The sequence below is a fragment of the Streptomyces sp. NPDC021100 genome (genome assembly GCF_044333095.1).
Taxonomy (GTDB): Bacteria; Actinomycetota; Actinomycetes; order Streptomycetales; family Streptomycetaceae; genus Streptomyces.
The window spans coordinates 112,131-166,902 of record NZ_JBIRQH010000018.1 but is presented as its reverse complement, the minus strand read 5'-3'; the positions used below and the strand labels follow the sequence as shown (position 1 = coordinate 166,902).

At 74.5% G+C, this 54,772-nt stretch carries 51 protein-coding genes (2 of these 51 only partly in view); 15 read left to right on the top strand and 36 right to left on the bottom strand.

Features of this window, described 5'->3' with window-relative positions:
• On the top strand, positions 1 to 749 hold the 3' portion of the coding sequence (locus ACH4PU_RS27880; protein WP_398277673.1) for a hypothetical protein. It extends 724 nt beyond the left edge of the window; the window shows 749 of its 1,473 coding nt (coding positions 725–1,473); its start codon lies off the left edge, out of view; the stop codon is at positions 747 to 749.
• A gap of 112 nt (positions 750 to 861) precedes the next feature.
• Here ACH4PU_RS27880 and ACH4PU_RS27875 read toward each other — a convergent pair whose 3' ends face one another.
• The 3 genes from ACH4PU_RS27875 to ACH4PU_RS27865 form a co-directional block, all read right to left on the bottom strand.
• The gene (locus ACH4PU_RS27875; protein ID WP_398277670.1) at positions 862 to 2,043 is read right to left on the bottom strand and encodes an Ig-like domain-containing protein; all 1,182 of its coding nucleotides are present in this window, start codon (positions 2,041 to 2,043) and stop codon (positions 862 to 864) included.
• A gap of 352 nt (positions 2,044 to 2,395) precedes the next feature.
• On the bottom strand, positions 2,396 to 2,830 hold the full coding sequence (locus ACH4PU_RS27870) for a response regulator (RefSeq protein ID WP_398277667.1): 435 nt from the start codon (positions 2,828 to 2,830) through the stop codon (positions 2,396 to 2,398).
• Positions 2,830 to 3,201: a hypothetical protein gene (locus ACH4PU_RS27865; protein WP_398277664.1), complete on the bottom strand. Its 372-nt coding sequence runs from the start codon at positions 3,199 to 3,201 to the stop codon at positions 2,830 to 2,832. Before ACH4PU_RS27865 ends, ACH4PU_RS27870 begins: the two co-directional genes overlap by 1 nt.
• Positions 3,202 to 3,369: 168 nt before the next feature.
• Here ACH4PU_RS27865 and ACH4PU_RS27860 point away from each other — a divergent pair, with 168 nt between their 5' ends.
• Together ACH4PU_RS27860 and ACH4PU_RS27855 are read left to right on the top strand one after the other, a co-directional pair.
• Positions 3,370 to 5,040, top strand: coding sequence for an ATP-binding protein (locus tag ACH4PU_RS27860; protein ID WP_398277660.1), 1,671 nt, complete (start codon positions 3,370 to 3,372; stop codon positions 5,038 to 5,040).
• The gene (locus tag ACH4PU_RS27855) at positions 5,037 to 6,275 is read left to right on the top strand and encodes a PP2C family protein-serine/threonine phosphatase (RefSeq protein WP_398277657.1); all 1,239 of its coding nucleotides are present in this window, start codon (positions 5,037 to 5,039) and stop codon (positions 6,273 to 6,275) included. The genes ACH4PU_RS27860 and ACH4PU_RS27855 overlap by 4 nt, the downstream gene beginning before the upstream one ends.
• A gap of 6 nt (positions 6,276 to 6,281) precedes the next feature.
• On the opposite strand, the gene ACH4PU_RS27850 is transcribed toward ACH4PU_RS27855, so the two are convergent.
• Positions 6,282 to 7,169, bottom strand: coding sequence for a universal stress protein (locus ACH4PU_RS27850; protein WP_398277654.1), 888 nt, complete (start codon positions 7,167 to 7,169; stop codon positions 6,282 to 6,284).
• Positions 7,170 to 7,904: 735 nt separating this feature from the next.
• Here ACH4PU_RS27850 and ACH4PU_RS27845 point away from each other — a divergent pair.
• Complete coding sequence (locus ACH4PU_RS27845) at positions 7,905 to 8,486, top strand: TIGR03086 family metal-binding protein (protein ID WP_398277651.1); 582 nt, start codon at positions 7,905 to 7,907, stop codon at positions 8,484 to 8,486.
• 78 nt (positions 8,487 to 8,564) lie between these two features.
• Positions 8,565 to 9,260, top strand: a complete 696-nt coding sequence (locus ACH4PU_RS27840) for a hypothetical protein (protein WP_398277648.1) — start codon at positions 8,565 to 8,567, stop codon at positions 9,258 to 9,260.
• Between the two features lie 24 nt (positions 9,261 to 9,284).
• On the opposite strand, the gene ACH4PU_RS27835 is transcribed toward ACH4PU_RS27840, so the two are convergent.
• Entirely contained in the window at positions 9,285 to 10,457 is a 1,173-nt protein-coding gene (locus ACH4PU_RS27835) for a serine hydrolase domain-containing protein (protein WP_398277644.1), read from the bottom strand.
• 198 nt (positions 10,458 to 10,655) lie between these two features.
• Here ACH4PU_RS27835 and ACH4PU_RS27830 point away from each other — a divergent pair, with 198 nt between their 5' ends.
• Positions 10,656 to 11,306 carry an alpha-ketoglutarate-dependent dioxygenase AlkB gene (locus tag ACH4PU_RS27830; RefSeq protein ID WP_398277642.1) on the top strand — a complete coding sequence of 217 codons (651 nt, stop codon included), beginning with the start codon at positions 10,656 to 10,658 and terminating at the stop codon, positions 11,304 to 11,306.
• 31 nt (positions 11,307 to 11,337) lie between these two features.
• On the opposite strand, the gene ACH4PU_RS27825 is transcribed toward ACH4PU_RS27830, so the two are convergent.
• The 4 genes from ACH4PU_RS27825 to ACH4PU_RS27810 form a co-directional block, all read right to left on the bottom strand.
• Entirely contained in the window at positions 11,338 to 11,991 is a 654-nt protein-coding gene (locus tag ACH4PU_RS27825) for a response regulator (RefSeq protein WP_398277639.1), read from the bottom strand.
• Between the two features lie 46 nt (positions 11,992 to 12,037).
• The gene (locus ACH4PU_RS27820; protein WP_398277636.1) at positions 12,038 to 13,708 is read right to left on the bottom strand and encodes a sensor histidine kinase; all 1,671 of its coding nucleotides are present in this window, start codon (positions 13,706 to 13,708) and stop codon (positions 12,038 to 12,040) included.
• A 253-nt stretch (positions 13,709 to 13,961) separates the two neighbouring features.
• Positions 13,962 to 14,135, bottom strand: coding sequence for a hypothetical protein (locus ACH4PU_RS27815; RefSeq protein WP_398277633.1), 174 nt, complete (start codon positions 14,133 to 14,135; stop codon positions 13,962 to 13,964).
• Positions 14,136 to 14,186: 51 nt separating this feature from the next.
• Positions 14,187 to 14,387 carry a hypothetical protein gene (locus tag ACH4PU_RS27810; RefSeq protein ID WP_398277630.1) on the bottom strand — a complete coding sequence of 67 codons (201 nt, stop codon included), beginning with the start codon at positions 14,385 to 14,387 and terminating at the stop codon, positions 14,187 to 14,189.
• 566 nt (positions 14,388 to 14,953) lie between these two features.
• Between ACH4PU_RS27810 and ACH4PU_RS27805 the strand changes: the two genes are divergently transcribed.
• Positions 14,954 to 16,240: a cation:proton antiporter gene (locus ACH4PU_RS27805; RefSeq protein ID WP_398277627.1), complete on the top strand. Its 1,287-nt coding sequence runs from the start codon at positions 14,954 to 14,956 to the stop codon at positions 16,238 to 16,240.
• Positions 16,241 to 16,277: 37 nt separating this feature from the next.
• Here ACH4PU_RS27805 and ACH4PU_RS27800 read toward each other — a convergent pair whose 3' ends face one another.
• On the bottom strand, positions 16,278 to 17,246 hold the full coding sequence (locus ACH4PU_RS27800) for a helix-turn-helix domain-containing protein (RefSeq protein ID WP_398277624.1): 969 nt from the start codon (positions 17,244 to 17,246) through the stop codon (positions 16,278 to 16,280).
• A gap of 262 nt (positions 17,247 to 17,508) precedes the next feature.
• Entirely contained in the window at positions 17,509 to 18,138 is a 630-nt protein-coding gene (locus tag ACH4PU_RS27795; protein ID WP_398277621.1) for a hemerythrin domain-containing protein, read from the bottom strand.
• Positions 18,139 to 18,355: 217 nt separating this feature from the next.
• Between ACH4PU_RS27795 and sigJ the strand changes: the two genes are divergently transcribed.
• Positions 18,356 to 19,357 (top strand): RNA polymerase sigma factor SigJ, encoded by a 1,002-nt coding sequence (sigJ, locus tag ACH4PU_RS27790; RefSeq protein ID WP_398277618.1) that lies wholly within the window; start codon positions 18,356 to 18,358, stop codon positions 19,355 to 19,357.
• 36 nt (positions 19,358 to 19,393) lie between these two features.
• Here sigJ and ACH4PU_RS27785 read toward each other — a convergent pair whose 3' ends face one another.
• The 16 genes from ACH4PU_RS27785 to ACH4PU_RS27710 form a co-directional block, all read right to left on the bottom strand.
• The gene (locus ACH4PU_RS27785) at positions 19,394 to 19,804 is read right to left on the bottom strand and encodes a nitroreductase family deazaflavin-dependent oxidoreductase (RefSeq protein WP_398277615.1); all 411 of its coding nucleotides are present in this window, start codon (positions 19,802 to 19,804) and stop codon (positions 19,394 to 19,396) included.
• Positions 19,805 to 19,854: 50 nt separating this feature from the next.
• Positions 19,855 to 20,403 (bottom strand): flavin reductase family protein, encoded by a 549-nt coding sequence (locus ACH4PU_RS27780; protein ID WP_398277612.1) that lies wholly within the window; start codon positions 20,401 to 20,403, stop codon positions 19,855 to 19,857.
• A gap of 41 nt (positions 20,404 to 20,444) precedes the next feature.
• Complete coding sequence (locus tag ACH4PU_RS27775; RefSeq protein WP_398277609.1) at positions 20,445 to 20,951, bottom strand: cupin domain-containing protein; 507 nt, start codon at positions 20,949 to 20,951, stop codon at positions 20,445 to 20,447.
• A gap of 12 nt (positions 20,952 to 20,963) precedes the next feature.
• Positions 20,964 to 22,469 carry an FAD-binding oxidoreductase gene (locus tag ACH4PU_RS27770; protein ID WP_398277606.1) on the bottom strand — a complete coding sequence of 502 codons (1,506 nt, stop codon included), beginning with the start codon at positions 22,467 to 22,469 and terminating at the stop codon, positions 20,964 to 20,966.
• A gap of 31 nt (positions 22,470 to 22,500) precedes the next feature.
• Complete coding sequence (locus ACH4PU_RS27765; protein ID WP_398277603.1) at positions 22,501 to 24,138, bottom strand: MFS transporter; 1,638 nt, start codon at positions 24,136 to 24,138, stop codon at positions 22,501 to 22,503.
• A 99-nt stretch (positions 24,139 to 24,237) separates the two neighbouring features.
• Positions 24,238 to 24,966: an SDR family oxidoreductase gene (locus tag ACH4PU_RS27760; protein WP_398277600.1), complete on the bottom strand. Its 729-nt coding sequence runs from the start codon at positions 24,964 to 24,966 to the stop codon at positions 24,238 to 24,240.
• A 102-nt stretch (positions 24,967 to 25,068) separates the two neighbouring features.
• Complete coding sequence (locus ACH4PU_RS27755) at positions 25,069 to 25,434, bottom strand: antibiotic biosynthesis monooxygenase family protein (RefSeq protein ID WP_398277597.1); 366 nt, start codon at positions 25,432 to 25,434, stop codon at positions 25,069 to 25,071.
• A gap of 27 nt (positions 25,435 to 25,461) precedes the next feature.
• Positions 25,462 to 26,064: a nitroreductase/quinone reductase family protein gene (locus tag ACH4PU_RS27750; RefSeq protein WP_398277592.1), complete on the bottom strand. Its 603-nt coding sequence runs from the start codon at positions 26,062 to 26,064 to the stop codon at positions 25,462 to 25,464.
• A 23-nt stretch (positions 26,065 to 26,087) separates the two neighbouring features.
• Entirely contained in the window at positions 26,088 to 29,522 is a 3,435-nt protein-coding gene (locus tag ACH4PU_RS27745) for an FAD-dependent oxidoreductase (protein WP_398277589.1), read from the bottom strand.
• A 1-nt stretch (position 29,523) separates the two neighbouring features.
• A complete protein-coding gene (locus ACH4PU_RS27740) occupies positions 29,524 to 30,471 on the bottom strand; it encodes an aromatase/cyclase (RefSeq protein ID WP_398277586.1) in 948 nt (315 codons plus the stop codon).
• 31 nt (positions 30,472 to 30,502) lie between these two features.
• A complete protein-coding gene (gene fabG, locus ACH4PU_RS27735; protein ID WP_398277583.1) occupies positions 30,503 to 31,285 on the bottom strand; it encodes a 3-oxoacyl-ACP reductase FabG in 783 nt (260 codons plus the stop codon).
• Between the two features lie 35 nt (positions 31,286 to 31,320).
• Positions 31,321 to 31,620: a phosphopantetheine-binding protein gene (locus tag ACH4PU_RS27730; protein WP_398277580.1), complete on the bottom strand. Its 300-nt coding sequence runs from the start codon at positions 31,618 to 31,620 to the stop codon at positions 31,321 to 31,323.
• Positions 31,621 to 31,663: 43 nt separating this feature from the next.
• The gene (locus tag ACH4PU_RS27725; protein WP_398277577.1) at positions 31,664 to 32,878 is read right to left on the bottom strand and encodes a ketosynthase chain-length factor; all 1,215 of its coding nucleotides are present in this window, start codon (positions 32,876 to 32,878) and stop codon (positions 31,664 to 31,666) included.
• Positions 32,875 to 34,164, bottom strand: a complete 1,290-nt coding sequence (locus tag ACH4PU_RS27720; protein ID WP_398277574.1) for a beta-ketoacyl-[acyl-carrier-protein] synthase family protein — start codon at positions 34,162 to 34,164, stop codon at positions 32,875 to 32,877. Before ACH4PU_RS27720 ends, ACH4PU_RS27725 begins: the two co-directional genes overlap by 4 nt.
• Positions 34,161 to 34,502 carry a TcmI family type II polyketide cyclase gene (locus ACH4PU_RS27715; protein ID WP_398277571.1) on the bottom strand — a complete coding sequence of 114 codons (342 nt, stop codon included), beginning with the start codon at positions 34,500 to 34,502 and terminating at the stop codon, positions 34,161 to 34,163. The genes ACH4PU_RS27720 and ACH4PU_RS27715 overlap by 4 nt, the downstream gene beginning before the upstream one ends.
• 46 nt (positions 34,503 to 34,548) lie before the next feature.
• Positions 34,549 to 36,051 carry an FAD-dependent monooxygenase gene (locus tag ACH4PU_RS27710; RefSeq protein WP_398277568.1) on the bottom strand — a complete coding sequence of 501 codons (1,503 nt, stop codon included), beginning with the start codon at positions 36,049 to 36,051 and terminating at the stop codon, positions 34,549 to 34,551.
• A gap of 802 nt (positions 36,052 to 36,853) precedes the next feature.
• Between ACH4PU_RS27710 and ACH4PU_RS27705 the strand changes: the two genes are divergently transcribed.
• Together ACH4PU_RS27705 and ACH4PU_RS27700 are read left to right on the top strand one after the other, a co-directional pair.
• Complete coding sequence (locus ACH4PU_RS27705) at positions 36,854 to 37,588, top strand: hypothetical protein (RefSeq protein ID WP_398277565.1); 735 nt, start codon at positions 36,854 to 36,856, stop codon at positions 37,586 to 37,588.
• Positions 37,585 to 37,794, top strand: a complete 210-nt coding sequence (locus ACH4PU_RS27700) for a hypothetical protein (RefSeq protein ID WP_398277562.1) — start codon at positions 37,585 to 37,587, stop codon at positions 37,792 to 37,794. Before ACH4PU_RS27705 ends, ACH4PU_RS27700 begins: the two co-directional genes overlap by 4 nt.
• Before the next feature lie 361 nt (positions 37,795 to 38,155).
• Here the strand turns inward: ACH4PU_RS27700 and ACH4PU_RS27695 are convergent, their stop codons facing one another.
• The 4 genes from ACH4PU_RS27695 to ACH4PU_RS27680 form a co-directional block, all read right to left on the bottom strand.
• Positions 38,156 to 38,956 carry a GNAT family N-acetyltransferase gene (locus tag ACH4PU_RS27695; protein ID WP_398277559.1) on the bottom strand — a complete coding sequence of 267 codons (801 nt, stop codon included), beginning with the start codon at positions 38,954 to 38,956 and terminating at the stop codon, positions 38,156 to 38,158.
• A 17-nt stretch (positions 38,957 to 38,973) separates the two neighbouring features.
• Positions 38,974 to 40,512, bottom strand: coding sequence for an amino acid permease (locus ACH4PU_RS27690; RefSeq protein ID WP_398277556.1), 1,539 nt, complete (start codon positions 40,510 to 40,512; stop codon positions 38,974 to 38,976).
• 327 nt (positions 40,513 to 40,839) lie between these two features.
• Positions 40,840 to 41,148, bottom strand: a complete 309-nt coding sequence (locus ACH4PU_RS27685) for a hypothetical protein (protein WP_398277553.1) — start codon at positions 41,146 to 41,148, stop codon at positions 40,840 to 40,842.
• A 144-nt stretch (positions 41,149 to 41,292) separates the two neighbouring features.
• Complete coding sequence (locus ACH4PU_RS27680; RefSeq protein ID WP_398277550.1) at positions 41,293 to 42,117, bottom strand: DUF998 domain-containing protein; 825 nt, start codon at positions 42,115 to 42,117, stop codon at positions 41,293 to 41,295.
• A gap of 168 nt (positions 42,118 to 42,285) precedes the next feature.
• Here ACH4PU_RS27680 and ACH4PU_RS27675 point away from each other — a divergent pair, with 168 nt between their 5' ends.
• The 3 genes from ACH4PU_RS27675 (at position 42,286) to ACH4PU_RS27665 (ending at position 46,306) form a co-directional block, all read left to right on the top strand.
• Entirely contained in the window at positions 42,286 to 43,566 is a 1,281-nt protein-coding gene (locus ACH4PU_RS27675) for a streptophobe family protein (RefSeq protein ID WP_398277548.1), read from the top strand.
• Between the two features lie 41 nt (positions 43,567 to 43,607).
• Entirely contained in the window at positions 43,608 to 44,033 is a 426-nt protein-coding gene (locus ACH4PU_RS27670) for a gamma-glutamylcyclotransferase family protein (protein WP_398277545.1), read from the top strand.
• A 515-nt stretch (positions 44,034 to 44,548) separates the two neighbouring features.
• Positions 44,549 to 46,306, top strand: coding sequence for a M4 family metallopeptidase (locus ACH4PU_RS27665; RefSeq protein ID WP_398277725.1), 1,758 nt, complete (start codon positions 44,549 to 44,551; stop codon positions 46,304 to 46,306).
• Between the two features lie 43 nt (positions 46,307 to 46,349).
• Here ACH4PU_RS27665 and ACH4PU_RS27660 read toward each other — a convergent pair whose 3' ends face one another.
• Positions 46,350 to 47,660 carry an esterase gene (locus ACH4PU_RS27660; RefSeq protein WP_398277542.1) on the bottom strand — a complete coding sequence of 437 codons (1,311 nt, stop codon included), beginning with the start codon at positions 47,658 to 47,660 and terminating at the stop codon, positions 46,350 to 46,352.
• Positions 47,661 to 47,893: 233 nt separating this feature from the next.
• On the opposite strand from ACH4PU_RS27660, the gene ACH4PU_RS27655 reads away from it, so the two are divergent.
• Positions 47,894 to 48,271, top strand: a complete 378-nt coding sequence (locus tag ACH4PU_RS27655; protein WP_398277539.1) for a hypothetical protein — start codon at positions 47,894 to 47,896, stop codon at positions 48,269 to 48,271.
• Between the two features lie 64 nt (positions 48,272 to 48,335).
• Here ACH4PU_RS27655 and ACH4PU_RS27650 read toward each other — a convergent pair whose 3' ends face one another.
• The 4 genes from ACH4PU_RS27650 to ACH4PU_RS27635 all read right to left on the bottom strand — a co-directional run bounded on the left by ACH4PU_RS27650 (position 48,336) and on the right by ACH4PU_RS27635 (position 54,183).
• A complete protein-coding gene (locus ACH4PU_RS27650) occupies positions 48,336 to 50,471 on the bottom strand; it encodes a SpoIIE family protein phosphatase (protein ID WP_398277536.1) in 2,136 nt (711 codons plus the stop codon).
• A 352-nt stretch (positions 50,472 to 50,823) separates the two neighbouring features.
• Entirely contained in the window at positions 50,824 to 51,267 is a 444-nt protein-coding gene (locus ACH4PU_RS27645) for an MscL family protein (RefSeq protein ID WP_398277533.1), read from the bottom strand.
• A gap of 135 nt (positions 51,268 to 51,402) precedes the next feature.
• Positions 51,403 to 52,482, bottom strand: coding sequence for a hypothetical protein (locus ACH4PU_RS27640; protein WP_398277530.1), 1,080 nt, complete (start codon positions 52,480 to 52,482; stop codon positions 51,403 to 51,405).
• Between the two features lie 177 nt (positions 52,483 to 52,659).
• Positions 52,660 to 54,183: an MFS transporter gene (locus ACH4PU_RS27635; RefSeq protein ID WP_398277527.1), complete on the bottom strand. Its 1,524-nt coding sequence runs from the start codon at positions 54,181 to 54,183 to the stop codon at positions 52,660 to 52,662.
• Positions 54,184 to 54,293: 110 nt separating this feature from the next.
• On the opposite strand from ACH4PU_RS27635, the gene ACH4PU_RS27630 reads away from it, so the two are divergent.
• Positions 54,294 to 54,772, top strand: partial view of a TetR/AcrR family transcriptional regulator C-terminal domain-containing protein gene (locus ACH4PU_RS27630; RefSeq protein ID WP_398277524.1) — the 5' portion only. The gene runs 217 nt beyond the window's last position; only the first 479 of its 696 coding nucleotides appear in the window; it begins with the start codon at positions 54,294 to 54,296; its stop codon lies off the right edge, out of view.

Here is a 54,772-nt window from a genome sequence, read left to right as displayed (position 1 = left end):
TGGTGCCTGGCGCCGCAGCCGGCACAGCCGGCCCCTCCGGGCCCGGCCGGCTTCCCCGCCTCGCCGTCATAGGTGTCTGCGCCGCCGCCGACCGTGCGGTGGGCCGCGGCGGCACCGAGCTGTCCTGGGACCGGCTCGCCTCCGCCGTCGGCACGGCCCGCGACCGGGGCACGACCGTCGTCGCCGAACTCTGGCTCGGCGCGCCCGGGATCCCGCCCGAGGCGGCGGAGGAGTCGCTGGCCCGGCTGGAGGACACCGTGGACCGGGTGATCGGGCTCCGCCGCTTCGACTGGCCGGCCGACTGGGGCGATCCGTTCTGGGCCTCCACGCCGGTGACGCTGGGGGACGCCGGTCCCGATCTGGCGCGGCGACGTCCCGTGCTCGATCCGGACCTCCCGTCCGCCGAGGAACTCACCGCCCTCGCCGCGGCGCTCGGCCGCCCGCTGGCCCGGGCTGGCCGGCTCGCCCCCGGCCGGGTCGCCGGCGCCTACCTGCCGCCCCCGGGTCCGCACCCGGACTCCGTCCGCGGCCTGGACCCCGACGTCGTCGTCGGCCGGCGCAGCACGCGCGCCGACCGCGCCCTGGCCGTCAACCTCCGGACGGGCACCTGCTCCTACGTCTCGCTGCGGGTCGCCGACGCCATCGACCGCTACCGCGACGGCTACACCCTGCGCGAGGCGCTCCGCCCGCTGTCCCCGCGCGCGGTGCGCGCGCTGCGGGACGGCGGGGTCCTGGGTCAACTCCCGTGACCGGAACGCCGGACGGGGCGGCCCGGAGGTCTCCCTCCCGGCCGCCCCGTCGGGCGCGGACCCGAGCGCGCCTCCGCGCCGGTCCCTCAGCGCGCCGTGCGCGTGAGGCGTGTCAGCCCTTGAGCGCGCTGCGCTTCTGCCACTGCTCCCACGTCTCCTGCCAGACCTCGAGCCCGTTGCCCACATCGGTCTTCTCGGTGTTGGTGGTGCCCTTGACCTCCACGGTGGAGCCGATGGGCAGGAAGTCGTAGGTCCGCTTGGCGTCCTCGGTGGTCATGCCGAAGCAGCCGTGGCTGTTGTTGACCACGCCGATCTGGTTGTTCCAGGGGGCGGAGTGCAGGAAGGTGCCGGAGGCGGTCATGTGAGTGACCCACTTGGCGTCCAGCATCCACTGGTTGCCGTAGCCGATGGTGGACGAGTCCATGGTCTCGTCCGCGTTCTTGCTGCGGACCGTGTGGATGCCGCCGCGGGTCGGGGCCTCCGGGGAGCCGGCGGAGCCCTTGACGCTGCCGACCGGCTTGCCGTTCTCGTACATGGTCAGCGTGTGGCCGGGGACGTCGATGACGGCCTTGTGGTCGGCGCCTATGGTGAAGCCGTAGTCGTAGTCGCGGGCGAACCAGCCGCCCTCGCCGCTGTCGACGCCGGCGAGCGAGCCCTTGACGGAGACCTTGGTGCCGCTGGGCCAGTACGTCTTGGGCCGCCAGTCGAGGCGGTCCTGGCCGGAGTAGTCGGTCACCCAGCCCCAGGCGCCCTCCACCTGCGGGGTGGAGGTGACCTTGAAGTTCTTCTCGATCTCGGCCCGCTTGTCCTTGTCCACCTTGTGGTCGAAGAGGATCGAGACCGGCATGCCCGTACCGACGGTCTGCCCGTTCTGCGGGGTGTTGGTCAGCTTGTTGACCTTCGGCGCCTGCTGGGTGCTGAAAGTCGCGGTCGAGTCGGACTTCTTGCCCTTGGCCGACTCCGCCACGGTCTTCACCGTGTAGGTGGTCTGCGGCTTGACCTTGCCGGCCGACTGCCAGGCGGCGCCGTCACCGGACAGCCGCCCCTCGACCTTCTCCCCCTTGTCGTCCTTCACCTCCACCGAGGTCAGCTTGCCGCCGTCGGCCTTGACCGAGATCGGCGAGCCGAGCTTGACCTCCTTGGTGCCGGCCGCCGGGCTCACGGTGACCTTGGCCGCGGGGCCCGCGTCGTCCGAGGAGCCACCGCCGGACCCCCCGGAGCAGGCGGACAGCGCCAATGAGCCCATGAGGGCGGATATCAGCAGGACGGGGCGACGGCCCTTCCCGACGTGCACGTGAAAACCTCCAAGACAGCGAGACCGCGGCGGGCCCGGCTCCGCTGCCGGTCCGAGAAAGCCAAAAAGTACGACAACCCCCCGCCTCACCTGTAGAGATGACCTGGGCGCCGCCACGGTTCGTGGGAAAAACGATATTTGTGCGGGAATCGCTCGGACGATCCCGGTCCGTATCCGTACGGACGATCCCGGTCCGCGTCCGTACGGACGGCCGGGGCCGCTTGCGAACCCGTCGGCCGAGGTCGCGTTCGTACGGGCGGCCGGGGCCGCCCCGCTCCGGGTCCCGCCCCCGGAAACGACGGAGCGGCGGCACCGGCTCCGGAAGCCGGAGGGTGCCACCGCCCGGAACGCCTTACTGCCGCGGCAGTTTGGTGGCCGTGTCCAGGTAGAAGGCGTCGATGCTGCGCACCGCGCGGGTGAAGTCGTCGAGGTTGACGGGCTTGGTGACGTACGCGTTCGCGTACCGCCGGTAGGCGTCGGTCACATCGTCCGGGGCGGAGGACGTGGTCAGCACGACGACCGGGATGGTCCGCAGTTCCTCGTCCCCCTTGAGGACGGCCAGCAACTCCCGGCCGTTCATCCGCGGCATGTTCAGGTCGAGCACGATCAGGTCCGGCCGGGGCCGCTCGGGGTCGCGCAGGTGGTCCAGCGCAGCGATGCCGTCCTGGACCTGGGTGATGTTGCGGGCAGCTCCGTGTTCGAGGAGCGCCTCGTTGATGAGCATCGCGTCCGCCGGATCGTCCTCCACCAGAAGGACGTCGTAGGGGCGCGCGGGGGCGGCCATCATCATCGGCTCCGCTCGGTGTGCTTCGGGGGACGGTGGGTGGTGGCGTGCACGATGCCGGGCCAGCGGTTGCGGGCCCCCTGACGGCTCATCTCGCAGGCCCGCCCGATCTGGGGGTAGCCGGCCCCGGTGCGCGCGGCCTCCTCGGCCGCGCGGTCCGTGAGGCGGTGCACCGCCCGTTGCAGGTGAACCAGCATGTGGAGGTAGGCCAGGGCCTCGGCCCGGGCGCCGTCGGGATCCGCGGGCCCGCCGGCGGCGGGCAGCAGGCGGAACGACCGGTGGGCCAGGCGGTGTGCGAGGCCGTCGAGCGCTTCCTCCACCATCGCGGAGATCTCGCTTTCGGCGAGACGCGGGGAGAAGTGGGTGCCGGGCATGGCGCCCACCCTAGGTCCTGTGCCGCCCTCCCGACAACTACTGTTGTCACGGTACCGATACGGTATGGCTGCCCAGGTGCCGGGGAAGCAGCCCGGGGAACGTGGGGAACGGAGAGACGGAAGGCGGGCAACGTGGCGGTCGAAACTGCTCCTCAACAGGGCGGTTCCGTGGGATCCCCACCCGGGGACCCCACCGGGGCGAGACGTACCGGCGGTACGCCGGCCCCGGCCGGCCGGCCGGGCTGGACGACGCGCCGGTGGCTGCGCGTCGGTGTGACCTCGACGCTGGTGGTGCTCACGGTGCTCGGCGCCGTGGGGACCTGGGCACTGGCCCGCACCGCGTCTATCAGCGACCACCTGGTCGGCGTCCGCTCCCCCGCGCTGGTCGAGGCCGTCCGCCTGGAGAGCGCGCTGGTGAACCAGGAGACGGGCGTGCGGGGTTACGGCCTCACGGGCCGGCGGGACTTCCTGGAGCCGTACACCCACGGACTGGCCGACGAGAAGGCGGCCGTCGCACGGCTGCGCCGGCTGGTCGGTGACGAGCCGGCGGCCCGGGCGGACCTGGACCGGGTGCTGGAGCGGGCCGAGGCGTGGCAGGCGCGGGTCGCCCGGCCGGTCGCGGCGGCCCAGGGTACCGAGGCCGCGCGCCTCCTCGAACGGGCGGGCGGCGGCAAGAGACCCTTCGACGCCGTCCGTACGTCCCTCCAGGAACAGCAGCGGCACCTGGCCCAGGAACGGGCCGACACCGGCGACGACCTCGCCGACACCCGCCGGCTGCGCAACGGGGTCTTCGCGGCCATCGCCGTGGTGATCGTCCTGGTGGCCGTCCTGATCTTCGAGGGACTGCGACGCGGCGTCACCGGCCCGCTGGAACGGCTCGGTTCGGACGCCCGGCTGGTGGCCCAGGGCCACTTCGCGCACCCGATCGCGGCCACCGGCCCGGCCGACCTGCGCCGGCTGAGCGGCGACGTGGAGGCGATGCGCCGGCGGATGGTGGGCCAGCTGGAGTTCACCGAGAAGGCCCGCACGCAGCTCGACGAACAGGCCGCCGAACTGCGCCGCTCCAACGCCGAGCTGGAGCAGTTCGCCTACGTGGCCTCGCACGACCTCCAGGAGCCGCTGCGCAAGGTGGCGAGCTTCTGCCAGCTGCTGCAACGCCGGTACGGGGACGGCCTGGACGAGCGGGCGCACCAGTACATCGCCTTCGCGGTGGACGGCGCCAACCGCATGCAGGTGCTCATCAACGACCTGCTGGCCTTCTCGCGCGTCGGCCGGGTGCACAACGACCACGACACCGTGGACCTGGAGGCCGTCCTGGAGACCACGCTGGACGCGCTGAGCGTGCCGGTCGAGGAGTCGGGGGCGGAGATCACCCACGATCCCCTGCCCACGGTGGTCGGCGACCGGACGCAACTGGGCATGCTGTGGCAGAACCTGGTCTCGAACGCGGTGAAGTTCCGCGCGCCGGACCGCCGTCCGGCCATCCATGTGTCGGCCGAGCGGGACGGCGACGTCTGGCGGTTCGCCGTCACCGACAACGGCATCGGGATCGGGCCGGAGTACACGGAGAAGGTGTTCGCCCTCTTCCAGCGGCTGCACACCCGGGAGGCGTACCCGGGGACCGGCATCGGCCTGGCGATGTGCCGCAAGATCGTCGAGTTCCACGGGGGCACGATCGCCGTCGATCCGGAGCACGAGGGCGGCGCCCGCGTCGTCTTCACGCTGCCGGCCGCGGGGGCGGACGAGTCCGAGGCGGCGAAGGCGGACGCGTCCGGGGCAGCGGAGACGGACGAGCCCAGGGCAGCGGTGTCCGCCGGGACCGGGCGGCCGGCCTCGTGACCGCGCAGACGTCCGACGCCCCGGAGCGGCTGGCCGGCGGCGCCCGCCCCGAGCCGGAGACCGCCGCGCCGCCGCACTACCGCGTCCTGCTCGTCGAGGACGACGCGGGGGATGCCCTCCTGGTGGAGGAGCTGCTGGCCGACACCGGGCTGGACCACACGCTGATCTGGCGCAAGACGCTGGCCGAGGCCCGCGAGGAACTGCGCGCGGACGGCACCGGCCACGCCGATTGCGTCCTGCTGGACCTGCACCTGCCGGACGCCTCCGGCACGGCCGCGGTCACCGCGGTCCAGCAGGCCGACCCGCACGCGGCGGTCATCGTGCTCACCGGGCTGGCCGAGTCGCAGGCCGGGGTGCGGGCGGTCACCGCGGGCGCCCAGGACTACCTGGTGAAGGGGCAGGTCGAGCCGGAGCTGCTGCAGCGCGCCGTGCACTACGCGGTGCACCGCAAGCAGGCCGAGCGGGCCAAGGCGGAGCTCCAGGCCACCCAGTTGCGGGCGCAGGAGAACACCCGGCTGGAGCGCGGTCTGCTGCCGACGCCGCTGCTGGAGTCCCCCGCCGTGACCGCCACCACCCGGTACCTGCCGGGTCGGGAGAGCGCCCTGCTGGCCGGGGACTTCCTCGACGTCGTCCAGACCGACGACCACGTCGTGCACGCCCTCATCGGCGACGTGAGCGGGCACGGCCCCGACGAGGCCGCGCTGGGCGTGGCCCTGCGCATCACCTGGCGGGCCCTGACCCTGGCCGGACACCGCGGTGAGCGGCTGCTGGACCTGCTGGAGCGGATGCTGGTGGCCGAGCGCACCCGGCACGAGATGTTCGCCACCTGCTCGTTGCTCACCCTGGACCTGCGGGAGTCCACCGCCGTCCTGCACCTGGCCGGGCACCACGAGCCGCTGCTGACGGCGGAGGGGACGACCCGGCCGGTGACGGCGGAGCACGGGGTGGCCCTGGGCATCGCGCCGGGCCTGTGCCACTGGCCGGCCACCCGGCTCGCGATGCCGCGGTCCGGGGCGCTGACGCTGTACACGGACGGGCTGATCGAGGGCCACGACGGCCCTGGGTCGCACCGGCTGGGCGCGGAGGGCCTCGTCGACCTGGTGAACCGGGTGCCGTCGCAGGAGCCTCCGGACCGTCAGCTGGACCGGCTCATCCGGACCGTCCGCGACCTGAACGCCGAACGGCACGCCGACGACCTGGCGATTCTCCGGCTGGACTGGCGCGCGACGGACTGAGGTCCGTTACGGACTGCGCGGCGGTCCGTCCGCCGGGACCACGGCGACCGGGCAGTCCGCCCGGTGCAGGGCGGTGTGGCTGACCCGGCCGAGCTGGAGGCCGCCCCCGTGGTGGCGGCGGACGGCCCCGACCACCAGCAGGTCGGCCTCGTCCGAGGCGGCGACGAGGACCCGGTGCGCGGGGCCCTCGACGGTGACCGCGCGCACGGTCACCCCCGGGTACTCGGCCTCGGCGGCGCGCAGCGCCTCGTGCAGCTCGCGGCCGGCCCGCTCCTCGTGGTCGAGGGTCTCGTCGCTGGGCAGCGGATAGTGGAGCACGGACTGCCGGGCGGGCAGCCGCCAGCAGCGGACGGCGTACACCTCGCAGCCCCGGGCGGCGGCCTCCCGGAAGGCGAAGCGGACGGCGGCGGGCGCCTCCTCGCTGTCGCCGACGCCGACCAGCACCCGGCCGCGGGAGCCGCGCAGTCCGTCCTCCGACCCTCGTACGGCGATCACCGGGCAGTGGGCGCGGGCCGCCACCGAGAGACTGACCGAGCCGAGCAGCACCCCGGTGAAGGTGCCCCGGCCGGACGGGCCGGTGATCACGGCGGCGGCGTGCCGGCTCGCCTCGACGAGGGCGTTCACGGCCTCCTCCGGGACGGTCTCGGCGTGGACGCGCACCGACGGGTCGCGTTCCCGTACGTGCCGCGCCGCGGCGGGGGCGACGGTCTCCTCGGCCCGGGTCTCGTCGGAGGGCTCGCCCTCGGGCGGGAGGCGCCCCTCGTAGCGCTCCCACAGCGAGGCGTAGAGGACGCGCAGCCGCGCGTCGTGCCGGGCCGCCTCGTCCACGGCCCAGTCCAGGGCCCGCAGACTGCCGACGGACCCGTCGACCCCGACGACCAGCGGAAGCTCCATCACCACCCACCTCCTCACCCCCACGCCGGCACTCTCGCCACCCTCGCACCACCGGACACGGGCCGCGAACGGCGACTGGTCCGTTCGGCCGACGCGGGGGCGGCCGGAGGCCGCCGGGGGCGCCGGAGAGGTACCGCGCCGCACGGCCTGCTGACCCCCGGGCGGCGGGGCCGGCCGACGAGGGGTGGACCGGTGCTTGGCGACGGGGCCGGGTGACCCGGTAGGCCGGCGACGACCGGTGGCTCGCGCGGGCGGCCGACGGGTCGGGCGGCCCGCTGCCGACGACGGACGAGCACGGCCGGACAGCCGGCGAAGGGCCGCACCGATGACGGAATCCGAGCAGCCCCGGGCAGCCCCATCAGCCCGTCCGGCACTTGAGGACTGGAGGTACCCCCTCTGGGGGAGCCCGCAGGGCACTCCAGGGGCACGGGAGCCCGCCCCGCGAAAGCACCGGCACGCCCGCCCGGTCGGCGCAGGAACAGCCCGCGGCCGACCACGGACGACGCACGCCGGGCCGGCCGGCGAAGCGCCGAGCACCGATGACGAAACCGGACAGCCCCCGGCAGCCCCATCAGCCCGTCCGGCACTTGAGGACTGGAGGTACCCCCTCTGGGGGAGCCCGCAGGGCACTCCAGGGGCACGGGAGCCCGCCCCGCAAAAGCACCGGCACGCCCGCCCGGCGCGGCCGAGGCCGCCGCGCTCGCGGTGTGCGGCGGCCGCGCCGAGCATGGAGGCATGACCAAGGACTCACGCAGCACGCTGCGGGCCCGGCACCGGGAGGCGCTGGCCCTGTTCGGCGAACGGGTGCACGCCGTCCGGCCGCGCCAGTGGGGCGCGCCGACGCCGTGTTCGGAGTGGACGGTGCGCGACCTGGTGAACCACCTCACGGCCGAACAGCTATGGGTGCCGCGCCTGTTGGACGGCGCGTCGGTCGAGGACGTCGGCGACGAGCTGGACGGCGACGTCCTCGGGGACGATCCGCCGGCCGTCTGGGACGCCGCGGCCGAGGCCGCCGTCGCGGCGTTCGGCGCCCGGGGCGCGCTCCAGCGCACGGTACGGCTGTCGTACGGGGAGACGGCCGTGGAGGACTACTGCGCGGAGATGACGGCGGACGCCGTGGTGCACGCCTGGGACCTGTCGCGGGCCATCGGCGCGGCGGAGCGCCCGCCGGAGCCGCTGGTGGCGGCGGCCGGGCGGGTGTTCGGCTCCCACGGGGACGACCTGTCGCCGACCGGCCTGTTCGGCGCCCCGGTCCCGGCGCCGCCCGGCGCGGACGACTGGACGCGGCTGCTGGCGCGGCTGGGGCGCACAGTGTGACGCCCGGTGCGACGTTCCCGGTGCCGGGCGGGCGGCGCGGTCTGGCCCGCTCGTCCCCCGGCCGGATATAAGAGGCTCATGCCCGAACGCGGATCACGATGGACCGGCCTCCGACGGATGGCCGCGGCGGCGATCTGCGGCGCGGCGGTGGCCGCGTGCGGCGGAGGCGGCGGCGCGGCGCCCGCCCCGGAGGCGACGCCCCGGGCGGCGGCCGGCGCCGACACCGTCATGATCATCCGGCATGCGGAGAAGCCGGCCGAAGACGACGGCGACGGGAAGCCGCCGTTCGGCGTCACGGAGGACGGGGTGCGGAACGCGCACGCCCTCCTGATACGCGGCTGGCAGCGGGCCGGCGCGCTGGTGCCGCTGTTCGCCCCGGAGGGCGGTGCGCCGGTCCGCCCGGGGCTGCGCCGGCCGGACGCCGTGTACGCGGCGGACGCGCACGGCGCCGGCAAGGGGCTGCGGCCGGCCGAGACGGTGGCGCCGCTCGCGGCCCGGCTGGGTGAGCCGGTCGACAGCTCGTACGGCCAGGGCCAGGAGGCCGCGCTGGCGAAGGAGCTCGCCGCGCGGCACGGCGCGACGCTGGTGTCGTGGGAGCACCGCCGGATCGCGCGGATCGTCGCCGGCCTGGGCCGGGTGCGTCCGGCCCCGCCGCGCGCGTGGCCCGGGGACCGCTACGACCTGGTGTGGGTGTTCACCCGGGACGGGACGGGGTGGCGGTTCACCCAGGTGCCCCAGCTGCTGCTGGCGGGCGACCGGCGGGATCCCGCGTAGCCCCGTCCCCTCCTCGGCGCGGGCTCAGTCCTTGGCGCAGAACTCGGCCGGGAACATGTCGTCGTACGGCTTGCCGTCCTCCAGCCAGTCGCCGTTCAGCTGGAAGGTGAGCGCGTGCTTGCCGTCCCGGGTGACGGCGGTGCTGGTGAGCGATCCCCAGACGATGCCGTCATGGCCGTACACCTTCACGCCGCAGGACAGCGAACGGACGATCATGCCGAGGCCGTACTCGAAGGGCTGCCCGGTCTTGACGGTGGTGAGCATCGCGTCGAGCTGCTTCTTGGGGAAGAGCTTGCCGCGCAGCAGGGCGCTGTAGAAGCGGTTGAGGTCGCCGGTGGTGCTGATGACCTCGCCGGTGGCGCCGGACCACGCCGGGTTGTACTCGGTGGCGTCGTAGACCTCGGGGCCGGGCTTCTCGGCGTAGAGCTTGGAGTAGCCGATGGCGTGCGGGGCGGGCATCTTCGGGTTCGTGCCGGGGAACGTGGTCTCGCGCAGGCCCAGGGGCTTGACGATGCGCCGCTCGGCCTCGCGGGCCCAGGGGTTGCCGGTGGCCTTCTCGACGATCATGCCGGCGATGACGAACCCGGTGTTGGAGTAGTGCCAGCCGCCGCCCGGCGCCCAGTAGGGCGGGTACTTGAGGCCCATGGCGACGATCTGCTCGGGCGAGCGGTACTCGTAGCGGTGCTCCAGGAAGCCGGGCCCGTTCATGTACGCGCGCCACTCCGGGGTCTCGACCATGTCGTGGACGCCGCTGGTGTGGTTGAGGAGCTGCCGGATGGTGATCTTGTTGCCGTCGTAGCCGTTGCCCTGGAGGAGGCCCGGGAGCCAGCGCTCGACGGAGTCGTCGAGGCGCAGCTTGCCCTCGGCCTCCAGCTGGAGGATGACGGTGGTGACGAAGGTCTTGGTGATGCTGCCGGCGCGGATGTGGTCCTGGGCGGTGCGCTTCCGCTGCGTGGAGGTGTCGGCGTAGCCGGCGGAGCCGAACCACTCCCCCTCCGGGCCCAGGGTCCCGGCCGCGACGCCCGGCATCCCGGCGGCCTGGAGGGCGTTCAGGGCCTGCTGCGTCTGCTGGTGCGACCCCTTCGTCTCGGCGACGGGCTGGGCGGTCGCGGGTCCCGTGAGGGCCGCGGCGCCGACCGCCAGGGCTGCGGTGAACCCGAGGGCCTTGCCGCGTATCCGGAGTGAGAGCTTCGGCATTGCACATCCTCGCCGTCCCGTCACCCCGGTGGGGTGACGTCGGAATGATCATGGGCGAGTGAAGTATAGGTAAAGAGATCCTTTGGAAGGCGGCGAATTCGAGCCAGCTTGCCCACCCTCACATACGCGGTACGTCCCCTTCGCGCACCCCTCACCCGTAAACAGCGATATGTCGATTTCGCGACGTACGGTGGAGGGATGGCCACACCGTCCGTACCCGCCGTCGCCCTCCAGGGCTCGCTCTTCGACACGGCGGACGAGATCCGCCTCGGGCGCCCGCTCGCCGCGGCCCGCCGGACGGAGCTGGGGTCCGGGGCCTGGATCGACGTGCTCCCCGGCTGGCTGAGCGGCTCCGACTCACTGTTCGAGGCGCTGCTGACCGGCGTGCCGTGGCGCGCCGAGCGGCGGCACATATACGACGCCGAGGTGGCCGTGCCCCGGCTGCTCGCCTACTTCGGCGAGGCCGACGAGCCGCCGCACCCGGCGCTGACGGCGGCCAGGGACGCGCTGGACGCGCACTACGCGGCCGAGCCGCGGGAGCCGTTCCGGACGCTCGGGCTGTGCCTCTACCGGGACGGCCGGGACAGCGTCGCCTGGCACGGCGACCGCCACGGCCGCGGGTCGGCGGAGGACACGATGGTGGCGATCCTTTCCCTGGGCGCGCCGCGCCCGCTGCTGCTCCGGCCGCGCGGCGGCGGCCCGGCCCGCGTCCGGCAGCCGCTCGGCCACGGCGACCTGCTGGTGATGGGCGGCAGCTGCCAGCGCACCTGGGACCACGCGATACCGAAGACCGCGCGGGCGGTCGGGCCCCGGATCAGCGTGCAGTTCCGGCCGAGCGGAGTGGCCTGAGCGGGCCGCGGCCGGCCCCTGAGCGGCCGTCCTACCGCCCCAGGCCCGCGTCCCGCGCCACCAGGGCCGCCTGCACCCGGTTGCCGCACCCCAGTTTGGCCAGAATCCTGCTCACGTAGGTCTTGACCGTGGCCTCGCTCATATGGAGCCGCCGGCCCGCGTCGGCGTTGGACAGGCCCTCGCCGAGCAGGGCGAGCACCGCGCGTTCGCGTTCGCCGAGGGCCGCCACGCGGGCCCTGGCCTCCTCGCCGCGCTCCTCGGCCGGGGCGGACGCGAACGAGTCGACGACGTGCCGGGTGGCGGCGGGCGACAGATAGGCGTTGCCCGCGGCGGCGGCGCGGACGGCACCGATCAGCTCGCCGGGCGCCGAGTCCTTCAGCAGGAAGCCGGCCCCGCCGTCGCGCAGCGCCCGCAGCACGTTCTCGCGCTGGCCGAACGTGGTGAGGACGAGGACCCGGACCTCCGGCGCGGTCCTGCCCAGCTCGGCCAGGGCGGTGAGGCCGTCCATGACGGGCATCTGGATGTCCACCAGCGCGACGTCCACCCGGTGCCGGCGGGCCAGTTCGACGGCCTCCCTGCCGTCGGGCGCCTCGGCCACGACCTCGATGTCGTCGGCCGAGGTCAGGATCATCCTGATGCCGGCCCGGATGAGCGGCTCGTCGTCGGCGATGAGGACGCGGATCACGCAGGTCTCCCGCAGGTCGGTCGGAGGGTCACCACACGAGCACTCACTAGTCGTTCCTGACGATGAACTCGCGCTTTTCGATCAGTTTCCCGCCCCGGAAGCAGAAGCGGTACACGCGGTCCTTGTCCATGTCCTTCGGGGAGTCGGTGGACAGCAGCGACAGGCACCGCGAGCCGGCCGGTGCGGCCGGGCCCTTGCGGTCCAGGCCGGAGGTCAGGAAGGACCGTCCGGAGGGCAGCCGGTCACGGACCTCGGACTCGGGGCTGCCCACCTTGACGTCCCGGTAGGTGCCCGGCTCGACCTGCGACTTGTCCAGCGCCTCGAAGAGCGCCACGGCGCCGAAGGCGAGCAGGACGCCCAGGCCGAGCAGGACCAGCACGCCGACGCCGCACCCGGCCAGGCAGCCCTTGCTCCGGCGCAGGCCGGTGAGGTTCTTGAGCTCCTCGCGCGGGTCGGCCCAGGCGGCGCCGGGCAGGCCGTCCCCGGCGAGGTCCCCGGCCGGCGGCCAGACGTCGTCGGACTCCTCGGTTCCGGCGGCGTCCGGAGCCGGGTGGTACGGAAGCAGTCCGGCGAGGCGGAAGCCGCCGTCCTCCAGAGGTCCGGCGTACACCATGCCCCCGGCGAGCCGGGCCCGTTCGCGGAGGCCGGTGAGGCCCTGTCCGCCGCTGACGGCGGCCGGCCGGGGGGCGGCGCCCTCGGGCGGGGGCCCGTTGACGACCTCGACGACCAGCGAGTCGGCCTCGTGGTGCAGTCCGACGGTGAGCTCGGCCCCCGGAGCGTGCTTGAACGCGTTGGTCAGCCCCTCCTGGACCACCCGGTAGGCCGCGTGGTCGGCGGCGGCGCCCAGCGGGCGGGGGTCACCGGACCGGACCAGCCGGACCGGGGTGCCCGCGGCCTCGGCCGCCTCCACCAGTCCGTCGATGCCGGCCACGCCGCCGGGGCGCTCGTCCTCGGGGGTGCCGTCCTTGAGGACGCCGACGACGGCCCGGAGTTCGTGCATGGCGGCGACGGACGCCTGGCGCAGCACGCCGACGGCCTCGCGCTGCTGGTCGCTCAGCCCGTGGGAGACCTCCAGGGCGCCGGTCTGGACGGCGATGAGGGCGAGCTGGTGGCCGAGGCTGTCGTGCATGTCCTGGGCGATGCGCTGGCGCTCCCGCATCCGCGCCTGGCCCGCGACCATCCGGCGCTCGCGCAGCAGTTGGGCGTTGCGTTCCCGGAGGGTGTCGAGCAGGGCGCGCCGCTGGGACGAGTAGCGGCCGGCCAGGCCGGGGACGAGGGTGGTGAACAGGAACAGCAGGATGAGGAAGAGGCCGACGAACGACAGCGGCGGCTGGTCCCAGAGGACGAGCGCCTCGAACGCGGCGAGGGCCGCCGCCCACACGGCGAGCGCGCGGAGGGCCCCCTCGATCCTGCGGCCGGCCGACCAGGCGACCACCGCGAGCAGCGGCAGCAGTCCGGCCTCGTTGGCCCCGGTGAGGGCGGCGACGCCGATCAGGCACGTGGCGGGCAGGACCCGCCGGGCGAGCGAGAGCGCGGCCGTGACGGCCGCGAAGAGGACGGTGAGGAGCCAGCCCTGCCCGGTGTCGTACTCCAGGGCGCCCGCGAGCAGCGCCATGAGGGCGGCCAGCAGGGACTCCCCCACCACCCGCCGCCACGTCCACTGCTCCGGTGCGACGAACCTCGCCCATACGTCACGGGCCTTGCTGATCACGCGCATGCCGCGAGCCTAGGCGGGGGCGCGCGGCCGGCGCGTTCGCCGAAAGTCGCCGGTCGCGTCGTCGAAAGGCGGACGTTCGAGGGGCGGAGGTTCGAGGGCGGCCGGATCAGGGACGGCTGGATCAGGGGGCGCGTCGCGCGCGCCGCACGCCGTCCGGGTGAGGGGGCGCTCCGGATGCGCGGCCGGCGACGCGGGCGCACGGCGGCGGCCGGGCGGGGACGGTTCCCCGGGCCCGGCCGCCGCGGTGGTGGGGTCAGGTGTCGCGGGCGGGGCGCCGCTCCGGGGAGGTCTCCTCCTCGCGGGTCAGGGCCTCGGGCTCGCGCCACTCCTCCGAGCGGGTGGGGCGGCCGGTGCGGGTCTGGGCCCGCATCTCCTTCTTGAGCTGGTCGTCCTTCTTGGGGCTGTGCTTGTCGCTCTGCCGCTGCATGGCCGTTGCGTTCCTTCCTCCGGTTCCGGTGGGGGTCTCCGGTGTCGGGGCTCAGGGGTGGTCGGGCCGCCGGCCGGGCGGGACGCCGCCGCCGCGGCCGCCGCCCTTGGTGCCCTTGTCGGTGCCGTGGGCCCGCTCCGGGCCGCCGGGTCCCGCCTTGTGGTCCGGGTCCGCCTTGGCGGCGGCGGAGTCCTGGCTGGTGGCGCCCTTGCCGCTGCGCCGCAGGGCACTCTGCCGGGGGTTCTTGGTCATCGGGCCTCCCCTGTCGAGTGATCGCTTGGTCGGTACGCCTGTCCGGGCGGGGGCGGCGGAAACCTCCCGTCCGCTTGCGTCCAGCGTAGGCACCGCACCGTGCCCCCGGCGCGGTGGCGGAGAGCCCGCTCGCCTCTTCCGTTACCGGCCGGAAACAAGATGGAGCGGTGTCCTCCTTTTCCCGTCGGAGACGGCGACCGGCGCTGGCCGAGAGGGCGGCGGGAGGAGCACGCCAACCCTTTCGCCTATCCCCCGCAAGGGTATTGCCCGGCGAATTCCGCTTCCCCGCACGGCCCTTTGCCGAGGTGCCCCCACTCGGCCCGTTCATACCGCCCGCATTCCGGCGGTATTTCACTTTTCCGTGGCCGAGCCGACGTCCGCTCCACCCGGCGAGCGTCCGTTCCGAGCACCGCCCCGTCCAAACCCCGGTGCCACCCGGACTTTCCCCTTACCCACCGCTCCGGAATTTCCCCAGTCTTGTGCGACAGGCATTCTCGGCGCCACGCTGCGTCGGTAGCCTGGCCCGCGAGCCACTCACCGCACGGTATGACTACGGGGGAACGTGCATGACGAGCCAGAACATCCAATGGCTATTCCTCGATCTCGCCCTGATCTTCGTCCTGGCCCGCGCTCTGGGCGCCGTCGCCGCGCGGGTGGGTCAGCCGCCCGTCGTCGGCGAGATCCTCGCCGGGGTGCTCCTCGGGCCGAGCCTGCTGGGCGCGGCCCCGGCCGGGCGGCTGTTTCCCACGGACGTACGGCCGTTCCTGTCTGCGCTCGCCAACATAGGCGTCGCGCTGTTCATGTTCACCGTCGGACTGGAGCTGGAGCACCGGGCCCTGCGCGGGCGCACCCGCGTCACGGCCGGTGCCGCGCTCGGTTCGACGCTGGTGCCCTTCGCCCTCGGGTTAGGGCTCGCCTTCTACCTGCTGCGCGGTCACCCCACCGACCAGCGGGCCGCGTTCGTGGTGTTCGTGGGCCTCTCGGTGTCGGTGACCGCCTTCCCGGTCCTGGCGCGGATCCTCACCGACCGCGGGCTGGCCCGGACGGAGACCGGAGGGCTGGCCCTGGCGACGGCGGCCGTCGTGGACGTCGTGGCCTGGTCGGCGCTGGCGGCCGTACAGGCGGCCGTCGGCGGTCCGGGCGGGCAGGGGCACTGGCGGGCGGCACTGCTGCTGCCGTTCATCGCGGCCCTGGTGCTGCTGCGGCCGGTGCTGCGCCGGGCGCTCGGTCCCGCCGGGCCGGACGGCGCGCTGACCTCCCGCGCGTTCGCCGTCGCCGTGACCGGCGCACTCCTGTCGTCCGCGGCGACCGAGGCCATGGGGATGCACTACATCTTCGGTGCGTTCCTGTTCGGTGCCGCGCTGCCCCGGGAGGGCAGCGACCGCGTCCGGGAGGAACTGGCGGGCCGCACCGAGCAGTTGACGGCCCTGCTGCTGCCGGTCTACTTCGTGGTGGCCGGCCTCAAGGTCGACCTGCGGGGCGTGGGGCCGCAGGGCGTCGTCGAGCTCCTGGCCATCCTGGCCGTCGCGATAGGCGGCAAGTTCTGCGGCACCTACCTCGGCGCCCGGTCGCAGGGCCTGGCCGGCGGCCCGTCGGCGACCCTGGCCGCCCTGATGAACACCCGGGGCCTGACCGAGCTCGTCATCCTCGGCGTGGGGATGGAACTGGGGCTGCTGGACGGGCCGTTGTACTCGCTGATGGTCGTCATGGCCCTGGTGACCACGGCCATGACCGGCCCGCTGCTGTCGCTCATCGACCGGCGCGGCCGCAAGCGCCCGGGGCCGCCCGCGCAGCGCACGTCCGGCGAGGCGGCGGACGTCCGCCCGCTGTCCGGCCGGGCCGCCGACGCCTAGGCCGCGACACACGCGGCCGGACCGCCGCGTCCGCCGCCTAGCGCGGCAGGCCGGCGGGCGGCGGGGCCGCGCGGGCCCCGGGAGCGTCCGGGGGCCGCGCGGCCGTGCCGGCGGGGGCCGGCGGTTCCCCGGGGTCGTCGACGACGACCGAGGCGTGCCGGTACGCGGCGCCGCCGGCGGCCGGGTGCACCAGGACCGGCGCGGCGCTCAGGGCGCCGGGGGTGAGGCCGGTGACGGCCTTGAACTCCCGGATGAGGTGCGACTGGTCGTAGTAGCCGCAGTGCGCGGCGAGGACGGCGTGCGGCAGCCCGGCCGGCGCCCGGACCAGCGTCTCGAGGGTGCGGCGGAAGCGCGTCATGGAGGCCACGTCCCGGGGCGCGACGCCCACGTGGCGCTGGAACGCCTGCTGAAGGCGGCGCCGGCTCCAGCCGGTCTCCCGGGCGAGGTCGGCGATGCGGGTGCCGTCGCCGTCGTGCACCAGCCGCTCCCACGCCCAGGCCAGCGGGGCGGGCACCCGGCCCTCGTACGACACGTCGAGGCCGAGGAACACCTCGTCGAGGACGGCGAACCGCGCCTCCCAGGAGGCGGCGAGGGCGAGCCGTTCGGGGACGTCGCGCAGGCGCCGGCCGAGCACGTCCCGGGCGTCCGGGAGCACGTCGGCGAACTCCCATAAGCGGGGCCCGAGGAGCCGGTTGGCGCCGTCGAGCGTCAGCATGACCTGGGCGCCCTCCCACGGGCCGGGCGGGACGAACCGCAGCGCGCTGGTCCGGGCGGCGTAGACGGCGGTCGGGCACCCCGGCGGGTGGTACCGCCGGCCGGTCTCCCCGATGCTCAGGTAGATGGCGGGCAGCGCCATCGGGGTCTCCAGCCAGGCCAGTCGCCGCGCCGGGTCGATGGCGAACGCCCGGTACTCGACCACCGTGTCGCGGAGGGCGGGGTGCGGCCGCCGCGAGGCGACCAGGATCCTGCCCCACGGCTGCGCGTACCGCCGTGTACTCAGCGCCATCCCCCCAGACCTCGTGGACGACGGGCGCCCCGGAAGTGCGCATCCGTCCAATACCGCCGCGCCGCTCCCGCCCCATGCTGGGGGGCGGGCCGGCGTCGTACCCGAACGGGTACGGGCGGGGGACGGACCACGGGGGTGCCCGTCTCCCTTCCGCCGCACGGTACGCCGTCGGCTTCCACCGGACCAGAGGGGGGCGCGGTGGCGGCGGGGAGAACCGGCCGTCCGCCACCGCCCGCCGGATCGCTCGTCGCCGCCGGGCCGCTCAGCCCTTCCAGAAGCCCTTCTTGCGGTAACCGGCCTCCCAGAAGGCCCGGTTGAGCATCCGCACGGGGGCGGGCATGCCGGCCAGGAACCGGTTCCGGTCCTCGTCCGGCGCGCCGTCGCAGACCCAGGGGACGTAGACGGCCGCGCCGCGCGGTCCCTGGGCGCGGGCCATGCCGCCGCGGAAGGCGTCCCAGTCCTTGGCCGTCAGCACCTCCTGGATAAGGGGCAGGGCGCTCTTCTCCTCGTGCTCCATATGGTCGCGGAGGACGGTGGACAGGGCGCCGACGAGCTCCGTGAGCCCGTCCGCGCGGCCGCGGGCCAGCGCGTCGTCCACCGCGTCGAGCCGCGGGTCGAGTTCGGCGTGTTCGGCCTCCATCTCGGCCATCAGGGCGAGGTCCTTGGGGCGTCCGGTCACCGCGCGTTTGACGCGGGGCCAGAGTTCGGCGTCCTCGACGGTGTGGTGGAGGTGGAGCTGCTTCTTGAAGTTCTCCCAGCCCGCGCGGACACCGGCGGAGCCGGCCCGACCCTCCTCCACCGCCGTGACGAGCCGGTCCAGGTCGCGCCGGAACGCGTCGTGCGTCGCGTACATGTTCGTGAAGTCCAGCGGCGTCTTCCGCTCAACTGCCATGGTGTGGTGTGCCTTTCGTAGCGCGTTCTTCATGGGTGCACCGGAGGGGGCCGTCATGGGGAGTCATCAGCAGGAGGCCCCGGGCACGGCTGGATGTGACACGGCCGCACGCGGTTGTGACACACGCCACACTTCCCGGAATCCCGCGGATCGGTGTCACATCCGGGGCGGCGGACGGCATCCCAGTCGGTGAACGCGTCACACGGGAGGTCCGCGCATGTCCGACAGGCCGACGTCCGGGGCCGCCGGCTTCGGCGCCCCGGCGGACGACGAGACCACGGAGGTCTTCGTCGGCTACCGGGAGCTGCTGTTCTCGATCGTCTACAACATGCTCGGCAGCGTCTCCGACACCGAGGACGTGCTCCAGGAGACCTGGCTGGCGTGGGAGCGGCGCAGCCGCCGGCAGGACGGCGCGACGATCGACAACCCCCGCGCCTATCTGGTGCGCATCGCGGTGAACCAGGCGCTGGCCCGCCAGGCGACGCTCACCCACCGCCGGGAGACGTACGTCGGCTCGTGGCTGCCGGAGCCGCTGCTCACCCACGCGCCGGAGACGGCGGAGACCGTGGACGCCGCCGACCGGGCGCTGCGGGCCGAGTCCGTGTCCATGGCGCTGCTGGTGATCCTGGAGACGCTGAGCCCGCTGGAGCGGGCCGTCTTCGTGCTGCACGAGGTGTTCGGGTACGCCCACACCGAGATCGCGGCCATTCTGGACCGCTCGCCTTCGGCCGTCCGGCAGCTGGCGCACCGGGCGCGGGAGCACGTGCACGCCCGGCGCCCCCGCTTCCAGGCGGATCCGCAGGTCCAGCGGCAGGTCACCGAGCGGTTCCTGGCGGCGGCGCTCGGCGGGGAGCTCTCGGACCTGATGGAGATCCTGGCGCCGGACGTCACCATGTGGACGGACGGCGGGGGCAAGGTCCGGGCGGCGGGGCTGCGGCCGGTCACCGGGCGGGACAAGGTCGTCCGGCTCCTCGCCGGATACGCCGGCCGCCGCCCGGACGACCTGGACGTCCGCTACCGGGCGGTCAACGGCGACCCGGCGGCCGTGGTGTTCTCCGAGGACTCCCCCTACGTCGTCCTCGTCCTCGACCTCAGCACCCGGGGCGACCAGGTGCGCGGCATCTACGCCGTCACCAACCCCGACAAGCTGGCCCGGATCCCGCGCGCCGAGGGCGACGACGGGCCGGAACGAGAGGCGGAGGCCGGCCGGCCCGACTGACCTCACGGGTCAGCGCCGTGCGGACGACCTTCCGGGTCAGCGCCGTGCGGGCGCGGGACGCAGCTCGACGAAGTCGAAGCAGCCGATCCGCTTCAGCACGGCGCGGATCGGGGCCGGGATCCCGGCCTGGACCCGGTCCACGTACAGCCGGGGCTCGGTGAGGCGTACCCGGTGGCCCCGGGTGACCAGGTCGCAGCCCCCGGCGGCGAGCACGTTCCTGACCCAGTCCGAACGCGGCCCGTACGGCAGGGAGATGACGTAGGCGTTCCCGGCGCGGAAGACCTTGACCGGGGTGCCGTAGGGGCGCCCGGACTTCCGGCCCCGGTGCAGGACGGTGCCGAAGCCCGGCAGCCGGGTGAGGACGGGCGCGACCACGCGGTTGGCGACGGCGCGGTTGAACCGGGCGAGCCGCCGCCGGGCGGTGGGGGCGGACGTCGTGGGGGCCATGGGGAGCTCCTTTTCCGTGAGGTTCGTGGTGCGCCGGGGGCGGCGGCCCGTCATCCGTCGAAGATCGGGTGCAGCCCCGCGGCCTCCTCCTCCAGCGCGCCCAGCGTGCCGCGGAAGAAGACGAGGGGGTCCTGGTTCTCGCGGTCCACCCCCAACTGGACGACCCGGCCGAGGAAGATGGCGTGGTCCCCGCCGTCGAAGGTGTCGGCCAGCTCGCAGGAGAGGAAGGCCAGTGCCTCGCTCAGCACGGGCACCCCGGTGACGGAGGGGTGGCTGGACACGCGCCGGATCGCGCCGGCGTCCCGGGCCGCGAAGGAGCGGGCCAGCGATTCCTGCTGCCCGGCGAGGAAGTTGACGACGTACGCCCCGCTCTCCTCGATCACGGGCCGCAGCCGCGACCGCTTGTGCAGGCAGAACAGCACGAGCGGCGGGTCGAGGGAGACGGAGGTGAAGGAGTTGACGGTGGTGCCGCCGGCGCCGCCGTCCCGGCCGCTGGTGATCACGGTGACGCCCGTGACGAAGAGGCCGCAGACGGTCCGCAGCATCCGCGCGTCGACCGGATCCGTACGGGGGACCGCCGGATTCTCCGTGGGTGGCATGGGAACTCCTCACAGGTGGTGCGGCAGAGAGCAGAGAGGGGTCAGAGGGCGTCGTCGGCGAGCGGGGCGCCCTCGGGCGCGTAGGCGACGATCCCGTGCACGGCGGCGAGCTGGCGCATGTTGGCCCACTGCGGCGGCGGGTAGGAGGCCACGAGGTCCCGCAGGTCCTCGAAGAACGCCTCGATGCCCCCGGGCGTCGCGGTGCACAGCATCCGGCCCGTGTCCGCGCCGGTGTTGCGGAAGGCGTGCGCCACCCCGCGGGGGCCGAACACCACGGTCCCGGCCGGTGCCCGGTGGACCCGGCCGCCGACCGTGATCTCGAACGTCCCCTCCGTGACGTGGAAGCACTCGTCCATGTGGTGGTGCAGGTGGTACACCGAGCCCTGCCCGGCCGGCACGGAGACCTCGTAGTACGAGTAGTGCCCCCCAGTGTCGCGGGCGCTCAGCAGGATCCGCGCGGACTCCTCGCCGCCCCAGGTGATCGGCTCCACGTCCTCCCGGCGGACGACTTTCTCCCGCGGCGCCCACGCGTCCGGCCGTTCCGTCATGACGGTCCCCTTTCAGGCGATGCCCTGGGCGAACGTGAAGACCCGGTGCGGGTCGTAGCCCTGTTTGATCCGGGTGAGCCGCGGCAGGTTCTCCGCGTAGTAGGACCGCCGCCAGTCGCGCAGCGCGGGGTCGACGAAGTTCTGGTACGTCTCTCCCGCGGAGTGCGGGTCGAGGACGGAGAAGCCGGCGTCGGCCCACCGCCGCATGGTGTCCTCCTGCTCCCGGGAGACGGGCCCCTGGCGTGCGAACGCCTGGACGTTGACGGTGAACCGGCTGTCGCGGTGGACGAACGCGGTGTCCCCGCGGCCCAGGTCCCCCACCGCCCCGCCGAGCGGCAGCACCTGGAGCTGGTGGCTCTGCCCGGCCGTCCGCCCGGTGTCGAACAGGGCCAGCAGCCGGGCCCAGCCGTCGCGCGGCATCGGGTCGCGGAACAGCCGGCTGCGCTCCACCGCGTAGGCGGTCCTGGGCAGCCGGCCCTGCGGCGAGGTGCCGGTCCGGTGGCACTGCTCGACGGGCCCCGCGGCGCAGCCGTAGACGCCCAGCATCAGGTCCCGGTACGGCAGCGTGGCGTGGTCGCGTGTCGCGGGCGCGCCGGTGAGCGACGCCAGCCGGTCGGCCTCGGCCGCCAGTTGTGCGGGTCCTCCGGTCGACACCAGGAGGATCCAGGGGACGGGCGGGGTGCCGGGTGCCGCGTCGGCGAGGCCGACGATCGCGGCGCCGCCGATGGCGCGGGGTGCGTCGGCGAGCCAGCGCGCGTACCCGTCGAGCATGTCGAGCGCGTCCCCGTACGCGTAGCCGAGCCGGGCCGTGGACACCTGGGACAGGGCGGACGGCCGGAGGGTGAAGGAGGTGACGACGCCGAAGTTGCCGCCTCCGCCGCCGCGCAGGGCCCAGTACAGGTCGGGGTGTTCGGCCGCCGAGGCCGTGACGGTCCGCCCGTCGGCGAGGACGAGCTCGGCCGACTCCAGGGCGTCGCAGGCCATGCCGAGGCGCGGGGTGAGGAAGCCGAGGCCGCCGCCCTGGAGGAAGCCGCCGGCCGCCACGGTCGGGCAGGCGCCGCCGACGGCCGCGAGCCCGTGCGGGGCCAGCGCGGTCAGGACGTCGACGTTCTGCGCGCCGGCCCCCAGGGTGACGGTGCGGCCGTCGAGGGCGATCCGGTTCAGCCGGGACACGTCGAGGACGAGTCCCGTGGTCGTGGAGTAGCCGCCGGCGCTGTGCCCGCCGCTGCGCACGGCGAGCGGCAGCCGGTGGTCCTGGACGAACGCGAGGCACAGCGCCGCGTCCTCGGGCCCGGCGCAGTAGGCGACGGCTCGCGGGGCGACGCCGTCGAACTGCGCGAGGTCCAGTTGCCGGGCCGTGGCGTAGCCCGCGTCGCCGGGGAGGACGAGGTCGCCGCGCAGTCGGCGGCGGAGGCGCTCCCAGGGGGTGGTGTCGCGGGTGCCCGCCCGGGCGGCGGGCAGCGCGAGGGCCGCGGGCAGGGCGGTCGCGGCGCCCAGCACCGCTCTTCGGCCGATCATCGGATCAGGGTCCTCTCGGTGGGGCCGCGGGTCAGCCGTGGACGACCGCGCTCTGCGGTCCGGGCGTCTCCTCCTCGTCCGCGGGCAGGCCGTGGGCGCTGCCCGCGGGCGCGGGTCCGCCCTTGAGCAGGAGGCAGGTCAGGGCGCCGAGGAAGAGGACGCCCGCCGAGACCCAGAGCGTGGGGTGCAGGGCGTCGACGAAGCCGTTGCCGAAGACCTTGGCGGAGACCTCGCCGATGCGGTGGGCGACGTCGTCGGGGACGCCGGACGGCACCTGCGCGGTCTGTTCGGTGCCGACGTTCAGGCCCTGTTCGCCGGCCTTGGCGAAGTTCCGGACGAAGCCGTCGCGGTACTGCTCGGGCAGTTCGGCGGCGTGCCGGGCCGCCTGGTCGCGGAGGGTGGTGACGAGCTGGGCCTGGAGGACGGCGCCGACGACGGTCGCCGCCAGCGCCGAACCGACCTGCCGCAGCGCGTTGTTGACGCCGGACGCGGCACCGGTGAGACGGGCCGGGACGTTGCGGACGACCTCGGAGCCCATGGGGGCGAAGGTGCAGCCCGCGCCGAGGCCGGCGAGGAACTGGGCGCCGGCGATGGGCCCCCAGCTCCCGTCCGGGTCGGCGGCGAGCAGGATCCAGGTGACCCCGCCGCCGAACATGGCCAGCCCGGCCGTGAGGACGTACTTCCCGCCGAACTTCTCCGACAGGATGCCGGCCGGCCCGGCGGTGACCATGGAGCCGAGCGCCAGCGGGATGATGACCAGGCCGGTCTTCTGGGCGCTGTAGCCGAGGACGGACTGGAGGTAGATGGTGGTGGGCAGCAGGATCGCGATGACGCCGAACGAGACGGCGACGCCGATGAAGTTGACGACGGAGAAGTTGCGGTCGCGGAAGAGCGAGAACGGCAGCAGCGGTTCCGCGTCCTGACGGCCCCGCTCGTAGCCGAGGAAGGCCAGCAGGAGGACGGCGGAGGCGGCGAGCAGGCTCCAGATCCAGCCGTTCCAGTCGTACCGTTCGCCCTCGGTGAGGCCGTAGGTGAGGCCGAACAGGGCGGCGGAGGCGAGGACGACGCCCGGCAGGTCGAAGCGGTGCCGCACCACGCGTCCGGCCTTCGGCATCACCGAGGCGCCCATGAGCAGCACGAACACGCCGATGGGCAGGTTGATGTAGAAGACCCACCGCCAGTCGAGGTGGGTGACCATCACCCCGCCGAGCCCCGGCCCCGCGGCGCCGGAGACACCGGCGACCGTGCCCCAGATGCCGAGCGCCTTGCCGCGCTTCTCCCGGGGGAAGACCTCGGCGATGATCGACAGGGTCTGCGGGATGAGCAGCGCCGCGCCCGCGCCCTGGACCGCGCGGAACGCGATGAGCTGCGCCGCGTCCTGGGCCAGGCCGCAGGCGAGGCTGGCGGCGGTGAACAGGGCCACGCCCGCGAGGAACAGGTTCCCCTTCCCGCGCAGGTCGCCCAGCCGCCCCGCGGTGATGATCAGCGTGGCGAGGACCAGCGTGTAGGCGTTGAGGATCCACAGCATCACGTCGAGGGACGTGTCCAGGTCATCGGTGATGTCCGGGATCGCGACGTTGACGATGGTGAGGTCGAGCAGGGTCATGAAGAACCCGAGGCACAGGACCGTCAGGATCGCCCACGGATTGCCTTTCCACTTCCGGAACACAAGCCTTCCCCTTCAACATGAGATGTGGTCGTTCGATCCCAGGAGTGGTGCGGCGGGCGCGGGTGTGACATCACGGACGGGCCGGAGCGGTGGTGCCGGTCAGAACCGGCCGCCGCCCGCCCCGATCACCTGCCCGGTCACCCAGCGGGCCGCGTCGGAGGCCAGGAATCCGACGACGTCCGCGACGTCGGCGGGCTCCCCCAGCCGTCCCAGCGGGGTCCGTGCCACGTTCTCCTCCGCCACCTCGGGGGGCAGCGGCGCGCCGGTGTCCCGGGTCAGGCCGGGAAGGACGCAGTTGGCCGTGATCCCCCGGTGGCCGAGTTCCTCGGCGAGCACCAGCGTCATGGCCTCGCAGGCCGCCTTGCTGGCGGCGTAGACGCCCGCGCCCGGGCGGTGGGTGCGGGTGATGCCGGTGGAGACGACGACGATCCGGCCGCCGTCCCGCAGCCGGTTGGCGGCCTCGCGCAGCCCCAGGAACGTCGCCCGGGTGTTGACGGTGAAGTGCAGGTCGAAGTCCTCGTCGGTGGCCCGGGCCAGCGGGCCGAAGCGGCTGACGCCGACGTTGCCGACGAAGACGTCGAGGCCGCCGAAGTGCCGCTCGGCGGCCTCGAACAGCGCGCGGACCCCCGCCGCGTCGGCGGCGTCCGCCCGGACGGCGACGGCCCGGCCCCCGTTCCGCTCGATGCCGTCGACTACCCGCGCGGCGGCCTCCTCGTCGGCCCGGTAGTTGACGATCACGCCGGCACCGTCGGCGGCCAGCCGTTCGGCCACCGCCCGGCCGATGCCGCGCGAGCTTCCGGTGACCAGCGCCGCCCTCTGGACTGCCATGTCCCATCTCCTCCGTTGACTCCGCTGTACCCGCCGACTCCGTTGCCGAGTACGGGAGTTGACGACGGTAGCCAGTGGGAGGCCCGGGGCACAGCCGTCGCGTCAGGCCACGCAGATCCCTTCGACGGCGACCTTGGCGTAGATGTGCGGAGAGGCGGTGATTCCGTCCGGGTACGCGGCCTTCGCCCGCTGGAACTCCGGCCGCGAGAAGGCCGCGTGGAGCGCCTCGGTCGACTCCCAGACGGCGATGTTCAGCCACAGCCGGCTGCCGCCGGTGCCCCGGTGGAGCTGGGTGGAGATGAACCCGGGCTGGGCCTTCATGAAGCCGGCGTCCTCGCGCCACGTCCGCTCGAACCGCTCCGCGTGCTCCTCCGGCACGACGAAGGTGTTGACCAGCGTGACCGGCCCGGTCCGCTCCTTGAGCTGGACGGGGAAGGGGGTGGTGGGGTCCTGGTCCTGAAGTCGCACGGTGTTCTTCCTTCCGGTCGAAGGGGGTCAGAGGGGCTGGGGCGCGAGGTCGTCCGGGGTCAGTTCCACGACGGGCAGCCGGTGCCGCACCCGCTTCTGGAACTCCGCGATGAAGGGGAAGACGGCGACGAAGCGGTCCCACATCCGGTCCCGCTCCTCCCCCTCCAGGATCCGCGCGGTCACCGCCACCCGCTCCGGCCCGATGTCGGCCGTCGCCCGGGGGTCGGACCGCAGGTTGAGGTACCAGGCCGGCTGGCTGGCCCGGGGGCCGCCCGGTACGTCGAAGTGGCCGGGCGCGGCGCAGACGTAGTAGCGGCCGCGGTCGTAGACGTAGCCGACCGGGTTGGTGCGGGAGAGGCCCGTCCGGCGTCCGGTGGTGGTGATCAGCATGGCGTCGAGGCGGCCGAAGCGGCCGAGGATCCGGCCCTGGGACCGCCGGTAGAGGTGGATGTTGAGGTTCAGGAACGCCCGGTTGATCCGTTTCGCCGTCCTCGACGGCGGCTTGGAGTAGAGGTAGACGTTCAGGCGGGTGAACGACCGGACGAGGACGTTGGCGCCCTCCATCCGCGCCGTGCCGCGCGACCAGGGCGCGAGCTTCTCGGGCGTGGTCCGGGACGTGTTCTGGGGCATGGTGCTGCTTCCTCTCCCCGGCACTACAGCGGCTTCCTGCCCTTGAGCAGGGAGCGCGCGGCGCCGGTGGCCAGCGAGCGGCTGATGGTGCGGAGTTCGGGGTCGGCGCAGGTGCGGGCGGCCCAGTGGACGAAGCGGGCCACCGTCGCCGTGCTCGGGTAGACGAAGCGGGTGGACTCGTCGTCCTTGAAGCCGAACACCGGGTTGAGGCCCTCGCTCCGGTCGAGCGCGGCGAAGACGGCGTCGGCGGCCTCGTCGCCGGTCATGGTCCCGGACTCGTACTTCTCGCAGACCTCGGCGGTGAGTTCGAGGACGTTCTTGAACTCCGGCTCCGGCCACCACAGTCCGGGGTGGTCGACCGTCTCCAGGCGGGTCAGGTGCCGCTCGTCGCCGTCGGCCTCGTAGCGGGCGCGGGCGTCGTACAGCCGCATGGCGCCCGGGGTGAGCCAGCCGGCCCACACCCGGAAGACCGCGTTCCAGAGGCGGAAGTGCTCGAAGGCGATGAAGGAGCTGTTGACCAGTTCGTCGTTGCGCCGCAGCAGCCCGCGTTCCAGCTCCTCGACGTAGCCGAAGCGCTCCTCCGACCAGTCGTCGTCGCGGAGGGCGGCGACGATGCGGGTGCAGAGCGAGTAGACGACCTCGAAGGTGTTGGACAGGCCTCGGGAGAACAGCGGGTCGATGAAGCCGGCCGCATGCGACATCAGGCACCAGCGGTGGCCGATCGACCGCTTCGACGAGTACTGCAGCCGCTCGGTCGAGACCCACTCCCGTACCCGCCGGGCGCCCGCGAACTGCCGCCGGACGGCCGGGTAGCGGTCCAGGAAGGAGTCGAACTCCTGCTCGGGCGCCAGGTCCCGGGGCTTGGGGTAGCGGCGGGGGTCGATGGTGAGGCCCACGCTGCACAGCGGATTCGTGGAGCCCTTGACGTTGTCGAACGGAATGATCCAGAACCAGCCGCGCTCGATCATGTGGTGCAGCGTGCCGGCGTGCCAGGACGCCGGCGGGCGCAGGCTGCGCGGGTGGTGCGAGACGTCGTCGAACGGCTTGACGCCGATGTAGTGGGTGAAGAGGGACCGCGAGTGGTGCCTGAACCGGCAGGGGTCCTCGCGGAGGCCGAACTTCTCCGCGAGGGGCGAGCGGAAGCCGCTGGCGTCGATCAGGTAACGGGCCCGGAACACCTCGCCGTTCTGGCCGGTGACGGTGACCCCGTCGTCGTCGAAGTCCAGGTCGCGGGCGCGCCAGTTCTGCCGGGTGACGCAGCCGTAGCGGGCGGCGATGTTGAAGAAGTGCTGGTCGGTGTCCTGCCGGTAGAGGTGGCTGGCCTGGGTGAGGATCCGGGGGATGACGAACATCGTCGCCTCCTCCGGGTCCGGCTCCGCGCCCGGCTCGTGCCGGATGAACCCGAAGCTCTGCTTGCGGCCGTGCCGCGGGCCGATGTTCCGGTGCACCGCCCGGGTGTCCAGCAGGTGGCCCAGCTCGGGCACGTCGAAGCGGGAGGCGAGGATGTGCAGCCACTCGACCAGCTGCGGCGTCATCGACTCGCCGATGGCGAACCGGGGGTGCTGGGCGGCGTCGACCAGCACCACCCGGGCGCCCTGGCGGGCGAGGATCGCCGCGCTGACCGTGCCGGCGAGGCCGGATCCGAGGATCAGGACGTCGCACGGCTGCGGCGGGCCGGAGGGTGCCGGCCGGCCGGGTTCCTTGAGCTTGCTGGGCATGGGCCCGCCTCTCTCGTCGACTTGGCTGTTCCGTTCCGTGACGGTCGGGTCCTGTGTGACGGTCGGGTTCTGGGCGGTGGCCGGGTTCTGGGCCGTGGCCGAGTTCTGGGCCGTGGCCGGGCTTCGGGAGTCCGACAGCGGCCCGCGGACCGCTGTCGGACTCCCGTCCACGGCCGGGCCACGAGCCGCCGCCCAGCCACGGGCCGCCGTCAGACTCCGGACCACCGCCGGTCCGCAGTCCCCCGCCGTGCTCCCGGCCCCGCCGAACCACCGCTCCAGCGCCGGCCGCGGATCGGCCGTCCGGTCCCCCGCCCAGGCCACATGGCCGTCCGGGCGCAGCAGTACGGTCTCCGCGCCGGCGGAGGGCCCCCCGGTGACCAGCCCCACCCGGTCGCCCCGGCCGCCCGTCAGGGCCGCCAGCTCCGCCCTCCGGCGCGGGTCGCCGGAGAGGTCGAGGAGGACGCCCCGGGCGCGTCGCAACAGGGCCGCCGCCTCCGGGGTGCCGGTGGCGCGGGTCAGGTCGGCGGGGGTGAGCCGGGTCCCGGTGAGCGGGTGGCCGTCGTCGGGGCCGTGACGGTCGTCCGGGCCACGCCGGACGTCGGATCCGTACCGGACGTCGAGGCCGCCGGCCCGGGCGGCCAGCCGGTCGCGGACGGCGCGGTGGCCGAGGAGTTCGCCGAGGATCTCGCGGACGGCGTCCACCTCGGGGCCGCCGAGGAGCAGCAGCGCCTGGGCGGCGATGTGGTCGAGCGCCGTACGGCCCACGGGGTGGCGCTCGTCGTGGTAGGTGTCCAGGAGTCCGGCGGGGGCGTGCCCGCGGGCCGCGGCGGCCAGTTTCCAGCCGAGGTTGGCGGCGTCCTGGAGGCCGAGGTTGAGGGCTTGGCCGCCGACCGGGAGCTGCCGGTGGGCGGCGTCTCCGGCCAGCAGGACCCGGCCGCGCCGGTAGCGGTCGGCCTGGAGGGAGACGTCGCCGAAGGCGTTCACCCAGAGCGGGGTGCCGCCCGTGACGTCCTCGCCGGTCACGCGCCGCCAGGCGGCGGCCACTTCGGCGAACTCCGGCGCGCCGGGCCGGGCGGCGGGCGCGCGGCCGTGTTCGTGGACCATGATCCGGGTGACGCCGTCGCGGGTGGCGGCGACGGCGAGCCCGCCGGGCAGCCGCTCGAAGCGGCGGTCGGGGACGGTGACGCCGGTGAGGTCGCAGCGCAGCAGTTCGCGCCCGGCCTCCGAGCCGGTGAAGCGGAAGCCGGCCAGGGCGGCGACGGTGCTCCGCTCGCCGTCGCAGCCGACGGCGTACGCGGCGGTGTACCGGACCGTCCGCCCGCCGGACACCGCCTCGGCCTCGACCCCGTCTCCCGCCTCGCGCAGCCCGCGCACCTCGTGGCCGCGCCGCAGGTCGGCGCCGAGGGCGGCGGCCCGTTCGGCGAGCAGGGCCTCCAGGCGCGTCTGCGGGACCTTCCACTGGCCGGCGTACGGCGAGGGCTGGCCGCTCAGGTCGAGCGGCAGTCCCGCGTAGTGGCCGGCGGACTGGCGCGGCGGGGTACCCAGGGGCTCCAACAGGCCGCGCTGGTCCAGGAGTTCCATGGTGCGGGCGTGCAGGGTGGAGGCCCGGGACTCCCCGGCCGGCGCGGGCAGCCGTTCCAGGACGGTGACGCGGGCGCCGCCCAGGCGCAGTTCGACGGCGAGCGCCAGGCCGACCGGCCCGGCGCCCACGACGACGACGTCTGTCTGTCGGACGTCCACGTCACCGCCGGCCTTCCGCGTACTCCTTGGCGCGGCCCAGGGTGGCCCTGCTGTTGGCGCTCAGGGCCTCCCTGACGTACGCCGCGGCCTCGGGGACACCGGCGTCCCCGCCCAGGACGCGGGTGATGTTCTCCGTGGCGAGGACGACGGTGTGCCGCGAGGTGGCGAGGGTGCCGTCCGCGTCCCGCACCAGCCGCCACCGGCCGGTGTGCAGGCTCATCAGGGCGGGCAGCGTGGTCTGCTTGTAGACGATGAGGTGGTGCGGGAAGCAGACCCGCACCGACTCGGTGGTGTGCGTGGTGCCGTCCGGCGCGCGGGTGTCCATGCGGAGCCGCTGGAGTCCGGGGGTGTCCTCCGCCACGGTGGCGTGGGCGACGTGCGGGAGGCGTTCGGCCCACCGGTCGGCGCGGTCGAGGAACTCGTAGACGTCCTTGGCCTCGCCGTCGATCCGCACGGTGTCCTCGAAGTCCAGGACGCGTCCGTCGGGCGCCCCGGCGGCGGACTCGGCGTGGGCCTTGAGGGCCGCGAGTTCGGCGCGGCTGTTGCGGTCGACGGCCGCCTCGATCCAGGCGAGGCCGTCCGGGTCGCCGTCCGCGGCCCGGTAGTGGTGGCGCAGGGTGACGCGGGTGGTGGTGGGCGACAGCGGGTCGGCCAGCCAGGTGCCGCCCATGGCCGCCACGGGCGGCGCCGGCACCTCCTGACGGAACTCGATCCGCCGCCGTACGGGGTCGAGCAGGCGCAGGGAGGTCCAGGTCTTGGCCGTGCCGTTGGCGGTGGCCCAGATGCGGATCCGCTCCGACGCGCCGACGCGTTCGGTCCGTTCGGCGTGCACGGTGGGCGGGAACAGCAGCGGCCAGTTCTCCACGTCCGCCAGCAGCGCGTAGACGTCGGCGGCGGGTGCCGCCACGGTGATGCCGTGCTCCGCCTCGCGGGTCTCCGGCTCCGTCATCGGTGTCTCCTTCCGGGAGGGGCCGGGCGGCTCAGAAGTTGCCGAGGCCGCCGCAGACGTTGAGGGCCTGTGCGGTGATGGCGGCGGCTGTGTCGGAGGCCAGGTAGTCGACGAGGCCGGCGACCTCCTCCGGGGTGGAGTAGCGGCCGAGCGGGATCTTGGCCGTGAACCGCTCCAGGACGGCGTCCTCGGTGGTCCCGTACGCGGCCGCGTAGCCCTGCCGGACGCGCTGGGCCATCGGGGTCTCGACGTAGCCGGGGCAGACGGCGTTGACGGTGATGCCGGTGGGCGCGAGTTCGTTGCCGAGGGCCTTGGTGAAGCCGACGACCCCGTGCTTGGACGCCGAGTAGGGCGCGCCGAGCACCACGCCCTGCTTGCCCGCGGTGGAGGCGATGTTGACGATCCGGCCCCAGCCGCGGTCCCGCATCCCGGAGCGGTTCAGCACCTCGCGGGTGACGCGGAAGACGCTGGTGAGGTTGGTGTCGATGACGTCCTGCCAGAGGTCGTCGGCGATGTCGGCGGTGACGCCGCCGCCGCTGCGTCCGGCGTTGTTGACGAGGACGTCCACCGTTCCGTACCGGTCGACGGCGGCCCCGACCCAGGCCCGGACGTCGTCGGCCGAGCGGACGTCGCACGCCGTGCCGTCGACGTCCAGGCCCTCGGCCCGCAGCTTCTCCGCCGTGGTGCGCACGGCGTCCGCCGAGCGGGCGCAGACGAACACGCGGTGGTCCCGCGCCGCCAGCCGGCGGGCCACCGCCAGGCCGATGCCGGAGGTTGCCCCGGTGACGAGGGCGACGCGCCTGTCCTGTGCCATGGTGCTCCTCGAAAGGTCGCCGGAAGGGCCGGTGTTCACGAGCGGGCCGGACCGGCGGGGGCGGGGCGCGCCTCGTCGATCCGCCGGTTGACGGTGGCGAGCAGTTCGCCGAGGGTCGTGGTGTCGTTGAGGCACTCCTCGTCGAGGGCGACCTCGTAGGTGCGCTCGATGCGGCCGCCGGCCTCCAGCCGGGCGAGCGAGTCGTAGCCGAGCTGCTCGAAGGTGAGGGCGCGGATGTCGCCGGCGAGGCCGGTGCCCTCCTGTTCGCCGGCCGCCTCGCGCAGGATCCGTTTCAGGTCGTTCAGGGTGAACCGGGCGTGCTCGTGCGTGGTCATGCGTTCCTCCGATACGTCCGTGGTGCTGTGTCACGGCCGTCCGCTACGCCCCCGCGCGCCGGACGACCAGGGCGGAGTTGAAGCCACCGTGTCCCCGGGCGAGGACGAGCGCCGTCTCCAGCCGCGCGGGCCGCGGCACGCCGACGACGAGGTCGAGGCCGTACCCGGGCAGCGGGGTGACGTTGACGGTGGGCGGGACGACGCCGTCCGCGAAGGCGAGCAGCGCGGTGACGACGTCGAGGGGGGCGGCGCCGGACAGCAGCCGCCCGGTCATGGTCTTGGGCGCGGTGACCGGTACACCGCCGGGTCCGAACACGGCCGCGAGGGCGTCCGCCTCGATCCGGTCCAGCTCCGGTACGGCCGCCGCGTCGGCGAGCACGAGGTCGACGTCGGCGGCGGTGCAGCCCGCGTCGTCCAGGGCCAGCTCGATGGCGCGGCGCAGGCCGGGTTCGCGGCCGGTGCCGGGTCTCGGGTCGAAGGTGGCGGCGTACCCGGCGATCTCGCCGTAGACGCGGGCGCCGCGGTCGCGGGCGGAGCCGGCGTCCTCCAGGACGAGGAGGGCCCCGCCCTCGCCGGGCACGTGCCCGGCCGCGGCGGCGTCGAAGGGCAGGTAGGCGCGGTCCGGGTCGGTGGCGGTGGACAGCCGGCCGCCGGCCATCCGGGCGACCAGCCCCCAGGAGCAGATCGACGCGTCGACGCCGCCGGAGACCACCAGCGGGGTGCCGCCGCGGATCAGCCGCCGGGCCTGCGCGAGCGCGTCGAGCCCGCCGGCCTGGTCGGAGACGACGACGCCGCACGGGCCGCGCATGCCGTTGCGGATGGAGATCTGGCCGGTGTTGACGGCGTAGAACCAGGCGAACGACTGGTAGGCGCTGACGTACTGGCCGCCCTTGCTCCACAGGTTGCGCAGCTCGCGTTCGCCGAACTCGAAGCCGCCGGAGGAGCCGGCCGTCACCACGCCCATGGTGAAGGGGTCCCGGGCGGCGGGGTCGACGCGGGCGTCGGCGAGCGCCTGGTCGGCGGCGACGAGCGCCAGCCGGGTCATGTGGTCGGTCTGCGGCAGGAGACGGCTCGGCAGGTGCTCCTCGGGCCGGAAGTCCGGGACCTCGCCGGCGAGTGTGACCGGGTAGCCGGAGGTGTCGAACTTGCGGATCGCGCGGATGCCCCCGGCGCCGGCCCGCGTCGCCCGCCAATAGGCCTCCGTGCCCAGGCCGTTGGGGGCGGCGACGGCGACCCCGGTGACGACGGCGGCGGTCATGCGGCGCTCCGCAGGACCATGGCGCTCTGGAAGCCGCCGAAGCCGCTGCCGACGGTGAGCACGGTGTCGGTCCGGTGCTCGCGCGCCTCCAAAGGTACGTAGTCGAGGTCGCACTCCGGGTCGGGCTCGTGGAGGTTGGCGGTGGGCGGGACGACGTCGTGCGCGATGGCGAGGACGGACGCGGCGATCTCCAGGGAGCCGATGGCCCCCAGCGAGTGGCCGATCATCGACTTCACCGAGCTGACCGGCGTCCGGTAGGCGTGCGCGCCCAGGCTGCGTTTGAACGCGGCCGTCTCGTGGCGGTCGTTCTGGCGGGTGCCGGAGCCGTGCGCGTTGACGTAGTCGACGGCCTCCGGGGGGATCCGGGCCTCGTCGAGCGCCCGGGTGACGGCCTCGGCCATCTCCCGGCCGTCGGCGCGCAGTCCGGTCATGTGGTAGGCGTTGCTGCGGGTGGCGAAGCCGGCGATCTCGGCGTGGAGGAGAGCCCCGCGGCGCCGCGCGCGCTCGTACTCCTCCACGACGAAGACCGCCGCGCCCTCGCCGAGCACGAAGCCGTCGCGGGTGCGGTCGAACGGCCGGGAGGCGTGCTCCGGGTCGTCGTTGCGGGCCGTGGTGGCGCGGATGGCGTCGAAGCAGGCGACGGTGATCGGCGAGATGGGCGCGGCGGCGGCGCCGGCGACCATGACGTCGGCGGCGCCCTCCCGGATCAGCCCGGTGGCGTAGCCCACCGAGTCGAGCCCGGAGGTGCAGCCGGTGGAGACGACCGTCGTCGGGCCCTCGGCCCCCACCGACCACGCCACCTCGGCGGCGAAGGAGCTGGGGACGAAGTAGTCGTAGAGGTGCGGGACGGCGTAGGTGTGGTCGACGGCCTCCAGCCGGCCGCCGTCGCTGACGACGCGGTACTCGCGGTCGAGCGCCATGGTCGCGCCCACGCCGCTGCCGATGGTCACGCCGGTGCGGTGCGGGTCCGCCTCACCGGGGGCCAGGCCGGCGTCGGCCAGGGCCTCGGCCGCGGCGACGACGGCGAACTGCGCGGCCCGGTCCATCCGGCGGACGTCCTGGGGGCCGAGCCCGTGGTCCTCGGGACGGAAGTCGACCTCGGCCGCCACCCGGGAGCGGAAGCCGGCGGGGTCGAAGAGGGTGATGCCACGGGTGGCGGTCCGGCCGGCGCTCAGCAGGCTCCAGTACTCCTTGGTGCCGACCGCGCCGGGCGCCACGACCCCGATCCCGGTGATGACGGCGCGGCGCCCCCCGCGGGTGCCGCGCCGTGCCGCCGTGCCGCTCACCTGTCGCTCCCCTGCGTGCCGTCCCAGTAGTAGAAGCGGGTGGCCATGGCGTCGGCGGGCGAGCGCCAGGTGGCCGGGTCGTAGGCCGCGATGTACGGCTTGAGGTCCTCGCTGACCTTGACGAAGAGCGGGTGCTCGCGCGCCCGCTCGATGGCCGCGCCGCCGTGGTCGGCGTCGAAGTCCTGGAGGTGGAAGTAGAGCCCCCGGTAGTGGAAGAGCTGGCGGCGCCGGGTGCCCATGGCGTCCGGCAGCTCGGTCTCGTCGAACTCCCGGAAGATCCGGGACACTTCGCCGAGCGAGGCCGGGTCCATCCGGGCCACGATGAGGGTGCTGTGCATGGTGCCTCCGTTGTCGGAAGGGTCTCCGGTGCGGGGTGGTGCGGGCTCAGCGGGCGGCCGGGCCGAACCAGCGCCGCAGGGCCGCGGGCAGGGTGACGGACGGGGTGTCAGGCGGGTCGCCGGGCGCGGCCCAGGCGACGTATCCGTCGGGCCGGACGAGCAGGGCGGCGGTCCCGTCGAGCGGGCCGCCGGGCGCCTGGCGCGGGGCGGCGGTGACGACGCGCACCCGGTCCGCCCAGGGCCGGGCGGCACGCCGGACGTCCGGGTCGGCGGCGAGGTCGAGGAGCACCCCGCGGCCGGTGTGGAGCTGTTCGAACGTGGTGGTGGGGCCGTGCTCGCCGGCGAGGTCCGCCGGGGGCAGGCGCCGGCCGAGGAGCGGGTGGTCATCGGGTCCGTCGGGCCCGGTCTCGTAGCGGATGTCGAGCCCGCTGACCCGGCCGGCCAAGTGCCGCCCGGCGTCGGGGAGTTCCATCAGCTCCGCGAACACCGCGCGCAGCGGCAGCACCTCTTCCCCGCCGAGGTACAGCAGGCCCTGGGCCCGGGTGTTGGCCAGCAGCCGGGCGCCGGCGGGGTGCCGCTCGGTGTGGTACGTGTCGAGCAGGCCGGGCGGCGCCCAGCCGTGCACGGTGGCGGCGAGCTTCCAGCCGAGGTTGGCGGCGTCCTGGACGCCGACACTCAGCCCCTGGCCGCCGGCGGGCAGATGGGTGTGGGCGGCGTCGCCGGCCAGCAGCACCGAGTCCTTGCGGTACGCGACGGCCTGGTGGGTGGCGTCGCCGAAGGAGCTGACCCAGTGCGCGGTGCGGCCGCCGATGTCCTCGCCGGTCAACCGCCGCCAGGCGGCGGCCACTTCACCGAAGGTGACGGGCCGGTCGCGCCGCCGGGGCGGGGTGCCGCGTTCGCAGACGATGACGCGGTCCACGCCGTCGGCGAGCGGGGCGGACATCACCATGCCGCCGGGCAGCCGTTCGCCGATGGGCCGCGGCCGGATGCCCTTGCCCTGGGTGCCGGCCACGTCGGCGAGGAACATCTCCCGGGTGGCGGCGGTGCCCGGGAAGGCGATCCCGGCCGCGCCCCGTACGAAGCTGTGCCCGCCGTCGCATCCGGCGAGGAAGCGGCAGCGCAACCTGCGGCGCCCGGCCGGCGTCTCGGCCTCGACCTCGGCCCCGTCGGGTCCGTTGACGAGCCCGACGGCCCTCCAGCCGCGCCGGATCTCCGCGCCGAGCTCCGTGGCCCGGTCGGCGAGGACGGCCTCGGTGCGCGCCTGGGGGATCCCGCGGGCGCCGAAGTGGCCGCCGTCGAGGACGCCGTAGTCGAGCGGTATGCCGCCGAAGTGCCCCCGGGTGTCGGTCCGCACGGTGCCGAAGCGTGGCAACAGGCCGCGTTGGTCGAACAGTTCGGTGGCACGGGCGGTGAAGCCGAGCCCCCGGGACTGTCCGGAGGGCCGGTCGAGTGCGTCGAGGACGAGGACGTCGACGCCGCCGAGGCGCAGTTCGGCGGCCAGGAACAGCCCGGTGGGGCCGGCTCCGACGACGATCACCGGAACATCCATGCTGTCTCCTCGCCCCGGGCGCGGCACGGCGGACGGACCCGGCCGCGGCAGGGGAGTTGGCGAACGGAAGGGCGGGGCGGAGGCGGCGCGGTCGCGTCGACGCGCCGCGGTCGGCCCTGCGGGAGAGAAACCCGCCGGAGAGAAGAGAGAGAGGGGGACGCACGGGAGAAGACGTCTCCCCCGTCCCGGAAGCGGACACAGATCTGCCGCTGCCCCTTAGCGTGACAGTGCGGCCGACCCGGTGTCAAACCCCGCAGCTCAGCCGGGAATTACCGGGTGGCGATACCCCGCGATTCCCGTCTCCGGGCGACGGAACGACCCCTGCTATTCCTCTTCCGGTGGCCGCCCGGCGGGCGCCGGTCGGAATCCGCTTTTCCGCCCGAATACATGTAGACAACACCCTCGGGGGCTTGTAGGGTCCGACCCTGCATCGCATGGAACGCGCCCCCTCCGCCCCCAGGGACGGAATGGGGGGAATCGTTCCGCCCGGTCACTCGGGCGCGATGACACGGGGGCCAGAAACGGGGGTTCCAGATTTCATGATCGGAAATCTGGCACGGCACGTCGTACGCTCATTGCCTTTCCCGGCCGGGATTTTCCGGAACGCGGGACCCATCGGCCGGCGGACCGGCGGAACCGGAATCCGCCGTAGCCGTTCCGGGGACGAACCGGGACGCGGTCCCGAGCCCGTTCACCGATGCCGCCACCCCTCCGCTCCAGGGATCCCACCCCACTCCTGGACACGGCGCTCCCGGTGCGCGCTTCCACGCCGGCACCCCACCACGAGCCTCGGGAGAAGGAAATGAGTTCACCGGAATCGAGTTCACCGGGATCGAGTTCCGCGGGATCACGCCCGTCAGGGCCGCGCTCCGCCAAGCCGCGCCCTTCGGAATGCAGCACGGGACACCACACCGGCGTCCCGCGCCGCCGCCCCGGCACACCGAACCCCGGGCTCCGGCCGTGTGCCGCCTGCGGCAGCGCGATCCGGTCCTGCCTCGGCGAACTGCCGGACATCTACGCCGACTGCGAGGCCGCGCTGCTCCCCCGCCGGCAGGGGCCGCTCAGGCCGGTCGGCGGCGCCCGGCGCCACTCCGGGCCGCCGCTCGACGAGGGCGCGATGGCGACCCGCTCGCGGATCCTGGGCACCCTGTCCTCCTGGGCGGCGCTGGTGGCGGACGAGCGCGGGGTGGCCGCGCCGCGGCGGCGCCCGGCCGAGCTCGCCGCGTTCCTCCTCGTCCATCTGGACTGGCTGCTGTGCCACGCCGCGGCCGGGGACTTCGTCGGGGAACTGCTCGACGCCACCGAGACCGCCCGGCGTTCGTCCTACGTCAAGCCGTCCCTGGCCGCGAACCTGGGCAGCTGCGCCCACCCGGGCTGCGCGGAACCGCTCTCCCCGGCCCCGGTGTCCGGGACGAAGGGGGTGGGCCAGGTGCGGTGCGCCGCGGGGCACACCTGGCTGCCGCACCAGTGGCTCGCGCTGATGCGGAACCTCCGGCGGGAGCAGCGCCTCGGCCGTTCCGCCGAGGGCGTCGCATGAGCGCCGCCGACGACGGGGAGCCCCGGCTCGTCACCACCGAACTCGCGGCCCTCGCCGCCGGGGTCTCCCCCGCGACCATCCGCAAATGGTCGAGCCGCGGAAAGATCACGCGCTACGGAAGCGCCCGCCGCGCGCTCTACGACCTCACGGAAATCATGAATGCCGTGGCAGTCGGCCCCTCTTCTCTCCCCGGCGGGGAAACCTGATCCGTCCGCCCCTCCCCATTCCTCCGCGATCCCTTCACGCTTTCCCGGCCGTTTCACCCGGCGCCGGGTGAAAAACGGAGCGAAAGGCGCGAAGAACGCCCCGCCCGCCGCCCTGCACCGGGTGACGGGGGATTTTCCCGGCGCGCGGGCGACGGGCGGGGCTGCACGGCCGCCGCCGCACCGGATCGCCCATGCGTCCGGTGCGGCCGGCGGGAACCGTGCGGTCTCGGGCGGCGCCGTTTCCGGCGCCCTTCCGGATCCCTCCGTGGTGCTCATCCCTGAGAGGGGTACGGGCCCCCGGGGCGTGACATCCCCCGCACTGTGAGCCGGGTCTCACCCGGCCGGAGCCCACCCGGCCGCATCAGCCTTTCAGCCCGTAGAAGTGGATCCGTGTGTTCGCCTCGAACCCGATGCGCGGGTACACGGGGGCCCCGGCGGCGGTGGCGTGCAGCGTGGCGCGGGTCAGTCCGGTGGCCCGCGCGCCTTCGTACAACGCCTTGCGCGTGACCGCCTCGCCGTAGCCCCTGCGCTGCCACCGGGGGTCCGTGGCGACGAACACGACGTGCAGGCGGCCCCGCGCCGCGACGGTGGCGGCGCAGGCCACCGCCTCGTCGCCCCGCACGGCCAGGTAGGCGTGCACCCCGTTCCTCCAGAGGGCGGATCCCGCCAGGCCGTCGCGCCCCTCCTCCAAGGGGAGCCCGTAGGCGCGGGATTGGAGGTCGGCGTAGGCCAGCAGCTGCTCGTCGGTGCGGACGCGGGCGAACGTCAGGTCGGGGTGGACCGGCTCGGCGAGGGGCGGCAGGCCGGCGGCCATGCCCGTACCGGGGAAGGCATACCGGAGGCCGGCCCGTTCGGCCGCCGACTCCAGCCCGGAGCGGGCCTCGTCGTCGAGGAGGTCCTCGAAGAGCCACAGGAAGCCCGGGTGTCGCTTCGCCCGCATGATGTCCGCGGCCTGGCGCAGCCGCCGCCCGACGCGCTCGGCTCCCGCTTCCGCCTCGGTCAGGGTGACGCAGTTCCAGAACCCGAACCGGCTGTCGGCCCAGCGCACGGCGATGCCCGGAAGGTCGCGCACGTCCGCGTCGGCATCCCGGTCGAGCACCAGGGCCCGCCAGACGGCGGTGAGTTGGCGTACCGACTCGATGGACTCGGCGGGAACGGTCACGATGCCTCCATGATGCGTCAGACGATGTTCTCGGCGTTCCCGGCCTCCGCGATCCGCCCGGGGGCGTTCGCGGCGCCGGAGCGGGGCACCCCGTAGGAGCGGCGTCCGAAGCGCCACCACACGGCGGCCATGACCAGGGCCATCAGCAGGGCGACGGGTGTGTAGTTGAAGGTCTCGGCGGTGACCGGGCTGGTCTGCGGCAGCAGGAACAGCACCGTCACCCCGGCCGCCCAGAGCACCGCCACCCAGCCGATCGGCCGGCTCCAGCGGCCCAGATGCCAGGGGCCGGGGGTGAACCGGTCCCGGTGGCGCAGGCGCAGCAGTACCGGGATGGCGTAGGCGGGGGTGAAGCCCACGACGGAGATCGCGGTGACCGCGGAGAACGCGGTGGCGGAGTACAGGGACGGCAGGGCGAGGACGAAGGCGACGGCGACCGCGAGCCGGACGGCGTTGGCCGGAATGGCCGTCCGGCGGCTGACCTTGCGCCAACGTGCCGAGCCGGGCAGGGCGCCGTCCCGGGCGAAGGCGTAGATCATGCGGCTGGCGGCGGCGGTGACGGTGTAGCCGCACAGGAACTGTGCGCCGATGATCACCAGCAGCAGTGCCTTGGCCGTCGCCAGGCCCAGGGCGTCGAGGAGGATCTGTGCCACCGGCACCCCGGTCTCACTGCCCAGAGTCCCGGTGTAGTCCTGGATGGCGAACAGCAGGGCGGCCAGCAGGATGCCGCCGGCGATCCAGGACACGGCCACCGAGCGGACGATCCCGCGCGCGGCGGCCACGGAGGCGCCGGTGGTCTCCTCGCTCAGGTGGGCGGAGGTGTCGTAGCCGGCCAGGGCGAAACACGGCAGCAGCATGCCCAGCAGGATCACGTACAGGGGGCTGGACCAGCCGGTGTTGTTGGTGAACTCGGTGAACACGAAGCCGGCCGGCCGGTGGTGGGAGGGGACGAGGGTCAGGGCGCCGACGATGACGACGGCGCCGGCCAGGTGCCACCAGGCGCTCAGGGACGTCAGGACGTTCATCAGCCGGGTGCCGAAGAGGTTCAGGAGGGCGTGCAGAGCGAGGACGACCGCGTACAGGGCCAGCAGGGATCTCGGCGTCGGCACGTAGCCGAACTGCAGGTTCGCCCAGGCGCCCGCGAAGGTCGCGATGCCGTAGTCCTGGGCCGCGATCCCGCCGAGCAGCCCCAGCAGGTTGAGCCAGCCGGTGTACCAGCTCCACCGCTCGCCGCCGAGCTGACGGGCCATGTAGTACAGGCCGCCGCTGGTGGGGTAACGGGAGGTGATCTCGGCCAGCGCCGCCGCCAGGCACAGCACCGGCGGGCCCACGGCGAGCCACCCCCACACCACCACCGCGGGACCGCCGCTGTTCAGGCCGTAGCCGAGCAGCAGCAGCGTCCCGGACATGATGGAGATGACCGACAGGGAAGCGGCGAAGTTCCCGAAGGCACCCATCCGCCGGTGCAGTTGCTGGGTGTAGCCGAGCTCCTTGAGTACGCGCTCGTCGTCGTCCGACGGCTCGGACCGCCGCCGTCGCGCACGTGCCGGTGTACGCATCGGGATCCTCCGCACGGAGAAGGGCCGAAGGGAACGGGAACGGCGGGTCCGGCCGCGGGACGGCATGGCACTCGGGAACCGGGCAGACCGCCTGGGAAGGGCATCGACGCTCCGATACGGGCCGGGGGCGGGGCACGAGCGGGGAGCACGGGGGCACGGACGGCATGGCGCACCGCGGCGGCGCCGCCCGTAGCCGACGGAGCTACTCGCCGTGCTCCCAACATAGTTGGCGGATACCGTCACGGACGAGACCGCCGTTCGGCTGCCGCGCGGGCGGCGACGTCACCGGGCGGGGCGGGCGCCGTGGCATGTCGGACGCCGCGCGTCTCAGCCGAGGTTCAGCGTTCGCGCGGCCAGGGCCGGCGGGATGGGCGCGGCGTAGTCCGGTTCCGGACAGGGGTCCGGTGCCGGCGCCCCCGGCAGGGCTTCCTGGCCGGGGTCGGGCTCCCGGCGGTGCGTCGTACAGGGGCCGCCGCCGGTGGCCACCCCGCACCGTCCCTTCCATGTCGGATGGCCGCACTGGAGGTCCGGATCATGGACGTGACACAGACCCGAGGGCCTGGCGGTGCCGGTGGGGCAGCGGTAGCCCTTCTTCGTGATCGCGACGCATTGCGGGTCCGGGGATGTTGCCACCATGGCGGCATCATGCCCGTACGGCACGGCGGCCGGCCAAGGGGGGCCCGGCCACGACGGCGCGGTCGACCGCCCCCGACGGTGCGGCACTCCGGCCCGCCGGCCCGCCGCTCCCGGCACGCCGTCCGGGCCGGCGTGGTCCGAGGTCTACCGCCGCCGTTGCGGCGTCTTCGGCAGCGCGCCCCCGACGCTCAGCCCCGGCGCCCCGCCCCGCTCCCCCACCGGCCCGCGCAGTTCCGTCGCGAGGAGGACGAACCAGGCGCCGACGAGGACCAGGTGCGCGCGTTGGGGGACGCCGTGCCAGCCCGGGTGGCCGAAGAGGGGGCCCACCGTGGAGACGGCCGTGGCGAGGGCGGCGGCCGGGAGCCAGGGGGTCCAGCGGGACAGGACGGGCCACCGGGCCTGGGCCGCGGCGACGGTGAACAGGAACATGGAGCCGAAGAGGGCCGCGTGCACCAGGGCGCTGGTGGCGGTGTGCCAGGGGTTGACGGCCTCGCAGCCGGCCTCCACCGAGGGGGCGCAGCGCATCGGCACGATCACGTCGGCCACCGAGCAGATCCCGAAGGCGACCAGGCACCACCATCCGGCCTCGGCCACCGGCCCCGTCCGGCGGTCCCTGGCCAGCAGCGCGCCGGCCACCACCAGGGCGGCGGCGAGGAGTTCCGCGGCGCCGAAGAGGAGATGGAAGCGCTGGTCGGCGGCGTAGAGCTCGCTGACGTAGGAGTGCCGCGGGTCGAGCCCGGTGGGCAGCGGGAACTCCAGCAGCCAGTCGTTGTAGACGACGGCCGCCGTGAGCAGCAGGGCGGGTGCCAGGACCGTACGGGCGAAGAGGCGGCGCCGCGGTGGTGCGGGTGGCGGGGCGGGCCGGGGCCCGGCGGGCGCGAGCGCGGTCCGCCGGGGGCCGGGGGAGGGCCGTTCGTACAGGGCCTGCCTCCCGTGGTCGGGGCAACTGCTGTCAGTGCCGTCGGTCATCTTCGCGCCACCCCAGATCTTCATTGTGTGTACCGGGACCTCGCTCACCGCAAACGGGACGTCCGCTTCCCCCGAGTGCCCCGGCAAAGGGGTGGCAATCGGTTCCGGGGCGTACGGTTCGAGCCATACGGGGAGGTCAGCCGCCGTCCGTCCGAAGCAGGAGCGCGCGTGGGTCAGGAGTCGGGGTCCCGTTCCGGAGAGGCCGTCCGGGCGTGGGCGGAGGCGTTCGGCGCGGTGGCCGCCGCCGTGGCCGCCATGGTCGCCACCGCCGCCCTGGGCCTGTGGGCGGCCGGGGCCGGCGGCTTGCCGTCCGGGGCGTTCCCGGCCGTGCTGGCGGCGACCGTGGTGGCCGCCGTGGGCGGGACGGTGGAACTGACCGGCGGCGCGGGGTTCTTCGGCCGTACGGGTGCCACGCTCACGGTGGTTCCGCTGTCGGTGTCGCTGGCCGGGGCGCTCGCCCTGGCGGCGGGCGTACTGCGGCCGCTGGGTCCGCAGCGCCACGGGCCGCCGCCGGACGGCCGGGAACTGGCGGCCCGCGCGGCCCGGGTGGCGGTGCTCTGGATCCCGGCGCTGCTGGTCCCGGCGCTGACCGCGCGCCACACCTTCCGGATCGGGCTGGGCGGCGGGCTGCTGGACGAGATCGGGGACGCGCTGGACGTACGGCCGGAGGTGGAATTCCGCGCGGACGTGGCGGCCACCCTGGGCCGGGGACTGCTGTGGCTGCTGGTGCTGTATGTGATCACCGTCCTCGCCGCGCGCCGCACCCCGCTCCCTCCCCCGCTGCGCCGCTTCCAGGACGCGGCGCGCCCGCCGGTGCGGGCGGTGCTGGGGCTGCTGCTGGGCTACGTCGCGCTGGGGCTGGTGGTGGGTCTGGTGACGCTGTGCACCCGGGGGCACCCCGCGGAGACCGCGGCCACCCTGCTGCTGGGGCTGCCCAATCTCTCCTGGCTCGCCCTGGGCACGGGCCTCGGCGGCGCCTGGGAGGGGAACGTGCCCGACGCGATCGGACTGCCGGTGCCGTACGCGCTCGCCGCGGTGCTGCGGGAACCGGGCGGCGGTACGGCGACGGTGAACCTGGTCTCGCTGGGGCGGTACGACGACCGGGCGTGGATCCTGGCCCTGGTGGCGGCCCTCGCGCTGGCGGCGGCCGCGTTCCTGACGGCCCGCCGCTTCCCCGCGCCGTGGTGGCGGCAGGCCGTCCGGCTGGCCCCGGCCCTGGCCGTGGCCCTGGTGGCCGTCGGCCTGCTGACCCGGATCTCGGCGCGCTACGGGCTGTCGCTGTTCGGCATGGGCGACCTCGACGCGTTCGGCGGGGAGGTCCGGCTCCACCCCCGGCTGCCGCTGCTGTTGGGGTGGGGAGCGCTGTGGGGCCTGGTCGCGGGGGCGGCGGCAGGGGCGCTCGCCGAGGCGCTCACCCGCGCCCGGCGGCCGCGGAGCGGCGCCGGATAGCCGGTTAGGCTGACCGGGCGCGCGGCCGGAGGGAGGCGGGGATGGCGGGGGACGAGGCACCGCTGCCGGTCTTCGTCTACGGCACGCTGCGCCGCGGCGGCGTCAACTACGACGGGTTCCTGCGCGGCCGGACGGCCGCCGAGGTCCCGGCCCGGCTGGCGGGGGCGGTGCTGTACGAGGGCCCGGGCTATCCGTTCGCGGTCACCGCGCCGGCCGGTGAGATCCGCGGCGAGCTGATGACGCTCGCCCCGGCCGCCCACGCGGCCGTGCTCGCCGCCCTCGACGCGCTGGAGGGCCACCGCCCGGGGGATCCCCGCAACCTCTACGAGCGGGTGGTGCGCGCGGTGCGCACCGAGCGGGGCGAGACCGTGGGTGCGTGGGTGTACCTGGCGGCCGATCGGATCGCCCGCCGGCTGCGCGCGGAGGGCGTCCGCGTCCCCGGCGGCGACTGGCCGCACCGCGCGTGACGACCGGGGCGTGAGAACCAGGGCGTGACGGCCAGGGCGTGACGGCCGGGACATGACGGCCGGGACGTGACGGCCAGGGCGCGACGGTCGGCGCGTATCAACAGGCGCGACAGGCGCAGGAGATCCACCGCGTCACCGCAGACACGCACCGCGTCACCGACCGTCCCACATGCTGAACGGTCGCCGAACTCGCGCAACCCGCCGCCCCCTTGACCGGTCTTGCGATGCGAACGGACGTCCTGTTGACCGCCGTTCACCCTCTGTCGATCTCATGTCAAATATTGATCAACTGATGTGAACACCGTGTAAACAGTCTTTCCATGCGCATGCCAAGCACTGCACAGTCTGCCCGGGACCACAGGGTCCCGCGGTGCACGAGTGACAGCACCGCCCCCCGCCAGCGGCCCGGCCACCCCGGGCCGTCATGACGCAAAGGGCGCTGAACAGTGCGTACATCCCCCACAACCCCCGGCCGAATACTGACTGTCGCCGTCGCGGTGGCCGCGGCGGCGGCCATGGCCGGCGGCGCTGTCGCCGCCCCGGCGACGGGCACGGCACACAGCACGACGACCACGGTGGCCACGGCGAGACCCGGCTCCGCGGCCTCGCAGGTGGCCGGCGCCGATGTGGTGCGGGCGGCCCGCTCCGCCGCCGTCGCCCACGCCAAGGACACCGGCGTCGGCCCGCAGGAGACGCTGACCGTCAAGGACTCCCTCGTCGACCCGGAGGGCAAGCGCCACGTCCGGTTCGAGCGCGCCTACAAGGGCGTTCCGGTGGTCGGCGGCGACCTCGTCGTCCACCTCGACGCCAAGGGCGGCTACGCGGGCGCCACCCGGGCCGCGCGGCACCAGGTGGCCCTGGCGTCCGTCAAGCCGGAGCTGACGGAGCGTCAGGCCGCCGCCAAGGCCGCCGAGGCGGTCAAGGGCACGGCGGGCCGCACCGAGCTGGTGGTGGACGCCACCAACGGCAAGTCCGTCCTCGCCTACCGGGTGACCGTCACCGGCGGCCACGCGGCCGAGAAGGGCGCCCTGCGCGCGGTGACCGTGGACGCCGTCTCGGGGAAGATCCTCGCCACCACCCCGCTCACCGACGCGTTCATCTCCCCCAAGCTCAAGGACACCCTGCGCGCCAAGGGCCGCACCGCCGCACCGCGCCTCGGCGCGGCGGCCACGCCGCGGAGCGCCGGCTCCGGGGCCGCGTCCGCCTACCCCGCGCAGGCGAACGGCAACGGCGCCTCGATCTTCGTCGGCACCGTCCCGCTGATCACCACGCAGACCGCGCGCAGCACCTTCACGCTCAAGGACCTCAGCCGCGGCAGCGCGGAGACCCGGACGGCGGGCGGCCAGGAGCTCGAGACCTTCACCCAGGGCAAGGCGTTCACCAACAGCACCAACCGCTGGGGCAACGGCACCGCCTCCGACCCCACCAGCGCGGCCGTGGACGCCGAGTTCGGCGTCACCAGCACGTTCGACTACTACAAGGGCACGTTCGGCCGGAACGGCATCAAGAACGACGGCGTCGGCCCGCGCGCCCTGGTGCACTTCGGCAACAAGGTGGGCAACGCCTTCTGGTCCCCCGACTGCTGGTGCATGCTCTACGGCGACGGCGACGGAGAAACGTTCAAGCAGCCCCTGGTGGCCCTGGACGTCACCGGCCACGAGCTGACCCACGGCGTCATCTCGGCCACGGCGGACTTCCAGCCCACCCGGGTGGACGCCAACGGCAACCAGTTCGGCGAGGCCGGCTCGCTCAACGAGTCGTTCGCGGACATCTTCGGCACCGGCATGGAGTTCCGCACCAACAACGCGGCCAACCCCCCGAACTACCTGCTCGGCGAGAAGCTCGGCCTGGACCAGCAGTTCCTGCGCCGCCTCGACAAGCCCTCGCTGGACAAGCTGGAGGGCACCGTCGACTACTGGGACGCCGGCTCCTACGACCGTGAGGTGCACGCCGGTTCGGGCGTCTCCTCGCACGCCTTCTACCTGCTCGCCGAGGGCAGCGGCAAGAAGACGGTCGGGAAGTTCTCCTACGACTCCCCCACCTACGACGGCCAGTCGGTGACGGGCATCGGCCGGGACAAGGCGGAGCAGATCTTCTACCGGGCGCTCACCCGGTACATGGTCTCGACGTCCGACTTCCACGACGCCCGCAAGGCCACCCTCCAGGCCGCCGCGGACATCCACGGCGCCGGCAGCACCGAGTACCAGGCCGTCGACCGCGCCTGGGCCGCGGTCAACGTGACCGAGGCCAACACCCCGTCCGCCCAGCGCTGACGAGGACCGCGGGCCCCGGCCGGACCGGCCGGGACCCGCGTGCTCACCGGACCCGCTCCACCTCGGGGAACGGGTCCGTCGGCACGTCCCCGGGCCGGGTGTCCCGGTCGCGCAGCCGCCGGTCGAGGAAGGCCGTGACGAGCGCGCGGGTGATCGCGATCGACCGCTCCGCCGGCAGCGCTCCGAGGAGGTCCGTCACCGTCTCCCGGGGGACCGTGCCGCGTTCGGCCAGGCGCGGCAGCAGCGCGGCGGCGTCGGTGAAAGCGCCGTGGGCGGTGTCGTGGACGATCAGCCGCCGGACGTGTCCCCGGCTGTGCCGGACGAGCGCGTCCCACCCCGGCCGGTTGTCGGCCACGTCCGCGGCCGAACCGAGCAGCAGGAACGGGCGGTCGAGCCCCTTCTCGGCCACCGCGCCCAGCTCGACGCCCGACCCGTCGGCCTTGGTCGGGAAGTGCATCTGCCCGTCGAGGTTGATCCCGGTGACGAGCCGTGTGTCGTCGCTCATGGCCTGGGCCGCCGTGAAACCGCCCCCGGAGTGTCCGGCCATGCCGGTCCTCGACAGGTCCAGCGCCTCCGCCAGCCCGCGCGGGAGCGCGCGTTCCGCCGCCGTACGGCCGCCGCGCCGGAGCGCGTGGAGCCGGTCCAGCACGAACGTCACGTCGCCCGCCCTGGCCTTCATCGTCTGCCGGGTGAGGGCCGCGATATCCGGTTTGTCCTTCATCAGCGCGGGAAGGACGGACGCCGCGAGCGTCCCGTCGGGGAACAGGACCTCGGACGCCTCGTAGGTGTGGTCGACGGTGACGACGACGTAGCCGCGCGAGGCCAGTTCCTCGACGAGACCGGTACCCCAGGTGCGCGGGTCGCCGACCCCGGACGACCAGAGCACGACCGGCCGGGGACCGCCGGGCAGCACCCGGGCGCCGGGACGGGCGTGGCTTCGCGTCTCCCGCCAGTCCGTGCTCCCGGGCGGGACACGGTAGTTGAGGGCGGCCATGCCGTCCTCCCCGCCGAAGTGGACGGCCGCCGCGGGCTCCATGTGCGGCGCCGGCTCCGCGCCGCCTGTGCCGGGGACGGCCGGGTACCAGAAGCTCACCATCAGCGCGCGCGGCCGGTCGCGCCGCCACGGGTCCGGCCGGGCGGTGTCGGTCAGGTGCAGCGCGGCCTTACCGATCGCGTGCGGGCCGGTGGGCGCGGGCAGCCGGAGCGGCGCCGGGTCCGCCTGCGGCCGGCCGGGGGCCGCCGCCGCGGCCCGCGCCGCCGGTCCGGCGACGGCGGCCAGCAGGGCGGCGGCCACCACGGCCCGCCGTCCGGGCGGGGCCGCCGCGGGGCGCTGCCGGGTCTCGTACGTCGGCACGTGCTCTCCTTCCTCGCCCGCCGCGGGCCGGCGGGTCGCCGCGGCCTCGGCGGTGCCGGGGGCGCGGGTCCAATTCTGGCCGGACGCCGCGTGTCGGACGGAGTTCAGTCACATGACTGTAGACGCCTCGACGCGACCTCTTTGAAGATGCAATGACCACGAGTGCCAAGCCGCGACCGGAAGTTCCGCGGCGGCGTCGTGAACGTGCCCCGACCCCGAAACGGAGTGATCCCATGACCACGTTACGGAAGAAGCTGCTGACCGGTGGCGCCGCCGCACTCTCCGGTGCCGCGCTGCTGCTGGGCACGGGCCTCGCCCGGCCGGCCGCCGCGGTCGACTTCCCGCACGCCGAAGTGGCGTACTTCGCCACCGGGAGCGACCTGACCGGCAGACAGGCCCCGGTCGACATCACGGACACCACGTGCCACAACCTCGCGGAACCGGCGCTGTCCGCCGTCAACTTCACCGTCGCGGACATCAAGGTCTACTACAACCGCGACTGCCGCACCGGGCTCCCCGGCCGGCCGAACGACTGGTACTTCGGGCTCGGCTCCCTGAGCTGGGCGAACTTCTCGTTCCCGGCCCTCAGTTACCAGGTCGTCCGGCACTGACCGGATCTCGGGAGGGCGTACGGGAGGTGCCGCCCGGCACCGCCTCCCGTGCGCCCTCCGCCCGTCAGGCCGCCGCCGACAGCGGCTGCTCCGCCCAGATGGTCTTGCCGCCGGCCGTGAACCGGGTGCCCCACCGCCGGCAGAGCTGGGCGACCAGCAGCAGCCCCCGGCCGCCCTCGTCGAAGGCCCGGGCCCGGCGCATCCGCGGCGACGTGCTGCTGCCGTCGGACACTTCGCAGATCAGCGCGCCGTCCCGGATCAGCCGGAGCCGGATGGGCGGCGCGGCGTGCCGGATGGCGTTGGTGACCAGCTCGCTGACGACGAGCTCCGTGGTGAAGGCGAGCTCCTCCAGCCCCCACGCGGCGAGCTGGCCGGCGACCCGCTTGCGGGCGTCGGCCACCGACGCGGGGTGGTCCGTCAGCTCCCAGGTGCTCACCCGGTCGGCTTCCAGCGCCCTGGTGCGGGCCAGCAGCAGGGCGACGTCGTCGGCGGGGCGCTCCGGGAGGAGGGCGGCGAGGACGTCGTCGCAGACCCGCTCCAGCTCGGCGGCGGGCCGGGCCAGGGTCCGCCGCAGCAGCCGGCCGCCCTCCCCGTCGGGGCCGGAACCGGAACCGCGTCCCTCCACCAGCCCGTCGGTGTAGAGCGCGAGCAGGCTGCCCTCCGGTACCTCCACCTCCAGCGACTCGAACGGCAGCCCGCCGACGCCCAGCGCCGGTCCGGGAGGCAGCTCCAGGAAGCGGGCGGTGCCGTCGGGGGTCACCAGGACGGGCGGCGGGTGGTCGGCGCTCGCGGCGACGAGCCGGCGGGAGACCGGGTCGTACACCGCGTAGAGGCAGGACGCGTCCGTCTCCCCCGCCTCGTCACCGGCGTCGCCGTCCCGCGCCTGGGCCGCCCGGTCCTGGGCCAGCTGGACGACGAGGTCGTCGAGGTGGGTGAGGAGCTCGTCGGGGGGCAGGTCGATGTCGGCCAGGGTGCGGACGGCCGCGCGCAGCCGGCCCATGGTGGCGGACGCCTGGAGCCCGTGCCCGACGACGTCGCCGACGACGAGCGCGACCCGGGCCCCGGAGAGCGGGATCACGTCGTACCAGTCGCCGCCGAGGCCGGCCTGCGCGGTGGCGGGCAGATAGCGGGAGGTGGCCTCCACGGCCGCGTGCCCGGGCAGCCGCGCGGGCAGCAGGCTGCGCTGGAGGGTCAGGGCGACGGCGCGTTCGCGCGCGTACCGCCGGGCGTTCTCGACGCAGACGGCGGCGCGGGCGGTGATCTCCTCGGCGAGCAGCAGGTCGTGGTCGTCGAACGGCTCGGTGTCCGGGTGCCGGACGAACAGGGCCAGCCCGGAGACGGTGTCGTGCGCGGCGAGCGGTACGGCGAGGAGGGAGCCGACGCCGCGGGCGCGCACGGCGGGCGGCAGTGCGGGCGTGTCCTCGGCCCAGGAGCGGACGGCCGGTTCGTCGCCGCGGTGGCGGGCGGGCTTGCCGGCGGCGAGGGCGAGGGCGGGCGGCGAGTGCGGCGGGCAGCGGTAGGAGCCGTCCGGTGAGGAGGGGCCGGCGGGACCGGCCGGATCCTCGGGGACGCTCCAGCGCCGGGCGGTGCGGCGCAGTTCGACGGCCTCGCCGGCGCCGGGCCGCCCGGCCTCCCCGCCGGCGCCGGTTCCGTCCGGGAGCAGGTCGACCGCGACGAAGTCGGCGAACCGGCCGACGGTGGACTCGGCGAGCTCCGCGGCGGTGCGGTCCATGTCCAAAGTGGTGCCGATCCGGGCGCCGGCGTCGTTGACGAGGGCGAGCCGCTGCCGGGCGCGGTACTCGGCGGTGACGTCCAGGGCGGCGAGGGAGAGCCCTCGGGTGCGGCCGTCGGCGTCCTTGATCGGGGTGAAGAAGCTGGCCCAGGCGCGTTCGCGGCCGTCGCCGGGGGACACGAAGTAGTTGTCGGCGCGGACGGCCCGGCCGGTGCGGAGGACCTCGTCGCCGATGCGGGCGAACTCCGCGAAGGGTGGTCCGGGGAGCAGCTCGTCGAGGCGGCGGCCGGTGAGGCCGTCGCGGTCCAGGCCGCTCAGCCGGATCATCTCGTCGTTGGCGGTCACCAGCCGGTTGTCCCGGTCGTAGACGGCGATCCCGATGGGGAACTGGGCCAGCGCCCACCGCCCCAGGTCGGCCGCGTCGTCCGGCGGCGGGCCGGGAGCGTCCGGTGCGGCGTTCGTGTCCATACGGATTCATCCCGTTGCTCGGTGCGGTTCGGCGGTTCTCGCGATCCGCACGAATCGAGGCCGGACTGATTGTTCCCGCGGGCCGTGGCGGTTAAGCGTCCGCGGGCGGCGACCGCCGGTTTCCGGGAATTCCGCTCGGCCGATCGGCGGGGGCGCGCCCCCGGTGCCGCGGCCCCGAACAGGGCCGGTGGGCGACGGCGGGCCGGCCTCTTCCGACGTGAAACCACGCCCGGGCGGAAAGCGGGGACTTCCGTACGGAATTCCCGCGTCCGTCGCCCGGAAATGGCGGGTCCGCCATTTCCGGGCGGCCGGGGGAATGCCGAACAGCGTGGGCCGCCCCCTTCCCGGGGTGTCAGGGGTGGGCCCGTCCGCCCGCCGCGGGAAGGTCGGCGCAGCAGTGGCGGCACCGCGTGGCGGCCGCCGGCAGGTCCTCGGAGAGGCAGGACGGGCAGATCCGCAGGGGGCCCGGCTCGTCGAAGACGACGACGCCGCGGCGGGCCTGGACGTGCCGGTACGGGAGGACGATGAAGAAGTAGACGACGGCCATGAAGATGAGGAAGTAAACGGCCGCGGAGATGAAGGCGCCGAGGTCGAGGTAGGTGGCCTTGTTCCCGGCCCGGCCGAGCTGCCAGCCGAGGCCGAGCGAGCGGCCGCCCTGCAGGCTGGCGATGATCGGGTTGATCACGAAGTCGGTGAACGCCTTGATGAGGGTGCTCAGCGCCAGCGCGATGATCAGGCCGACCGCGACGACGACGATGTCGCCGCGCATGACGAAGTTCTTGAATCCCTTGAGCATGACCGGTTCCCGAGGTTCGGACATTTCGGATGTGACGCCCCGAACGCTACCTTTTGCCCACTCTTTTTCCCGCCGAAAACCGGCGGAGCCGCCCGGGATGCCCCCGGGCGGCTCCTCGACTGCCGTCTCCGCGCGCTACTTGCCGGCGCGAATAGTGAAGGGCAGCCGCTTGTTCGCGAACGACTGGTCGCCGTTGCTCACCGAGAACCCGCTGTCCGCCGTGACCACGTCCTTGGGCGCGGACCCGGCGACGGCCAGCCGCAGCCGGTAGACGGCCTTGGCGCCGGGGGCGAGGGCGGTCCGGTTCGGCAGCAGCGCGGCACCCATGCCCGGGTCGCAGCCGCCGGCCGTCAGGGCGACCTTCTCCCAGCCGTGGCCCGGCCGGTACTGCTGGAGGACCAGGTCCTTCGGGGTCAGCGCGTGCCGCTTGCCGGCGCCGTAGGCGAAGTAGTTGACGTTCAGCGCCGGGTAGGCGCGGTTGGTGGTGTTGCGCACGGTGATGGTGAAGGGCTGCGCCGCGCCACCTCGCGTCAGCTTCGCGGTGCCGTTCGCCCAGCCGGCGACGGAGACCTGCGGCCGGGTGGCGGTCACGGTGCGGACCGGCGCCCGGTAGGTGTGGCCCCGGCCGTCGGCGACGGACGCCTTGACGGTGAGGGTGCCGGGGCTGTCGAGGTCCTGGAACCGCAGCGCGACGGCGTACGGGTGCTTGGCGCTCGCCTTGGGGGCGGAGACCGGGAAGGTGAACGTGCCGCGGTGCGGCCAGCTGCCGCCGCCGGAGCGGGTGTCGAGGTCCACCCAGGCGTGCTTGGCGGGCTCGTAGCGCTGGATCGTCACCGAGTCGGTGCTGAATCCGCGGCTGCTGACGTCGAGGCGGGCGGTGCCCTTGGTGACGGGGGTGCGCAGGGTCAGCCCGGCCTTGGACCACAGGCCGATGGGGGCCTGGGCGGAGGCGACGGAGTAGGAGAGGGCGCCGCTGCCGGCCACGGTGGGCGGCACCTCCGGCGCCTGGGCCTGGTCGGCGGCGGGCGCCGCCGGCGCGGCGGACGCGCGGAAACCGCCGCAGTCGGGTTTCGCGGACGCGGTCCGCGCCGCCGGGGCTGCCTCGGCCGGCCACGCGGCGCCCGCGGCCACGACCCCGGCCGCCAGCACCACCGCCGCCTTCCCGGCCGCCTTCCGCACGCCCGACGACCGCCGCTGTGCGACTCTCTCTGTCATCAACTGTCCCCGCATTCGGGTTGTGTCCACCTCTGCACGATTCCGGTTGGGGAGAGGGCAATACCCCCGCCGGGGGTTCCCTCCGCCGCGTCCGGACCCACTCGTTCTCTCCCGCGGCCCCGAGAAGGGGTGAACGCGTGTGGTTCCGGCCTCCGTTCGGGGAACACTAGCGGGCCGTCAGGACCGGCGCACCAGCGCCCCGGCCGCTCGCCCTCCGATGTCACCCCGAGGCCCCCGCATCACCACCACGACGACCACCGCGACCGCGGCCAGCACACCCGCGGAAACCAGCGCGGCGAGGTGCAGCCCGGCCACGAAGGCCTGATTGACGGCCCGTCCGATCCCGCCCCCGGCGCCGCCGGCCCGCCCGAGCCCCCGCCCGCCGCCGGCCGTGACCGCGTGGGCCAGCGCGGCCGCGTCGGTCCCGCCGCCCGGGGGCAGCCGGTCGCGCAGCACGGCCTCGAAACGGGCCGTCAGCACCGCGCCCATGACGGCCACTCCGGCCACCCCGCCCACCTCGCGGGCCATGCTCGCCGTGGCCGAGGCCATGCCGGCCCGCTCGGGCGGGACCGCGCCCAGCACGGCGACGGAGACGGGGGTGAAGACGAGGCCGAGGCCGACGCCGAGAATGCCCAGGAGCCACCCGAAGTCCGCGAAGCGGGCGTCGGGTCCGTAGCAGGCGAAGACGGCGAGAGCCGCCGCGACGAGGGACAGGCCGGCGGCGAGCGGCGGGCGCGGCCCGTACCGGGCGCAGAGCCGCCCGGCCGCGACCGAGGCGACGGCGGTGGACAGGGTGCAGGGCGCCATGGCCCAGCCGGCCTCGGTGGGCGACAGGCCCAGGACGTACTGGAGGTGGAGGCTGAGGAAGGTCCCGAGGCCGAAGAACCCGAAGCTGACGGCGAATCCGGCCCAGGCGGCCGTGCCGGCGGTCCGGTCGGCCAGCAGGCGCAGGTCCGCCATCGGCGCCGCGACTCGCCGTTCGACGGCCACGAACGCGGCCAGTCCGAGCAGCGCCACGGCACCGGCCCCGGCCACCCGTCCGTCGCCCCAGCCCCGGACGGGCCCTTCCACCAGCGCGTACACCAGGGCGCCGAGCCCCAGCGCTACGGTCGCCTGGCCGGCCGGGTCGGCCCGGCGCGCGGTCCGCGGGACGTCCGGCAGCACCCGGGCGGCGAGCACCAGACCGACGACGCCGACCGGCACGTTGACCCAGAAGACGCTCGCCCAGCCGAAGTGGTCGACCAGCGGCCCTCCGACGACGGGCCCGAGGGCCAGCCCCGAGCCGGAGACCCCGCTCCAGACGCCGATCGCGCGGGCGCGTTCGGTGTCCCCGGTGAAGACGTGCCGCACGATGGCGAGTGATCCCGGGGTCAGCAGGGCCGCCCCGCACCCCTGCACCGCCCGCCCCGCGACCAGGACGCCGAGGCTTCCGGCGAGCGCGCAGAGCGCGGAGCCCGCGGTGAACAGGGCGAGCCCCGCGAGGTAGACCGGCCGCCTCCCCCACCGGTCGCCCAGCGCCCCGCCGCCGAGCAGCAGGGCGGCGTAGACCAGGGCGTACCCCTCCACCACCCACTGGAGTCCGGCCGTCCCGCTCCGCAGCTCCGCGCCGATGGCGGGCAGGGCCGTGGTCACGACGAGGTTGTCCAGCATGGCCATGAAGAGGCCGGAGCAGAGCGTCAGCAGCACGAGTCCCGCACGCACCGGAGGTTCCTTGCCCACACCCATCCCCTAACAACGTTAGACGTTCCCTAACGTCGTTAGCTTGGGCCTAACGGTGTTAGATTGCAAGCCGTCGAGTGGAGGCGGGGAGCATGGCAGGACGCCGGACGGCCGGAAACACCTCTCTGACCAGGGAGGACCTGGCGGACGCCGCACTGCGGCTGCTGGAGCGGGAGGGCCCCAAGGGCCTGACGATGCGGAAGGTGGCCGCCGAGGTGGGCGTCCAGGCGGCCTCCCTCTACTGGCACGTCCAGAACAAGGAAGAACTCCTCGACCTCGCCGCCGACGCCCTCTGGGAGGGCTACGTCCCGCTCCCGCCCGGCCTCGTCGCCTCCCCCGACGACTGGCGTCGCTGTCTTGCCACCGCCGCGCGGCGGCTGCGGGCGCATCTGCTGGCACACGCGGGTGCCGTGCGGGTGCTCGCCGGGCGCTTCGCGCCCGGGGCCCGGTCCCTCGGGCCGCTGGAGGAGACGTTCGGGATGCTCCGCCGGCTCGGTTTCGGGCCGGCGGAGACGGCGCTCGGCGCGTACACCGTCGTGATCTGGGTGCAGGGGTTCGTGCTGCACGAGGC

What these genes read in the sequence shown, in the direction of transcription:
- ACH4PU_RS27845 (WP_398277651.1), top strand. Translation starts at nt 7,905, where the DNA reads ATGACCAAGGACTCACGCAGCACGCTGCGGGCCCGGCACCGGGAGGCG.
- ACH4PU_RS27750 (WP_398277592.1), bottom strand. Translation starts at nt 26,064, where the DNA reads ATGCCCCAGAACACGTCCCGGACCACGCCCGAGAAGCTCGCGCCCTGG.
- fabG (WP_398277583.1), bottom strand. Translation starts at nt 31,285, where the DNA reads ATGGCACAGGACAGGCGCGTCGCCCTCGTCACCGGGGCAACCTCCGGC.
- ACH4PU_RS27820 (WP_398277636.1), bottom strand. Translation starts at nt 13,708, where the DNA reads ATGCGCGTGATCAGCAAGGCCCGTGACGTATGGGCGAGGTTCGTCGCA.
- ACH4PU_RS27700 (WP_398277562.1), top strand. Translation starts at nt 37,585, where the DNA reads ATGAGCGCCGCCGACGACGGGGAGCCCCGGCTCGTCACCACCGAACTC.
- ACH4PU_RS27670 (WP_398277545.1), top strand. Translation starts at nt 43,608, where the DNA reads ATGGCGGGGGACGAGGCACCGCTGCCGGTCTTCGTCTACGGCACGCTG.
- ACH4PU_RS27665 (WP_398277725.1), top strand. Translation starts at nt 44,549, where the DNA reads ATGGCCGGCGGCGCTGTCGCCGCCCCGGCGACGGGCACGGCACACAGC.
- ACH4PU_RS27685 (WP_398277553.1), bottom strand. Translation starts at nt 41,148, where the DNA reads ATGGTGGCAACATCCCCGGACCCGCAATGCGTCGCGATCACGAAGAAG.
- ACH4PU_RS27710 (WP_398277568.1), bottom strand. Translation starts at nt 36,051, where the DNA reads ATGGATGTTCCGGTGATCGTCGTCGGAGCCGGCCCCACCGGGCTGTTC.
- ACH4PU_RS27715 (WP_398277571.1), bottom strand. Translation starts at nt 34,502, where the DNA reads ATGCACAGCACCCTCATCGTGGCCCGGATGGACCCGGCCTCGCTCGGC.
- ACH4PU_RS27645 (WP_398277533.1), bottom strand. Translation starts at nt 51,267, where the DNA reads ATGCTCAAGGGATTCAAGAACTTCGTCATGCGCGGCGACATCGTCGTC.
- ACH4PU_RS27795 (WP_398277621.1), bottom strand. Translation starts at nt 18,138, where the DNA reads ATGGCAGTTGAGCGGAAGACGCCGCTGGACTTCACGAACATGTACGCG.
- ACH4PU_RS27650 (WP_398277536.1), bottom strand. Translation starts at nt 50,471, where the DNA reads ATGGACACGAACGCCGCACCGGACGCTCCCGGCCCGCCGCCGGACGAC.
- ACH4PU_RS27775 (WP_398277609.1), bottom strand. Translation starts at nt 20,951, where the DNA reads ATGACGGAACGGCCGGACGCGTGGGCGCCGCGGGAGAAAGTCGTCCGC.
- sigJ (WP_398277618.1), top strand. Translation starts at nt 18,356, where the DNA reads ATGTCCGACAGGCCGACGTCCGGGGCCGCCGGCTTCGGCGCCCCGGCG.
- ACH4PU_RS27730 (WP_398277580.1), bottom strand. Translation starts at nt 31,620, where the DNA reads ATGACCACGCACGAGCACGCCCGGTTCACCCTGAACGACCTGAAACGG.
- ACH4PU_RS27870 (WP_398277667.1), bottom strand. Translation starts at nt 2,830, where the DNA reads ATGATGGCCGCCCCCGCGCGCCCCTACGACGTCCTTCTGGTGGAGGAC.
- ACH4PU_RS27805 (WP_398277627.1), top strand. Translation starts at nt 14,954, where the DNA reads ATGACGAGCCAGAACATCCAATGGCTATTCCTCGATCTCGCCCTGATC.
- ACH4PU_RS27655 (WP_398277539.1), top strand. Translation starts at nt 47,894, where the DNA reads ATGACCACGTTACGGAAGAAGCTGCTGACCGGTGGCGCCGCCGCACTC.
- ACH4PU_RS27760 (WP_398277600.1), bottom strand. Translation starts at nt 24,966, where the DNA reads ATGGCAGTCCAGAGGGCGGCGCTGGTCACCGGAAGCTCGCGCGGCATC.
- ACH4PU_RS27830 (WP_398277642.1), top strand. Translation starts at nt 10,656, where the DNA reads ATGGCCACACCGTCCGTACCCGCCGTCGCCCTCCAGGGCTCGCTCTTC.
- ACH4PU_RS27640 (WP_398277530.1), bottom strand. Translation starts at nt 52,482, where the DNA reads ATGACAGAGAGAGTCGCACAGCGGCGGTCGTCGGGCGTGCGGAAGGCG.
- ACH4PU_RS27780 (WP_398277612.1), bottom strand. Translation starts at nt 20,403, where the DNA reads ATGCCACCCACGGAGAATCCGGCGGTCCCCCGTACGGATCCGGTCGAC.
- ACH4PU_RS27705 (WP_398277565.1), top strand. Translation starts at nt 36,854, where the DNA reads ATGAGTTCACCGGAATCGAGTTCACCGGGATCGAGTTCCGCGGGATCA.
- ACH4PU_RS27850 (WP_398277654.1), bottom strand. Translation starts at nt 7,169, where the DNA reads ATGGAGCTTCCGCTGGTCGTCGGGGTCGACGGGTCCGTCGGCAGTCTG.
- ACH4PU_RS27770 (WP_398277606.1), bottom strand. Translation starts at nt 22,469, where the DNA reads ATGATCGGCCGAAGAGCGGTGCTGGGCGCCGCGACCGCCCTGCCCGCG.
- ACH4PU_RS27835 (WP_398277644.1), bottom strand. Translation starts at nt 10,457, where the DNA reads ATGCCGAAGCTCTCACTCCGGATACGCGGCAAGGCCCTCGGGTTCACC.
- ACH4PU_RS27785 (WP_398277615.1), bottom strand. Translation starts at nt 19,804, where the DNA reads ATGGCCCCCACGACGTCCGCCCCCACCGCCCGGCGGCGGCTCGCCCGG.
- ACH4PU_RS27815 (WP_398277633.1), bottom strand. Translation starts at nt 14,135, where the DNA reads ATGCAGCGGCAGAGCGACAAGCACAGCCCCAAGAAGGACGACCAGCTC.
- ACH4PU_RS27740 (WP_398277586.1), bottom strand. Translation starts at nt 30,471, where the DNA reads ATGACGGAGCCGGAGACCCGCGAGGCGGAGCACGGCATCACCGTGGCG.
- ACH4PU_RS27810 (WP_398277630.1), bottom strand. Translation starts at nt 14,387, where the DNA reads ATGACCAAGAACCCCCGGCAGAGTGCCCTGCGGCGCAGCGGCAAGGGC.
- ACH4PU_RS27800 (WP_398277624.1), bottom strand. Translation starts at nt 17,246, where the DNA reads ATGGCGCTGAGTACACGGCGGTACGCGCAGCCGTGGGGCAGGATCCTG.
- ACH4PU_RS27690 (WP_398277556.1), bottom strand. Translation starts at nt 40,512, where the DNA reads ATGCGTACACCGGCACGTGCGCGACGGCGGCGGTCCGAGCCGTCGGAC.
- ACH4PU_RS27725 (WP_398277577.1), bottom strand. Translation starts at nt 32,878, where the DNA reads ATGACCGCCGCCGTCGTCACCGGGGTCGCCGTCGCCGCCCCCAACGGC.
- ACH4PU_RS27680 (WP_398277550.1), bottom strand. Translation starts at nt 42,117, where the DNA reads ATGACCGACGGCACTGACAGCAGTTGCCCCGACCACGGGAGGCAGGCC.
- ACH4PU_RS27840 (WP_398277648.1), top strand. Translation starts at nt 8,565, where the DNA reads ATGCCCGAACGCGGATCACGATGGACCGGCCTCCGACGGATGGCCGCG.
- ACH4PU_RS27865 (WP_398277664.1), bottom strand. Translation starts at nt 3,201, where the DNA reads ATGCCCGGCACCCACTTCTCCCCGCGTCTCGCCGAAAGCGAGATCTCC.